Below are 56,135 nucleotides of genomic sequence, written 5' to 3'. Positions count from 1 at the left end.
TGTCACCGCGGCCCTGGTGCTGGCCGGCACCATGCTGGCGATGCTCTCCAGCGATGTGGTCAACATCGGCCAGGCCGGATCCACCATCTGCATCGGACTGATCTTCGACATGATGATCGTCCGCCTGTTCCTGGTCATGCCGCTAGCCCGGATACTCGGACCATGGTTCTGGTGGCCCCAAAAGCTGCCCACACGCAAACGCGCCACCTTCAGAGACGAGCCCGAACTCGGCCCGCGGCCAGACGTCAGCGCGTGAGTATGCAGCGGCTATCCGCTGTTGCGCAGCGCAGTGGCCAGACCGCTCATCGTGAGCAGTATCCCGCGCTGCACCAGTTCGTCCTGGTCGCCGGAACGATATCGACGCAGCAGTTCAACTTGTAGGTGGTTAAGCGGCTCTAGATAGGGAAAACGGTTGAATACCGAACGTGCCAGTGCGGGGTTGTCGGCAAGCAGGTCGTCGTGTCCGGTGATCAGCTGATGCATGGCGATGGTTCTGTCGTGTTCAGCCACGATCTTGTCGAAGACCCGGTGCCGCAGGGCTTCGTCGTCGACCAGGTCTGCATAGCGGGCGGCCAATCCCATGTCTGACTTGGCCAGAACCTGGGCCATGTTGGACAGGACCGTCTGAAAGAACGGCCATTGACGATAGAGCTGCTGTAACACCTCAAGTCGTCCATCGCCTTCGGCGATCCACTGTTGGATCGCGGCTCCCGTGCCGTACCAGCCGGGCAGCATCACCCGCGATTGGCTCCACGCCAGAACCCATGGGATAGCGCGCAGGTCGGCGATCGATGTGGTGGGTTTCCGCGATGTGGGCCGACTGCCGATGTTGAGCGCCCCGATCTCGTTGACTGGTGTCGAAGCCTTGAAATACTCGACAAATCCTGGTGTTTCGTGCACCAATTCGCGGTAGGCACGCTGGGCGCGCGCGGCAAGGTCATCGAGTATTTCGTACGCCGCGCCGGCCGCCTGCCCCAGACCTTCGACGTCGAGCAGCGTCGACTCCAGGGTCGCGGCCAGCAGTGTCTCGAGGTTGCGATGGGCGGTACGGGGCTCGGCGTACTTGGCGGCGATCACCTCGCCCTGTTCGGTAATACGCAGCGATCCGGACACCGCCCCCGGCGGCTGCGCCAAGATGGCGTCGTAACTCGGACCACCGCCGCGGCCCACGGTGCCCCCGCGACCATGAAAGAGCCGCAATCGAATTCCGGTCTTACGTGCGGATTCCACCAAGTCCAGCTCAGCGCGGTAGAGCGCCCAGTTGGCGGCCAGGTAGCCACCGTCCTTGTTGGAATCGGAGTACCCGAGCATGACCTCTTGGCTTTCGCCGCGGGCCGCCACCAGGGCGCGGTACAGCGGAAGTTCCAGTGCTGCCTCGAGAATGGCGGAGCCGCGTTGCAGATCGTCGATCGTCTCGAACAGCGGCACGATGCCCACTGGGCAGAATGGCCGTGGCCGTGAAGCGTCCAGCAGACCGGCCTCTTTGAGGAGAATCGCCGCCTCCAACATATCCGAAACGGATTGGCACATCGAGATGATGTAGTTGGGAACCGCTTTGGGGCCGTAGGTCTGAACAGCCCGCGCGGCGGCGGCGACGATATCGAGCTCCTTGCGGGCTAGCTCGGAGAGCTCCGCGTCCTCGCCGATCAAGGGACGGCGAGTACGTAGCTCGGCGAGCAGTACCTCGATACGCTCGGGCTCCGACAGCGATCGATAGTTGGAGTGCACCCCGGCCCACGCGAGTAGCTCGGACACCACCTCTTCGTGGACATCCGAATTCTGCCGCATATCTAGACCGCTGAGATGAAAACCAAAGACATACACAGCTTCTCGTAGCGCTAACAGACGATCGTCGGCCAGCACCACGCTGCCGTGCGCGCGTAGCGAAGCATCCACGACGTCAAGGTCGCGGAGCAATTCATCCGGCGTGCGGTACGGACTCAGGTCGAGATCCAGATCATGCTCCGGCATCTGGTCAAGGATCTGGGCGGCGGTCGCGGTGAGACGCGCATGAATGACGCGCAGTGCACGACGGTAGGGCTCGTCTGCCCGCTCGGTCTCGCCACCTTGTTCGGCCAGCGCGGTCAGGTCGGCAGAAACCGTGACCAGGCGCATCGATAGGGAGAGCTCCTGCTCCAGCGCTACCAGTTGTTCGAAGTAGTAGGCAATGGCCGTCTGGGCGGCGCTGCTCGTCGCAAGATGCACTACCTCGGCGGTGACGTTCGGATTTCCGTCCCGGTCGCCACCGATCCAGGAGCCAGGCCGCAGGATCGGCTCGCTGAGTAGTTGCGTATCCGGCCACCGGCGGCGTAACGCCTTGCGGACCTCGGCGTTGATCTCAGGTATCACCTCGAAGAACGCCGCCTGGTAGTACCGCAGCCCGACTGCGATCTCGTCTTGAATTTTTAGCCGGGACAAGCGGATCAATGCCGTCTGCCACAGTGTGAGAATCTGCCGCCGTAGTTCGTTCTCGATATCGCGGCCGGTCTCGGTATGTGTCAGTCCATGCATCCTCAGCCGCATGAGTTCGGTAACGCGATGCTGGGTATCGAATACGGTACGGCGGCGTGTCTCGGTAGGGTGGGCGGTGATAACCGGTGACACCAGCGCGCCGGTCAGCGCGTGCGCGACGCGGTTCGAATCTATCTGCGCAGCATCGAGTTTGAGGTACGTGGCAGCGAGGCTGCTGTCCTGCGGTGGTGCACCCGCGATGACGTGGACGGCGCGACGACGCTCCCGATGGATATCCTCGGCGACATTGGCCAGCAGTGCGAAATGGGTGAAGGCCCGGATGACGGGGATGGCTTGGTGAATGTCGACGCCGTCGAACAGGTCTGCCAGCTCAGCGCGGTCGATCTCCGATCGGCGCACCCGGAAGGACTCCACGCGCGCCCGCTCGACGAGTTCGAAGACCTCGTCGCCGCACTGCTCACGTACCGTTCGGCCCAAGATGGTGCCCAGGAGCCGGATGTCTTCACGCATCGGCTCGGTGGCCTCCCGGCCCACCTGTGTCCGGGTTACCGCGCCTATCGGTGCAAGATCGGAAACCTCAGCCATAAGTAGAGTATCGGTGGCGACAAGGCTGCCCGCACGATGAGCGCCATGATTGTTTACCGATCAGCACCCGATACGTCGGTGCGTATCTACGTGATCGACGCGATGGTGCTGTCCGACGCTGCCGGTGAGAACAAGTCGATCGCCGGTAGCAGGGCACGCAGCACGGCGGGGTTGACCTCCACCGGTTGATGAGTAACCGCGCGCACGATCCAGCGACCGGCCTCCTGTGCGGACAATGCGACGGCGCCGTCGTATTCTGCTGTGGGTGCGATCATTTCAGTGCGCACGAGCGGGAAGTGCACGTTGGTCGCGTGCACGCCGGGGTGTGGCCGCTCGGCATTGAGGCTACGCCCGAAGATCGCCAGCGCGCTCTTGGAGGCCGCATACGCGGAGAAGCGCGGAAAAGTGTTGGCATGCAAGGCCCATGTACAGACATTGACGAATTGGCCTTGTCCGCGCTCCATCATTCCGGGTAACAATCCGAGGGTCAGCTGCACGGGCGCGAAGTAGTTCAGCGCCATGGTCCGCTGGTAGTCGTGCAGGCGGTCGGTCGCATCGACAATGTGACGGCGGATGGAGCGTCCGGCGTTGTTCACCAGCACATCCACGTGCTGATCGGCGAGATCCTGCAGCAGCCGTGCGATCTCGGCCTGGTCGGTCAGGTCGCAGGTGCGCCAGTCGCAGCCGGTCTCCGCCGCGAGTGTCTGTAGCTCGTCTGCACGCCGGGCCACCCCGATGACGCGGGCCCCCCGGGCGCGCAGTTGGGTGACGGCCTGTCGGCCGATTCCGGCTGACGCACCGGTGACCACCACCGTCAGTTGGCTGACGTCACGACCCGGGCCGGACAGCAGGGAGTCGATCCGTGCAGGTAGCAGAGTGCGGCGCTGGACAAACTCCTGGACGGTACGGCTAACGGACACGGAATCCCTCTCAGGTCGCGGGGGCCACCCGATACCGGATATGACCACACGGTCATATTAGCGGATAGGGTGGACCTGGACCGGGCCGGCCGCGACGCGGGGGATCTGCCCGCGCTAGCGGCCGAATACGCGGGCGAGTCTGCGGAGTTTGGGAGGTGGGTCGGCGGCAAGGGCCTCAATGTGATGACGGCCTTTGCCGGCGGCACTTGCCAGCTCCGAGCCGCGCTCGGTGAGTAGTTCTGTGAGTTCACTTCCGCGCTGTGCGGCAATCTCGGTCAGCTGGCTGCCGCGTCGTTGAGCGGTCTCGGCGATCTCGGCTCCGCGTTCCCGGGCGTACTCGGCGATCAGCGGGGCCTTCTCGCGTACGGTCTCACCGAGCTCCGCGGCTTTGGTCTGTAGTGAATGCGAGGGATGTTCTGCTCCGGGGATGGCTGAGGCAACGGCGGCGACGGCGTCGCTGGCAGCTCTACGGGCGCGCCACGACAATCCGGGCCGTCCCTCGGTATCGATACCGGCGATGATCAATCCGCCCAAGAGCGAGATGTTCTTCCAGAAGTGAGTCTTCTGCTGCAACTTGAGGTCGGGATCGGGTTCGCGCCAGAATGCCTGGTCCGCCAGGGTCGCTGGAACCAAGGTGCCGGCCAGTGTCCATGCCGATATCCGGGGAAATCTACCGCTGGCAAGAGCCAGCCCGGCGGCAAGCTGAGTAGCCGCATGGATGCGCACGTAGGTCTGAGGATCTCGTGGCAGGTATGTGGCCACCGAGTCCGGCGCGCTGTCTAACAGATTGTTGACCAGCGGTTCGGCCACGTCCGCCGACGCGGCAGGACGGCGGAGGCCGTCAACTCCCGCCGCAACGAAGATGGACGAAAGCATCGGACGCGCAATGCGTCGTACCAGCACAGTAACCTCCAAGAAGTTCGCGGAAAGTGAAGGGCCCCAGAGCCGACCGGCCTGAGCCAATTCAGTCGGGCTGTTCCCGGAAAGCTCGACTACTAAACATCCGGAAAACGCTCAGTCAGATAGGCGCACCCGGTCGGCGTCGCTTATGCGGCGGTGCACTCAAAACCACACCTTGCGGCCCGCAACCGGCCTGCCTACCGCCCCCAGGATCCACAGCACGGCCCCGGCTACTACGAGGACTATTCCTATTGTCTGCAGAATCGGAACGGCCAGTACGTATCCCAAAACGGCCAGCAGAATGCCCAAAATGATCATGATGTCCCTCTCCTTGCCTAAGGCAACTGGAGCCTTATGTGGGAGGGCATACCCGCTCGGAGTAACACTGAAACATCGACCATGAGCGCCGGAAGCGCGAGGAGTCAGCGTGCGGTGTCGTCCCCATCAACGCCCCAGGTCTGCGGCAGCATCGGGCTGGTCCGGCTCTCGGGTGCGTCCCCTGCGAGGGTGGTCAATCCGGCGGCCTCGGTACCCGTCGACGCGGTGCGGACGCCGGCGAAGCCAAGCCGGCTCACACCCGTGGTGGAGGCTCCCACTGTCACCGGACCGTCAGGGCCGGAGGGGATTTCGGTGTCCATGGTGGCGTATTCGTGGCGGTAGCCGCGGTCCTCGGCGGTTCCGCGACGGCGCCTACGGCTTCTGGCCTTTCCGGGATTGCAGGCCAGTGCCGCGGCGGCCGCCACCGCACTGCTCGGTGCGTGGGCCACGGCTCCGGTGCTGTGACCCATGGTCGGCCCGAACCCGAATCCGGGACCATCGCCCCGAACCGCGTAACCGAGGCCTTCGGCTCCCGCGGGTGGCGGTGTGGGCGCCGGGGCAGAGCTGGGGGCAACCGTGGAGGTGGATGACGGGGTGGGCGCGGCCGAGCTTGCCGTGGTCACCGTTCCACCGCTCATCGCGACGGCGTTCGGTTGCTCCGCGCGTGGATGGACGACCTCTGCGGGTAGGTCGGCCGGTGGCGCCACCGGCATCTGGGACAGGCTGCCCAAGGTGATGGCGAGCGGGAGCGAGATGCCTGCCGCGGGGCCCAGGATTGCGGCGTAGATAGGCGTTCCCATCACGCCAAATGTTGCGGCATAGGCGAATACGAAGAACAGCGGCTGCCAGGTAACCAGGGCGGCGGCAGGGTTGGTGGAGAAGTCGATAATGATCTGAATGATGGTGCCGACGGGGTCGGTGATCAGTCCCTTGAGCGCGCGATACATGCTCAGGAAGTGTTGGGAATTCGCCAACAGCATCTCAATGGGGTCGTTCGGGTCAGGCACGATGGGCGGCGGCTTGGTGGCGTCCTGGGCCGCGGCCCGTGCGATGCCATCACTTTCTGGCGAGAGCAGTACCGGTGACGGAAGGGTCGGCGGCGCTGCCGTCACCGAGGTCTCGGCGACGGCCTGATAGGTGCTCATCACGGTGGCGGCCTGTATCCACATCCGAATGTAGTCGGCCTCATTGAGGGCGATCGGAATAGTGTTGATACCAAAGAAATTGGTGGCGATCAGCGCCCCGTGCGTCGCGTGATTGGCGGCGAGTTCGACAAGGGTGGGCATAGTGGCCAGCGCCTCGGAATAGGCCGTAGCCGCCGTCTCTGTTTGCGCCGCGACTCCCGCGCTGGCCGTGCTGGTCTGCTGTAGCCAGCTCAGGTAGGGCACGTGTGCAGCCTGGTATTGCTCTGAGCTGGGGCCATTCCATGAGCCTGCCCGCACCGAGCCCAGCGTCGTGGTGAGTTCCGTTGCTGCGGAGGAGTATTCCGTGCTCAGCGCGCGCCAGGCGTCTGCGGCCGCGAGCAGAGGGCCGGGCCCGGGGCCACTGCTGAGCAAGGCGGAATGTACTTCGGGAGGAGCCGCCATCCATACCGGAGCTGTCATGAGCCGTTGCCTGCGCCGCTGATCGGACCGACTGTGGGGGAATCAGTTTCGCAACTCATCATCTGACCGGTTTCCAGGGCGACGCGCGGGGCGGCCCTGGCGCCTCCTCTCCAGTGCTCGCTGACCGGCTATGAAATGGGTCAGCCAACAAAGGTTAGCGTAACCTTCCTTCGATTGGTGGTGTCCCTCGGTGCGGGAGATCTGGTTCCGCTGCGGTGCTGGATATCTGGGTGACCGGCTGCCCGCGCGATGGCGGGCCTGGCCTGCATCTCACGATGCTTACCGAGGCAAGTCCCACTGTCCGAAGTCGGCTGCGAGAACGTCGTCGACGTCCACATGTACGTCCCCGATGAGCGGTCCCGGGGTCGAGGCGGTGTTGACCGCGCTTTGGTACAGCACGGCCGCAGGCTCACGCGCCCCGCCGGACCAGGCACGTGTCTGCCAGGCCCAGCGATACCCGCCGGTCGTTGAGTGCCCGATGACACCGTCGCTGATCGCCCACCCGCACGCGCGGGCGTGACCGTAGATGCCGGTGCGGCGAACGCCCAATACGGCATTGATGCCCTGGAACCATTGAACAGCAACACTTTTCCAAGTGTTCTGATCGATATCCTCATCGACGCTGAAGAAGATCGGGGCCGAATCCGGTCCTCCCGCGGCGCCGTGCAGCCGCAGGGCGGTCTGCGCATCGGCCACGCCGCCGTCGTAGCCGCGGGTGAAGTCTGATGGGGTGGGCCAGCCCGGCTTGCCGTACTGGTAGCAACTGACGACGTGAAGTCCGACCGCGCGCAGCCCAGCGGCGTAGTCACGGGTGACGGGTTTGAAGTCGAAGGTTGCGCCCGGTCGCAACTCGGACACGTAGACAAGGGCACCGGCGTAGCCCGCGGATTTGATCTGTTCCGGGGTAACCAGGCGCTCGGTGAAGTCGATCAGCCGTATACCGTCCGCGGATGCGTGCGGGGCAAGGGCTATCGGAAGACCCGCGAGGATCGGCGCGGCCAACGCGTAACGAAGGGCGTCGCGCCGTGAGACCGACAGGTGCATGGCGCGATGGTAGCGGTCCACTGCTTACGCGTGGGGCCTGTTGCGGTGTGGTGATGGGACGATGAACCCATGACCGCAACGCTTGTCGCGAAGAATGTGGCCGGTGGATTCGCCCACCGCACCCTCTTCGAGGCGCTCGACGTGACCGTGGCGCCCGGCGATGTGGTTGGCGTCGTCGGCGCCAACGGTGCCGGCAAGAGCACGCTTCTGCGGATACTTGCCGGGGATCTCGAGCCGCTCGAGGGTTCTGTCAGCGCCGCGCCGGCCGACGCGTTCATCGGGTGGCTCCCGCAGGAGCATGAGCGGGTGCCGGGAGAAACCGTCGCCACCTACATCGCGCGCCGCACGGGATGCACCGAAGCTACGCAAGCCATGGAAGCTGCGGCCGCGGCGCTGGCCGACGAGAATCGGAGCCCCTCGGAGATCGATCCGACCGACGCCTACTCGGCCGCGTTCGATCGTTGGCTCGCCTCTGGCGCGGCGGATCTCGACGAACGGTTGCCCGCGGTTCTGGTTGACCTGGGCCTCGGCTCGGATGCGGTGCGTCCGCAGTCGACCCTGATGACTGACCTGTCGGGTGGACAAGCGGCGCGTGTGGGATTGGCGGCGCTGGTGTTGTCGCGGTTCGACGTCGTTCTGCTGGACGAACCGACCAATGATCTCGACCTGGACGGGCTGGCTCGGCTAGAGGAGTTCGTCCGGGATCTGCGTGGTGGCGTGGTGTTGGTGAGTCACGATCGCGAGTTTCTTGCGCGCAGCGTCACCCACGTTCTCGAACTGGACTTGGCGCAGAACACCACCACCGTCTTCGGTGGCGGTTACGAAAGTTATCTGGAAGAGCGTGCGGTTGGTCGGCGGCATCGACGCGAACAGTATGAAGAGTTCGCCGAGAAAAAGGCTGACCTTGTTGCGCGCGCACGTACTCAACGGGAATGGTCGAGCCAGGGTGTGCGCAACGCTATGCGTAAGGCCCCCGATAACGACAAGATCCGGCGTCGCGCGGCCTCCGAGTCCAGCGAGAAGCAGGCGCAGAAGGTTCGGCAGATGGAGAGTCGGATCGCCCGGCTCGAGGAGGTCGTGGAACCCCGTAAGGAATGGGTGCTCGAGTTCACCATCGGTGCAGCGCCCAGATCGAGCTCTGTCGTCGCGACTCTCGATAATGCCGTTGTGCGACAAGGGGATTTCGTTCTCGGTCCGGTGTCGCTTCAGGTTGATGCCGGTGAGCGGATCGGCATCACGGGCCCCAACGGGGCAGGAAAGTCCACCTTGCTGCGCCTGCTCTTGGGGCGCCAGCAGCCCGACGAGGGCCGCGCGAGTATGGGTGCAAACGTTGCGATCGGCGAGATCGACCAGGCGCGTGCGGATTTCACCGGAACGGACAGGCTCGTCGATCGCTTTGAGCAGCGGGTGCCGGCGTGGTCGACGGCCGATGTGCGCACCCTGCTCGCTAAGTTCGGTCTGCGCGCCGATCATGTGGAACGCCGGGTGGGCGAGCTTTCGCCCGGTGAGCGGACCCGGGCAGGCCTAGCGCTGCTACAGGCGTGCGGCACGAACGTGTTGGTTCTGGACGAGCCCACTAACCATCTCGACCTCGCCGCCATCGAGCAGCTCGAGGAGGCGCTCGAGACCTATGACGGTGCGTTGTTGTTGGTGACGCATGACCGCCGGATGCTGAAGAACGTTCGGTTGGACCGTTCGTGGATGGTTGACAACGGTGGAGTGACCGAGCTTTAGTCGTAGATTCAAGTACTTTGCTGTACCTGCCAGCCGCCGGCCCTTCCGCGTCCGCTGGCCCGACGGTTGCGGCACGTGTCGAGCGCCGGGGCCGCGCATAGTGAGGAATGGGCGTAGCCAGTATCTATTGATCTTTTCGGGACGGAGAGACGGTGCGCGGGCATGCGGTCACGGACTCACGTCACGCCGGTTTTCCCTAGGGTATCCGGCATCGGTATTGACGTAGCTGAAAAGTATTGTCGCCGTAATCCAGAACTGCTAGCGTCCAAGTCTTAGGGAGCTCCGCGCTTCTGTACCAACGTTCCGTACGACAGCAAGGGGACGTTCATGAGTACTGCGTCCGAGCGTGCGGCACGTCTGGACCTGGTGGCGCGCTTGAAGTCGTCCTATCCGGAGATCGTGGATGCGCCGACTCCCGATCTCATCGATCACAACTACTTCACCGCGTACATGAAGACCTCGCATGACGTCGGTGGCGAGCCGGATGCACCCATCAAGTACGAGAACAAGCAATACGAGAAGTGGGAGGAACTGACCTACGTCATGTGCGAAGTCCTGGCATGGCGCGGGATCTGGCTTTCGGAGGAGCGGCGCCGGATCGGGAACGTCGACGTGGGTCGCACTATCTACCTCGGGCTTCCGTACTACGCGCGCTGGCTGTGGGCGGTCGGCCGGGTGCTGGTGGAAAAGCATCACATCAGCCTGGGGGAGCTGAACGACCGGATGCTGGAGGTCAAGACTCGGTATGCCGGAGGCCTGGAAGGCAGGACTCCGGAAGCGCGGCCAAAGTGCGAAGGCGACGGCGCCCAGGTGAGGCGCAACGCGCACCACATCGAAGCGGTCGGCAAGGGCGACCCGCAGGTTTATGCCGGGAAGGCGGGCAAGCCCCGGTTTCATGTGGGCGACGCAGTCGTCGTGCGTGAGGAGCCTGCGCTGTTCTACACCCGCACACCGGAATACGTTCGGGGCGCCACCGGCGAGATCGCGGCCGTCGCATATGAGACCCCTGCGGCGGAGGATGAGACATGGGATCGCCCGGACGCCACGCCCGAATGGATGTACATCGTGCGGTTCAACCAGTCCAAGCTGTGGCACGGCTATACCGGGGCCGCGATCGACACCCTGCAGACGGAGCTTCCTGAGCGGGCTTTGAAGGCAGCCAGTTAGACCTATCCGGATCGAGAGGGATCAGCGCCATGACCAACGATCACGATCACACCCGCACTGTTGCCCCCATGGTGGACGAGATCACCGACTTCGAGGTCCTGGAGATCGCGTTGCGCGAATTGTGCATCGAGAAGGGAATTTTCACCGCCGAGGATCATCGGCGCTTCACCGAGTTCGCCGAGCAGATCGGTCCAACTCCTGCCGCGCGTCTGGTGGCCCGGGCGTGGCTCGATCCGGAATTCAAGGAACTCGCACTCACCGCACCGATGGACGCCAGCAAGGAGGTCGGTGTCGATTGGTTCGAGCCGACCGGGTGGGGCACCCCCAGCGACTTCATGGCATTTCAAATATTGGCGAACACGCCGACGTTGCACCATGTCATCGTCTGCGCCTTGTGTTCCTGCTACCCGCGACCGATCCTGGGAAATTCCCCCGAGTGGTACCGCACACCCAACTACCGCCGCCGACTTGTCCGCTGGCCGCGTCAGGTGCTCTCCGAGTTCGGGCTCAACCTGCCCGACGACGTTGAGGTCCGGGTGGAGGATTCCAATCAGAAGCATCGGTTCATGGTGATGCCCATGCGTCCGGACGGCACTGAGGGCTGGGATGAGGATCAGTTAGTCGAGATCATTACCCGTGACTGTTTGATCGGCGTCGCCCTGCCAACGGTCGGCGTCACCACCAACGTCATCGTCGATACTCGTCCGGCCGTCCATCCGTAACCGAGTGAGAGCCGAAACATCATGGAGACAGAGGGTCTGGGCTCGGCCGGAGGAGTTGTCAGCGAGTCTCTGCAGGACATTGTGCGGCGTCATCAGGTCTGGCCGGAGATGGCGGCAAAGTACGGGGTCGCAAACCCCGTACCGCCCTGGAAGACCAGTCTGGATGGCCTCTGCGATGCGCTCGACCACGCCGCCTGCGGCGATGTCCCTACCTTCAAAGAGCGGAGGGATGAGGAGGACGCGCTTTCGGCCTCCCTGTATTCCAGCCTGCCCTATCCCGAGAGTCAGCTGGTGTCACTCGCGCACTCGCTGGTCGCCCGCGGCGTCATCGACGATGCCGAGCTTCGGCGACGGCTCGCGAGCGTTCGCGCCCGGCTCGAAGCCTGAACTGGGGATACCGCCGGAATAACCGGACTGTAGTCCGGTTATGTATGAGTGTACGCCGGAAACAGACACACGAGGGAGCACATCTCATGAGCGACAGCGAGCCTGGAGACATCGCTAAGGAGATCGTGCGACGCAACACCGAGCGAGTCCAAGGTCAGGGAGACTTCGCCTTGTTCGAGACGCTGTTCGCCGACGACTTCGTCGATCACACACCGCAACCAGGCACGACAGCCGATAAGGACGGGGTTCGGGTGCTCTATCAGCGGCTGCGCGCCGCCTTCCCTGATTTCCGGCCCGAAATCCATTGGCAGACCGTGGATGGTGACGTGGTCACCACCTTCAAGACCTATCACGGAACGCATCGCGGCGCGTTTCTCGGAATCGAGCCGACGGGCCGGGTCGTACGGTTCGAGACTGTCGACGCGATGCGCGTGCGGCGCGGGCAGATCGTCGAGCACTGGGGAGTGGCCAACTTGTACTCGGTTGTCCACCAGCTTGGCGGTCGCGTCCAGTCGTGAACCTGGCAAGGCACCGCTGTGACCGCGGATCGTCAGGTCAGCTGAAGCGGACGTGCATGGTCGCGAGGCCGAAGATCTTTTTGCCGCTGGACTTCGCAGCCACAATGATGATGCCGGTGCGGGTTTCTGGATCCAGCGATTTGATCTTGCCGCCGAACTCGATGTCCGCGCCCTCGGCGGACGACACGATCGCCGGTGCGGATAGCCGGACCGCATAGCGAGTCACCGCGCCCGGGTCGCCCGACCACGCCGAGAAGAATCCGGCACCCAACCCCATGGTGAGCATGCCGTGTGCGATTACGTCGGGCAGCCCGGCCAGCTTGGCAATCTCCTCGTCCCAGTGAATTGGGTTGGCATCGCCTGCGACGCCGGCGTAGTTCACCAGGTCGCCCCGGGACAGGCGGGTGTGATGCACCGGCAGCTCGTCGCCGACCTTCACGTCGTCGAACGACGGCGTCCCGGGTGTGCGTGCGGAGTCGGCAGAGATCCGAACCTCACCCGCGGGCCGCAGGGTCTTCTCGTAGGTCTCGGCCGCTGCGCCGATGCCCGAGAAGTCGACGTCGTGCATCATCGCCCTCTGCACGGCCGCCATCGTCCCCGGATTGATTTCATCGGCGGTGACGCCGACGACGGTGGTGTGCAGGGTGTGCACCCGCTCGCCAGCCATATCGGTGAAGGTGTTGGTCACGGTGATCAGGTCCCGGCCGGCGACTCGGCGCACGGACGTCAGCTCCACGTCGATGTGCAGTTCGTCTCCCGCGACAATCGGACGGTGCTGTTCGAAGACCTCTTCTGTCTGAAGGTAGGTGTCGTAACCGACGACAACGGATTCGAACATGCGGCGGTTACAGGCCATGGCCGGGGTGGACGTGAATGTCAGCGGCGCCACCACGCCCGAGTAGCCCAGATCCGCGGCGGCGTCGACGTCCCAGTGTGAGGGGTGATAGTCCTGCACCGCTCGGGCGTACTCGCGCACCTTCTCACGACCGACCAGATAGGGGCCGTCCATCTGGTAGTAGTGGCCGATGCGTGCTTCGAGTGCCGATGCTTCTGCCGGTGCAGTCATGAGATGTCCAACTTTCCTATCGGCCTGTTCGCTGAGGCCGACGCAAGCACACTAGCGCGCAGACCCCGGGGAGGTAGACGCCGATCCGCGTCTCAATCGGCCATCAGCACGATCATTACTTAGTAAAATAGGTGGTCACCGCCCGTGTGCACGACTTGCCGCTGCTGGGAAACCGTGATCGGGGGGCTGTGCCCCTATGAAGAAGGGAGGGCACTATGGCCAGTATTGGAGGCGTCGTTGCCGCGGCCTGTGCCGCCGCGATCGCGGGTTCTTTTCACGTCGTGGTTCCCGTCGCGTCTGCGGCGCCCACCGCTCACGTGATGTGCGAGCGAGTCAACGAGGTCGGCGATTGCGAGCAGGATCCGCCCAGCCAGCAGGACAGCGGAGATAACTGTGTACTCGTCAACGAGTTGGGCGCTTGTGAAGACAAGCAGGAAGTAGACAATCCGCCGCACACCATGGACAGGTAGCCCACGAGATCTGCCCCCCTGGGCCGAATGGCGCTCGTGGGCGTGATACCGCTAGTTTTCTGAGGTGATTTCCTCAGCTGCTGGTGTCCTCGCGCGATGGATCGCCCCCCTCCTGGCCGTTACATGTCTGGGCTTATTCGTTGGCCCGGTGGCCAGGGCGGATAACCCGTTGGATGGTCAGGGGTTCTATGTCAATCCAAACTCGGCGGCCATGCGTGCCGCGCAGAGTGGGGGAAGCCCTGAGCTGACTTCCATCGCCAACACGCCGCAGGCGTACTGGATGGACAACGTCTCGACTCCCAGCGTGGACGCGAAGTACATCAGTGCGGCGCAGGCGTCCGGTGCCACGCCGGTACTCGCTCTGTACGCCATCCCGCACCGCGACTGTGGCAGCTTCGCGGCCGGGGGCTTCGGGTCGGCCGATGCCTACCGAGGGTGGATCGATGGCGTCGCATCCGCTGTGGGCTCTGGTCCGGCAGTGATCATCCTCGAACCCGATGCGCTCGCCATGGCCGACTGCCTGTCGGCCGGCCAGCGCCAGGAACGCTTTGAGCTGATGCGATATGCCGTCGACACGCTGACCCGAAACCCGGCCACCGCGCTCTACGTCGACGGCGGCCATTCGCGTTGGGTGAGCGCCGACACCATGGCCGCCCGGCTCAACGACGTCGGCGTCGCCAAGGCGCGAGGCTTCAGCCTCAACACCGCGAACTTCTTCACCACGGATGAGGAAATCGGATACGGCGACGCGATTTCCGGAATGACGAACGGCGCGCACTACGTAATCGACACCTCGCGCAACGGAGCGGGACCCACCGCTGACGCGCTCTACTGGTGTAATCCCAGCGGCCGGGCACTGGGCACCCCGCCCACCACGGCCACCGCGAGCCCGAACGTCGATGCCTACCTGTGGGTCAAGCGCCCCGGGGAATCCGACGGTTCATGCGATCGCGGGGACCCGCGGGCCGGCACCTTTGTGAACCAGTTCGCGATCGACCTGGCGCGCAACGCGGGCCGGTAGGCCCCTACGGCGCCCTCAGCCCATTGTCGGGTTGCTCCCGGGCCATAGCGTGCCCAGGGTGTACTCGACAATCTCCGCGCGGGTCACACCGGGATGCTCCAGCCACCACTCGTAAATCCGGATGATTCCGGCGACGAGAACAGCCGCATTGATCTCTGCGAGCCGTTTGGCCGGTTCCTTACCGCGGCGCTCAAACTCGGCCTCCAGAAGAGGGGCGATGCCCATCTCCGCCAAAGTCCGCATCTGCCTACCGCTTTCGGCAATATCCGGTTCGAATGCAGAGTCCAGTGTCAGTATCTGCGACACCACCGGATGCTCAGAGACGAAGGTGAAGTAGGCATCAACGGCGCGCCAGGTCCGCTCCCGTGGCGTCATGCCCTGCCTCGCGGCGGAACGAATCTGTTTGAGCAGCGCTTCGGTCTCATCGTGGAACAGCGACAGCACGAGTTCCTTCTTCGACGGAAAGTGATCGTAAAGGACCGGGCGTGACACCCCGGCTGCCTTCGCGATGTCCCCCATGGACACGCCGTCATAGCGACGCTCGCTGAGCAGACGCAGAGCCGCCTCGACTATCAGTGTGCGTCGCTCAGTTCCCTTGAGCCGTCGGCGAATTTCAGCGGGCCTTTTAACCGACACCTCTGTAGGTTAACATAGCTGGATGAACGCCACCCCGAAGTCGGGTAGTCGGTGGATGTTGGGCGATCCGCGATCGCCGCTACTGCCCTACGTACTGCGCATGGTCGGGGTGTTGTGGTGTGGCACCTCCTTCACGGCGATCTGGTGGACGGTGTCCCTTGCGCGCTCATCGAGTGGGCTTCCGGAGCGTATGGCGTCGGCCATCGGAGCGTTTGACGGGCACGTGATGTTCGGTGGGCTCAATGTGGGTCTGGGGTTGTATCTGATCTTCGCGAGTGCCAATCCGATCCGATACCGCCAAGCCGTTGATGTGTTCCTGGTCTGCCAGGGACTCAGCACGTCGGCAGCGGCGGCGTTGATGTTGCTGGCCCCCGCCTACCACGGATACTGGGCCGGGGAGATTCTGATGAGCAGCAGCGGAGTGGTTCTGGTGTCCCTCATCTGGCTCCCGGTAAGGGCGGCCGTTGCTGCCGTGCCCGATTCCGGAACACAACGCCCGTGAGTGCCTAGAGCGATGGAGGCACCGCACAGAAGCGTTGCCGGACAGTGAACACTTCTAGGGTGCGGGACAGCTCGAGCTACCGCAGAACACGGTGGCCTTGGTGGTTTCGAGCACGGGCGCTAACAGCGTGAATTCGGTGTAGCCGTCGTCCCCTTCGGGGGATCCGCGCAGGATGCCGACAGCGGCCACCTCATTGTTGCCCAGCTTTACGTACGCAGGAGCACCGGAATCTCCTGGCAGGGAGAATAGGTCCGCTTCGATTCGGGACTCGGTGACCCGTTCGACCTTGCCGCAGGTCTCTCCGGAGACAAAGCCGAACTTGCACAGAGTCACGTTGGTGTTCAGTAGATAGTGGTGGTTCAGGACCTTGGTGACTCGGTATACCCCGGCAATACGGGAGTTATCTTCCGCCGTGGCGGCGAGTGCGGTGTCCACCGTGATCATGGCGAAGTCGGACCAGTCGTCCTTGTCAGTCTTGACTACTTTGTTGCGCTGATCGGCGGTTTGGAAGGTGGTGAAATCGCCCAAGTCAATCGAGTTGTCCGGGTCGGCCTTTCGGGTGAAGTAAGGCCGGTCGGTATAGCCGTCTTGGTCGCAGTGCCCTGCGGTAAAGGCGATCGCCGCACCTGAGGAATCCCGCCCGAGGAATGCCAGCGTGCATTCGAGCGTGTGTGTGGAATCGGAAATGTTGTCGGTAGCGATAGCGATTCCCGGTACAAAGTCATCGAAGGACAACCAGTCATTGTTGGTGCCAGTCATTACCGGCGTCATGTTCGGTTGTTCCGCTGGCACAGTGGGATTCGGCCATAGGACGAGAACTGTCAGTGTGATTGCCACGGCCGCAACGATTCCAGTCGTGACGACGAGTAACCGCCGCAAAATCCGCCGCGGCGAAGTCCGAGTCGGAACAGGCTGCGGCGGCCACGGTGGTGGAGGTGGTAGAGGATGAAACGGGCTGTTCACGGTGTCTATCCAGCGCTCCAACTAGTTGCTGTTGAACGTTGTTTGCCCCGGTTCGGGCGGCCCGTCGGCAGGGGCGTTGAAGGTGGTTTGTCCAGGTTCGGGTGGGCCTTGAGTCGGACTGCTGAAGGTGGTCTGCCCGGGTTCGGGCGGTCCATCGGATGGACCGCTAAATACGGTCCGTCCGGGTTCGGGTGGCCCATCCCCGCCAGGATTCTCTCCACCTCCATAGTTGGGGTTGGTGCAGATGCTGCCCTCGCAGGGCACCATCGATCCGTCACCGTTCGGACTCGGGATCATCACAATCGTTGTGGTAGTTGTCTTTCCACCCGGCAGCGTTACCACGGAGGTGGTTGTGCTCTTTGGCGTGGACTGGCCCGGCGAACTCGAGCCGTGTGGCGCCTTGGTGGTCGACGGCGACACCGATGGTGCGGGGCTTTTGGCGGGCTGTGAACAGCCGGGGATTGTTGTCACGGCGGCGGCGGTGAGTGCAACAACCAACCGGCATTGAACCGATTTCATCACAACCGCATCGTAGGCCAGCCCGCCTGTGTCCGTAGAACAAATGAATGTTCCTGCCGTGAAGTCGAATACGTGGCGCATTTCTTGAAAGCCGTAAACAATTTCGAAGGCGCGAAGGGCGTGAGTCGTATAAATAGACGCTTTTCGCTGCGGTGGATCGGCCTGGGATCAGCTTGGGCCACAAGATGTTTGACTGGCGGCGCAGGTATATCGAACGCTGGTGCTGATTCAGGAAACGGATTGTATGCTTCCGGGGCATCCACCACGGATTTCCGTATCGGTGGGCGAAATCGGCATGGAGAGGATTTCTCGTGCAGGTACATACGGCCAGGATTGGGCTACTGGTAGCGGCGATGTTGACGGCAGGCTGTGGGAGCGGCGGCCACCCAATGCCCACGGAATCGGGGATTGCCGCGTCGTCAACCACTGAGGCAGCGCCTGTGGCCGGGCGCATGACTACGAATTACGAGGACGCCTCCACGCCGGAAGCGACGAGAGGACGTGCGCTGCTACAGGGCGAGCATCTACTCGAAGACTTGGCCCAAAGCGTCACGGACTCTTTCAATCTTCCCTTCGATGTCCCGCTGGTCGGTTCACAGTGCGGCGAGGCCAACGACTATTGGAGCCAATCGGATAGATCGCTCACCATGTGTTACGAGGACGTCGACGAGAGTCTGCGGATATTCCGTGAGGCCGCGGATCCCGATCCCGAAGGTGTCGCCTACCGGATTGCCGTCGCATCCTTCTACCACGAACTCGGTCACATGGCGATTGATCTTTACGACCTGCCTGCCACCGGCCGTGAGGAAGACGTAGCGGACCAGATGTCGGCATACGTGCTGCTGACGCCCGACGACGATGGCCACGTCGACCCCGAGAACGTCCAGGCCGCCAAGGACATTGCGCGTGCCTACAGAGTCGAGAGTCAGGAGGATGGAAGCCCGGACGAGGCGGCGCTCGCCGACGTTCACACGCTCAATGAGGCGCGCATGTACAACTTCGAATGTTGGATCTACGGCTCGAACCCGAACGGCAACGCTGACGTCGTCACCGACGGCCTCCTCCCGCAAGACCGCGCTGACGGCTGCGAGGACGAATACAACAAGCTCGTACGCGCATGGAGCACACTGCTTGCGCCGCACATGAAGGACTGATTCGGCGCAGCATGCTTAAGGCAGGATGCCTCGCCCGTGTCCGTCAGACGTTTCTCCCGCGCGTCTGTGGGTCTTCGATTCCCCACGAGATGATCCGGTGCGGCGTAATTCGGATGATGTCGCCGCTTAGCCCGCCGTCGGTGCTGCCCTGATCGGGCATCACCTCCGCCGTCCCGCGGATCTCGATGCCGTGCGCCCGCGGCGGTTTCACCGAGATCACTTCGTCGACGATGAAGGCCACGCGCGGGTTACCGATCACGTTGCGCCACTTCTGCGTTGATGCCAGCGCGTGACCGACGATGTCGATCGCTCCATCAGGACTGAGGTGTACACCTACCGGTCTGATCTGCGGATCGCCGTCGGCGCCTAGGGTGCACAGACGACCTATGGGCTGTAGGCGCAGAAACTCCCGTTCACTCGGGGTAAAGGCCATCACAGGGCCCCTTAGGCCTTGCGGGCGATCACGAGATGTCCGGGCAACTGCACACGCGCTTCGCCGATTCCCGCCTGGAGACGCGCGGGGCGAATGCTCTCGACCTGCCAGTGCTGCGAGAGCACCTCGCGTAGCTGCTCTTCGGTGAACTGTGTCGGTGCGGGACCGTTGTGGTCCGGGAACGCGCCGGTGCCGAACGCCAGGATGTAGAACGCGGCGCCGGGCGCCGCCGCACGATGAACGGACTGCAGGTACCCGTCGCGCAGCTCTGCGGGCAGCGCATGCAGCAGACCACTATCGAAGATGGTCGAGAATCGGCCGTCGTAACCGGTGAATGAGCTGATATCAGCCTGCTGGAACGTGGCAGTGCGCAGACCGCGTTCAGCGGCGGCGGCCGTGGCAGCTTCCACTGCGGTGGGCGTCAGGTCGATCCCCACGACGGTGTGTCCACGCGCGGCCAGGGCCAGCGCGAGTTCGGCGTATCCGCACCCGGCGTCGAGTACCTCGCCGCGCACAACACCGTCTTGGTCGATGAGTGCGGCGTACTCGGGCTGTGGTGCACCGATGTTCCACGCAGGCGTGTCCTCTTCCCGTAGGCGCCATCCCAGTCGATTACGTGTGTCATGCGTTCGTCCCTTCCCATCGGAATCCTCGACCACAATAACTCAACAGCTGTCTACTTTTATTCCTGCGAGGATGTGTCCATGTCTTCACCAACACCCGAGCGCAAGGGACAGCGGACGCGGCAACGAATCCTGTCGGCCGCGCGCCGGGTGTTCGCCGAGGTCGGGTACGAGAAGGCCACGATTCGGGGTATCGCGGCCGCCGCCGACGTAGATAAGTCGTCGGTCATCCAATACTTCGGGAGCAAGAGCAACCTTTTTCGCGAGGCTGTCCAGTGGAGAATCCCGGTAGACGAGCTGACCGTGACGGATCCCGCGGAAACAGCCGAGAACTATCTGCGCGGCTTGCTCTCGGGATGGGCGGCCGAGCCGGATGGCCCCATGGCGGTGCTGCTGCGTAATAGCATGACCAGCGAGGATGCCCTGAAGTTGTTGCGCGAGCAGGTAACCGATCACGCGGTGAGTTCGGTGGCGGCCACCATCGAGCGGCCCGACGCGCGGCTGCGAGCGGCATTGTTAAGTGCCGTATTGATGGGGATTGCCAGTCAGCGGTACCTCTTGCAGATGCCCGATCTGGCGGCCGCCAGCGACGACGAGATTGTCGCGCTGATGTCCCCGTTGTTGACGGACCTCATCTCTGGGGAAAACGCCTGATGAGACCCCATAATTTGGGGTTCCTCTGAGACCAGTTAGCGGGCCAATTCCACGGACTTTTTCGTTATCAAACCGTGGGGAACGCGTTACCGAAACGGCAAGCGCGCCCGCTACTTCCGGCCCTGACACGTCCATACGATCACATCGTTCATGACGAAGTGGTCATCCCAAAGGGGTCGGGTCGATGAGGACAGTTCTTCACATGGTTGTCGCGGTATCCGTGGTTGCGGCGACGCTGGCCGGGCGTGCCACCGCCGTCGAGACCACGGCGGTCAGTCTGCCGCTTAATCTGGACATCAGATCCATTGCGCCCACACCCGACAAGTCTGTGGGTATTGCGCACCCCGTGGTAGTGACTTTCAACGGCCCCATTGCCAACCGCCAGGCCGCCGAGCGGGCGCTGGGGATCACGTCAACGCCCGCCATGACGGGGAAGTACGAATGGATCGATAACGACGTCGTGCAATGGATTCCGGACCGGTTCTGGCCGTCGCACAGCACGGTGAAGTTGATGGTGGGTGGCAAGCCCGCGGAGATCTCGACCGGCCCTGCCCTTATTGGTATCGCCAGTATCTCTCGGCACACGTTCACGGTGTCCTACGAAGGAGTGTGGCGACGACCGTCGGATGGGGAGACGGGATTGCCTGCGCCGCATCATCTTCCCCGTCTGGGCGAGGAGGGGGTCTTCCCGGCCTCGATGGGCCGGCCGGAGTATCCGACACCCGTCGGCACCTACTCGGTCTTAGGTAAGGAGCGCTCGGTGCTGATGGATTCCAGCAGCGTCGGCATTCCTGTCACAGCTCCCGATGGCTACAAAATCGACGTGGAGAACGCCGTCCGTTTCACCAACCGCGGCCTCTTCGTGCATTCGGCTCCGTGGGCCGTGCCGGCGATGGGCTATGAGAACGTCAGCCACGGCTGCATCAGCCTGCCTCCGGCTGCCGCCGAGTGGTACTTCAACAACGTCAATATCGGCGATCCGGTAGTCGTGCAGGAGTAGCGGCGCGACAAGCTTGGAACCAGCTGCGGCCCTTAATAATGAGCGAAAAACAATGATGCCGAGACTCCTTAGGGGAGCCTCGGCATCATTCGGGGAATCGGGTGTGGCGATCAGTCCTGCGGGCCGGCCGGGGTCGGAACGCCCGGGGTCGGACCACCCGGAACCGTAGAACCGACCGGTGCGCCCTTGCCTGCCACGGGGCCTGCGGCCAGCGCGCCATCCAGGGGTGCGGCGGCGGGGACGACAGCGGGTGCCGCCGGAACCACCGGCGCCGCAGGAACAATCGGCGCGGCCGGGACAACGGGTGCTGCCGGAACGACGGGCGCGGCGGGTGCCGCGACAGGCCCCGGCAGAATCGGCACACCGGCTATGGGTGCCGCTCCTGCGGCGGGGGCGCCGACGAGCGCACCTTTACCGGAGCCGCCGGCGCTGTCGTCGATGGCGTAGTACCCGACGGCGAGTGACTCCGCGACCGCGGACGGCGCCCATGCCAGGGCGGCCGCACATAAACCAGTGCTGGCAATTACTTGAATAGCTAATCGATCAAAGATGATCGCCACCGACCCGACTCCCTAGCTTGTGCGTGTAAATCACGCGGTTGAAATTCGATGGCTGAACTTTATAACGCACCAAAAATGGCGTCCAGCTGGCATACAGGGTGGTTATCAAGTTGATGCGGAAAACGAACTGCGCTCGTGATCTAACAGGGGCACGGCGGTGATCAGATGTTCGGCGAGTACCCGGCGAACAGGCATGTCAGAAGGTGCATCGCGGCAAAACCGCACCTCTCCCCGGGTGAGACGGAACCGTGACGGAAAAGTATTTAATACGAGTCAATGGTCATGTAAGGCGTAAGTAGCCATGCCAAAAAATTACCGGCCCAAAAAAGGCGCACCGAATGGACCAGATGTGCAAATCTGTGCGCTTGGAATTTAAATACGGCCGTTGCTCAATGTGCGCTCAAGAGGCGTCACGAGAAGTGCCGCCGGCACCTCTGCGCGCGGCCTCGCGCCGTGCGCCGTTGACAAGGCTCGACATCGATTGACGCAGCACCCAAACCATCGCGGCATGGGGCACCGGGATCAGCGGAGTGGACTCCATCGAGTAACGCACCGCAGTCCCCTGAGGGTGATCGGTGAGCGTGATGGTTCCTATGTGTGAGCGCACCGGCAGTCCGCCAACGACCCGGTACTGGATGCGTTCGCCTTCAACGAGGTCGACAATCTCTTCCTTGACGCCAACGGGTCCGATGCCGATGCGGTGAACGGCCCCGACGCCTTGCCGTTCGGTGGCGCCGGGGCGCACCAGTGTGACGGTGAAGGGTAGGAACGCGTTGTACCCCTCGCGGTTGGCGAGCAATTCGTACACGATGTTCCGGGGTGCTTCGAAGACGGTCTCCTCGGTGTACTGAGCCATCTGCTGCCTTTCGTATCCGGTGGGTGTATTTGAGAAACTGTCAGCGTTTTCGCGTGCGCAATACGTGCGAACCCAATCGGGAGAACCCTTTGACGCGCACACCGCGCAGATGGCGGAGAAGGAATTCGTCGTTGTCCCCCAACGCCGTTGCCGCGGCGTCGTCGAGAAGGATCGTTCCGGGCCGCGCCACGCCGGTCAGTCGCGCCGCGATATTTACCACGGTGCCGTAGAGGTCGCCGAAGCGCACGAGCACTTGTCCGTAGGCCAAGCCCACTCGTATCTGCGGCATGTCCGGAATCCGCTGTGCTGCTTCGGTGATCGCCGCGTTCATGGCGATAGCGATGCGCGCGCCCGTTCTGGCGTTCGCGGCCGCGAACATGACCTCGTCGCCGACGTTCTTGATCACCCAGCCGCCATGCGTGGTGATTGCATCGGTGAGCGCGGTCTCGAAGGCCTCTAGAAGGTTCGTCAGCTCTTCGGGGTCCAGGTGGCGGGACAGGCGTGTGTAGCCCACCATGTCGGCAAAACCTACGAGTAATTGTCTTGTGGTGCTGCCGGATTCATGCGCTCGGGTGAGCGCCGCGGCGAGGTGTCGCTGCCAGGCATAGTCCTGCAGCGCCGTCAGTGTGGAGATTGTCTGGGTGACAGCCTCGACGCTTGACGTGGGCGCGAATTGGTCGCCGTCGGCGGCAATGCGATCTCCGATCTCGCGAGTGAGTAGGTCCGCCTGCCACTCGGCGAGCCGCGCCATGGCCTGACCGAGTGTTCGGGCGGCGGCAACTTGGCTCTGTTCGTTGGCGGAAGTCGTCGTCTCCAGCGCTGCGAAGGTGCGGATCGCGGAGACATCGGCATCGGTGAACGCGACGTCGGCATCGCTTTCCGCCGCCGCGAAGCCTAGTGCCACCCATAGCTTCCGGGCGCGCTCGACGGGCACGCCGGAGAGCTCGGCTACCTGCGAGCGGGTGTACTTGCGTGGGCCACCGAGGAGCGACTGCTCGATCGCGGCATCGACCACCTCGTTGAGCTCGCGAGACTCGGGCATCTGGCCAGTACAGCACACCTAGAACCCACTGTTGGCATAACGATACGAGCGGCAGGCAGTGTCAGGAGCCTTGACTTGATCCGGGGAAACCTCGAGTATCTCCAAGAAGATTCCTCCACGGCGGGGCAAAGGGACGGTGTGATGAACTGGAACTTCTTGGGGCATAACTGGCACCTCTTCGGGTACCTGGCGATTCTCGCCTTCGTGGCCCTGCTGACCTTCGCCACGTGCATGTTCGTGTACACCACGCGGCTGAGGACCCGTGGGTCGTCACCGCTGGCGGACCAGGTCGGCGGCTACCCATCCGTGCTGAAGAAGGTGCGTAAACGGGAGCCGATGTCGGACGACGAGCTCCACTTCGCACGACAGGCGATCACCGACCGGGGGTCGCTGTGGGCGTTTTCCATCCCGGCCACGATCTTCAGCCTGGGATGCTTTTATGTGCTCGGCAGCCTCGAGCAACTGCACGGAGCCACACCTTCCGAGCGAACATTTCTCGGGGTGATTCCTATGATCTCGTCGATCAACATCACGGCGCAGGTACTCAGAATGCGGCGGTTGAAGGCGCGGCTGCCACGCGCGGCATGACGCCGATCTGACGGACTGTCGGGGTGGTCAAAGTTGGCGTTCGGATTCCCAGGTTGGGCTGATAACATTTCCGACCGTACTTATGTCAGTTCCATTGACATACGCGTGACGTGAGGTGCGGGAGGTGGTCGGGTGAGCCCACGTTCGGTTGGCAGGAGGGTCCTGGCACGAGCCTGGATGCCTCTCGTCGCAGTCATCGCGCTCGGAGTGGCCGGTGGCTCGATGTTGAAGGTGCACGAGTTGTCGGCTCCCGGACCCGTGCTCACCGTCAATCCGCCGCAGGCACCACCGGAGTTCACGCCCAAAACCCTCACCTACGAGGTCTTCGGCTCAGTCGGGAACGGCGGGATGTTGAGCTATATCGATATCGACGGTCATCCGCACCAGGTTGACGTGACCACGCTGCCGTGGTCGCACACGGAGACAACGACTCTCACCGTGGTGTCGGGCAGCATCTCCGTACAGGTGCGTGGGGGCCAGGTCGGCTGCCGGATACGGGTGAATGATGTGGTCCGCGATGAGATGTCCGACGATCACGCGGACGCGAACGTCATGTGCAGGGTGAAGTCGGCATGAGCGAGCATCGGGAGAGGAAGCCCTTCGTCGCGAGGATGGTCCGCGTCCTGGCGGTGCCGATCATCGTCTTCTGGGCCATCGTCGCGGTAACGACGAATACGTTTGTGCCGCACGTGGAAGACGTTGCGGCAGAACTCGCCGGGCCGATGATCCCGCACTACGCCCCGTCTCAGCGGGCAATGCTGCAGATCGGGGAGAAGTTCCAGGAGTCCACATCCACCAGCTTGACCATGCTGGTACTGGAGGCCGATCGGCCGCTCGGCGAGGCCGATCACCAGTACTACGACGATCTGGTACGCAGGCTCAAGAACGACACCGAGCACGTGCAGTACGTGATGGACACGTGGGGAAAGCCCATCACCGCGGCCGGGGCACAGAGCCTCGATGGCAATTCAGCGTTTGTATTGCTGCGCCTGGCAGGTGATATCGGCCAGATGCAGGCGAACAAATCTGTCGACGCGGTCAAGGACCTGATCGACAAGGACACTCCACCGCCCGGTCTCAAGATCTATGTCAGCGGTGCGGCCCCCCTGGCCTCGGACACGTTGAGCGTCGCGAACTCCAGCCTGAACAACATCACGATCGTGACGATCTTCCTGATCATCTTCATGCTGCTGATGGTGTACCGCTCCGTCACCACGATGCTGGTGCCATTGTTCGGCGTTCTGGTCGAGATGCTGGTTGCGCGAGGGGTTGTCGCGACTCTCGGGCACTTCGGATATATCGAGCTGTCCTCATTCGCGGTCAATATCGTGATCTCGCTGACGCTGGGCGCCGGTACGGACTACGGCATCTTCCTGTTGGGGCGTTACCACGAGGCGCGGAACGCAGGCCTGAGTCGGGAGGACGCCTTCTACGCGGCGTACCGCGGCGTCTCTCACGTCATCATCGGCTCAGGATTGACGATCGCGGGCGCGGGCCTGTGTCTGAGCTTTGCGCGGCTCAACTACTTCCACACCATGGGTCCGGCCGTTGCCATCGGCATGCTCTTGACCATCGCGGCAGCGCTCACGCTCGGGCCGGCCATGCTGCACCTGGGCAGCCTGTTCGGGCTGTTCGACCCCAAACAAAGGGCCAAGGCACGTCTGTACCGCCGCATCGGGGCAAGCGTGGTGCGTTGGCCTAAGCCGATACTCGTGGCAAGTGCCGCAGCAGTTCTCGTCGGAGCGGTCTTCGTGCCGACCTACCAGGTGAGCTACGACGATCGCGCGTATCAGCCGTCGGACGCTCCGGCGAAGGAAGGTTTTGCCGCCGCGGACCGGCACTTCCCGCCCAGCAAGTTGTTCACCGAGATGCTCATGGTCGAGTCGGATCACGACATGCGTAACTCAGCCGATTTCATCTCATTGGACCGGGTCTCCAAGAGCCTGGTGCGACTTCCCGGCGTCGCGATGGTGCAGAGTATTACCAGGCCGATGGGGCGAGCGCTCGAACATGCCTCTCTGCCTTACCTGTTCACCACTCAGGGCAGTGGAAACGGTCAGCAGCTCCCGTTTACGAAGGCGCAGAACGCCAACACCGACAAGCAGGCCCAGATCATGGCGCACTCTGTGGCGGTCCTGCGGCAGACCGTCGACCTGACGCAGAAACTTGCGGATGAAATGCATAACACCGTCGTGACGATGGAGGACATGCAACAGGTCACGAAAGACATGGACGAGAAGGTGTCGAACCTCGATGACTTCATGCGTCCGCTGCGCAACTACTTCTATTGGGAACCACACTGCTTCGACATTCCGGTGTGCTTGTCCTTCAGATCGTTGTTCGACATGCTCGACAGCATCGACAAGCTGGCGGCCGACATCAAGGACGCGGTGGGCTCCCTGGAGGCCGTCGATCGACTGTTGCCGCAGATGGTTGCGCTATTGAAGCTGACGGCCAACGACCAGGAAGCGCTACAAGCCCTCATCGTCAATACCTATGGCCAGACCAATCTGCAGTCCACCGCGACGGATCAGACCTTCGACGACATGATCAACGTCGGAAACGATTTTGACGCATCCCGCAGCGATGACTTCTTCTACATACCGCACGAAGCGTTCGACAACGAGGACATCAAAACCGGTATGGCGCTGATGATGTCACCCGATGGCAAGGCTGCCCGGTTCATTGTCACCCACGTGGGAAATGCCATGGGCCCGGAAGGTATCGAGCACGTCAACGAGTTCCCCGATGCCATCACGACGGCGCTGAAGGAAACCTCGTTGGCCGGGTCAAAGGTCTATATCGGCGGTGCCGGGTCCAACAACAAGGACATCAAGGAGTACGCCGCATCGGATCTGCTCATCGCGGCAATCGCGGCCTTCACACTGATCTTCTTGATCATGATGGTCATCACGCGAAGTCTGGTGGCGCCCTTCGTCATTATCGGCACCGTGGCCTTCTCGTTCGCGGGTGCGTTCGGCCTTTCGGTGCTCATCTGGCAGCACCTTGTCGGGCTGCCGTTGCACTGGCTGATCCTGCCGCTGACGTTCATCATCTTGGTGGCGGTGGGCTCGGACTACAACCTGTTGCTGATCGCCCGACTCAAAGAAGAGACCCATGCCGGGTTGAACACCGGACTTATCCGCGCGCTGGGAAGTACTGGTGGCGTGGTTACTTCCGCCGGCTTGGTGTTCGCCTTCACGATGCTGGCGATGCTGTCGAGTGATCTGCGGACCATCGGCCAGGTGGGCACCACCGTGTGCATCGGTCTGCTGCTCGACACGTTGATCGTGCGTTCGTTCATTGTGCCCGCACTCGTTCGGCTGCTGGGGACGTGGTTCTGGTGGCCGACTCGGGTGCTGTCGCGTCCGCGCCGGGAACCTGTGCGCTCCTGACGCGGGCCCGCAGACGGGCACGGCGGCGCCAGCGCCAGGTGCTGAAGCCGGTGATCGCGAGCAGCAGGGGAGCCATGCCGAGGGCGAACCAGGTCGCGCGCCAATAGCCGCTCACGGCAAGGCCGAAATGTGCGGCAGAACTGGCCCATTCGTCGGCGATGGCGTTGGACGCGGTGGCTGGCTTACCTCGAAGAATCTGCACGTGTCCGGCGTCGTGAGCGTCTACGCCCACGGAACGATTCCCGTGGTAGTTGTGGCTGTACGCCCGTAGGTCCGGCCCGTCGTGATCCAGCAGGTCGACGGTGTAGAACGAATTCTCGGTGTCCGGCATGCCTATCCAGGTCACCTCAGAGCCCGGGAACTGGTTCCTGGCCGCCGCCATGGCGTCCGCCACGGTGACGTTCTGATCGCCAGAGTCTGCGGTGAAGGTGTTTTCGGCGACCTGGCCCCCGGTCACCGAATACCAGAGGGTGGTGAGTCCGGGGATCTCGAATTGCAATCCGGTCAGCCCCCATACGATCAACGGCGCCGTGGCGACGATGCCGATTATGGCGTGCAGATCGAAATCGCGAGCGAACCGTCCTGAGCCCCATCGCACACGTAAGGCGTTGCGTAACTTGCGGATCGCCCTCCACCAGATGTACGGCGCGGGAACCACCAGCAGCAGCAGGAGGACCGCTGCGAACGCCAGTATCGCTGCGCCCCAGGATAATCCAGAGAAGGCGTTCATCTGCGCCAGCGGGCAAGGCTGGGCGAGGAATGGCAGATAGCCGCTGTAGTCCTCGCAGGTGAAACCGCAATCATGCAGATTGACCAGAAACCCCAGCACGCCCGTGCCGAGGTCCATTCGCCCGTTGATCACGCCGGTCCCCGCGTCGACGAAAAACGTGTCGTGGGTGTCGGTCGAGGCGTTCAGTAGGTACACGCCGTCCTTCAGTGACGCATTCGCAAGCTGAATGTCGGGGTAGCGCGACTGGACCGCGTTCATCGCCTGCGTAAAGCCAACCGGCTTATCGGCGGCGGTGGCGTGGAACATCTCGGGATGCAGCGCACGGATCAGCTCCGGCTGGTACACGAGCAGGGCACCGCTGGTGCTGACGACCACGACAAGGAGCCCGCACACCAGGCCGACCCAGCGGTGACCGAGAACCAGGGCGCGCCGGATCTTTAAGGACACACGACGGCGCCGGGATGTGGCCACCTTCTCCTCCATAACGCGCGCCGACCGCTGCCCGTCGAGTAAGGCTAGTGTCGGTGAACGCGCCATGGGCGCCTACGTATCGGGTGGGGTGTTACGCGGTAGGTCTGCGCAGGATGGTGATGGACTCGTCGATTTTCTTGAACTTTGCGAAGGTCTCCGTCGGCACACCGAACACAGCGGCCAGGACGTCGGGTGGGAGCTTGCTGATCGAGGCGCCAATTCCGATGTCGTCCTTGCCTTCCGCAGTGCTCGCGTTGAACACGATCAGCAGCTTGAGGTCTTCGGTGCCCTTGTTCTCGAAATAGTGCAGCGATCCCTGGGGCGCGAAGACCACATCGCCCACGTGGGCGTCGAAGGTTTCGCTGTGTCCCTCGGGGTCCAACAACGTCCACTTCGCGACGCCGTCGGTGATGATGTTGATCTCCCAGGCGCTGGGATGCCAGTGTGGCTCCCGGATTCCGCCCGGCTGCAGGGTCACCATGACGATGCTGGCCTGCTGCCCGGTGAGGATGGGGAAGTTGCCCTCGTGCGCCTGGCGCAGGTCTCCACCGTCGAAGGTCTGCGGTGCCAGGGCGCCGAGGTGAAACATGTGCGGTTGGGCGGTGTTCAGTTCGGCGGGGATGCGGGGATCGCCGAAGCGGGCGGCGTCATCGGTCACGGTCTGGTCCTTTATGTCGTCACGGGAGCGCGGGGAAGACAGTGCACGGTCGGCTCCTGCACCGGCGACGGCTGCGACCCCCGCCACTCCGACACCGCCGAGCACGGCACGTCGATTGATCGGCTTCATAAGGCGACGGTATGTCCGCCCAGACTAATTATGAAAGGCGATATAAACGTTTAGTTGAAACGTAAATCTCGATTAATGAGAGGGCTGGGCCAGAATGGCTCCGCCCAGCCAGCGCGCGAGGAAGCGCCGCAATTCGTCGCGGGAGCGGGTGGCCTCATTGGGGGAGACGAAGAACGACAACATGATTCGTAGCGCGAACTCCACAAGTCCGCGCTTGGCCTCGTCGTCGTATCCGTACTGATCCCACTCGACGTCAAACCGGCCGAGCATGCGCAAACCGAACGCCTGCGCCTGATCCGAGGTCATATCGCTCGTGTGGGAGTGTGCGTAGGGCTCGGACATCATGATGGCCAAATGTGGTGTCCGAGTGACCTCTTCCAGGGTGTAGAGCACACCTTCGGTGAGTGCCTCGGCCGGATCGGTGATGCCGCGCACCACCTCCGTCAGCCGGTCTAGGAAACCGTCCACCGAGGCGATGGAAGCGGCGTGCATCAGCGCATCGGCGGTGGGGAAATACCGGTAGACGGTTTGTCGGATAACGCCGAGTTCTGCCGCGACGTCGGCGAGGCTTACCGCCGCGCCGGTCTCGCCGATCAACTTCACCGCTGCGGCGGTGATCCGCTCGGAAGCTTCCTCGTCACTGCTGGGCGGCTGCCCGTCCCATCCCCGCCTACGCGCCATCGTCGAGTCCTCTGGCCGCGGGCATCCATGCAGCATATCGGCCGTTGACAGAACTCAGCCTATCCAGTAATCATACAGATCAACAAATCAATGTCTTATTGTATGTTCAAGTGAGGTGCCTGCCATGACGGAACTCATCGTGCGCAAGTTGCGGTTTGCGTTCGCCGACCACCACGTGCCGTTCCTGTGGAACGAGTCCAACCCGGCGTTTTCGAGCATGGCCAACGCTGTCTCCTTTCTGGCAATCGCGTTCGAGAAGATGATCGGGCAGATGATTCCCGAGGCCATTCCGTTGATTGCGGATCCCGAGATCGCGCAGGAGGCAGAGGCCTTCGTTCGGCAAGAGGGACAGCACTCCATGGGGCATCGTCAGCACGCCAAGGGCCTGATCAAGAGCTACCCGGGCCTCAAGGAAACCCTGGATGAGGTGATCGCCGCCTTCGACGACCTGACCGCCAATAGGCCATTGAAGTACCGGTTGGCGTACACCGCCGACTTGGAGGCGACCTTCACGCCGGTCTTCAAGCTGATGCTGGACCACGACGACAGCTTGTTCGCGCCCGGCGATGATCGCGTCGCCTCGTTGTTCTTATGGCACTTCGTCGAAGAGGTTGAGCATCGGAGTTCAGCCCTGATCATCTATGACGCGGTGGCCAACGATCCGTGGTACCGCATGCGGATGGCCCCCTCGATTTTCAGGCATGTGTGGTCCGTGCTGCGCATCGCGTGCGAAGGATTCAACAAACACGTTCCGCTGGAAGACCGCAAGGTGGATGCTCTGTCGATGTTCGGTATGCAAGCGCGTAAGAAGTCACTGCTGCACCGCATCCCATTCGTAGACGCGCCGTACGACGGGCCCATTGAAAACGCCTTCAGGCACCTGCCGGTACGCGAGGTGATGGTCGCCATGTCGGGCGCGGTGCGCAGTCAGATTCCGGGCCACAATCCGGCGCACGAGAAGCTGCCGGCATTGGCCGACGAATGGTTCGCCCGGTATGAGGCCGGTTACGAAGTCACCCAGTGGTACACGGCCGATCAGGCGACGCAGGTAGGAGTCTGATCGTGTCTGATCTGTGTGCGCCGACCTTCGCCGATCTGGCGGTGCGGCTGGGTTTCTCATGCGACACCGCAGGCGGGATCGCTGTCTTCCGCAGCCCGTTCTCACTACAGAACTGGACGCTGCCGGTCTTGGAGCTGACCGTGATCGCAGGGGCGGTGCTGGCATTGGTGTACGCGATCATCCGGCTGCGCCGCCACAACGATCCGACGAACATCGTTGTGTGGTTCGGGGCGATCGCGTATCTATTGATCATCGAACCGCCGCTGTATTTTCCCGGGCCGTTCGGCATCAGCGAGCATGTCGATACCATGTTCGCGCACAACGTCTTTACCGTAGATTTTCTGTGGGGCCGGCTACCCCTGTACATCATCGCGATCTACCCGATGATGGCCACGGTAGCCTTCGAGATCGTGCGGACATTGGGGGTCTTCCGCCGCTATGGGGTTCTGATCGGAGCGGCCTGCGTCGGTCTGGTGCATCACGCGTTCTATGAGATCTTCGACCACCTCGGGCCGCAATTGCGTTGGTGGGAATGGACTCTGGACAATCCACTGAACAAGCCGTTCTTCGACTCGGTGCCGATGGGCAGTGTGGTCGTCTTCGCCGCCCTGTGGCCGATGTCCCTGGCGTTCTGTGCGCAGCTATTTGTCGGCCGCCACGTGGACGAAAGGAAATCCTTCACCGGTGGTCAGATCATATGGCGCACTGTGGTTATCGGCGTGCTGGCCTCGATCGGTACTGCGGTCCTGCCGATGCCCGCCACCATCGCGGGTGCGATATCGGGCAGTACCGCGGTGGTCGGTGTCGTCTACGCCCTGGAGCTGATAGCCCTGGTGGCAGTGGCAGCACCGGCGCTGATCAAACAGTGGCTCGATGTCCGGCGCGCTGGCGCGGATGGTTACACCACGCATCCGGCCATCCTGATATATGCCGGCATCTACCTTGCGGTCATGGCAGTGCTGTGGGCAAGCGCGCTGCGGGGCTACTTCGGGGCGGCGAATGGTGTGACCACTGCAGGCGATCCGATCGGCAGCCTCTGGTACGCCGTGATTTGTCTCGGCGTCGCCGCGGCGAGCACAATCGCCGCCTGGACTGTTGCCGCATCCGTCCGCCGAGGTGACGTCGCTCGGCGGTCGCGCACAATAGCGATGGGCACCGGCGAATCCTAGAGCCAGTCGGGTCAATTCCGCGGCGCGCATTATCCAAAGTGGCTATCGCGTATCGCCGGCATTCGGCTCCAGACTCGGTGGATGCGGATGGCATCGACGCGCCCGAATGTTTGTGGGTGGTCTGGAGCAAGGCCGTGACACGACCAAAGTTTCGCGGCGTGGAACCGGCGCTGGATGAACTGGAGTGGCAGGTCAAAGCGGTCTGTCGCGGAATGTCGACGGATATCTTCTACGACGCCGAAACTCAGCGCGGAGCGTTGCGGAAGCAATACGAGGTACAGGCAAAACGGATCTGCAACGAGTGTCCGGTACGAGTGCCGTGCGCGGCCCATGCCATAAGAACCGATGAACCACACGGCGTTTGGGGCGCGATGACGACGCGCGAGCGCCGGGTGGCCATGACACGGTCACGGCGCAAGGCCGCCGCGGCGGATCAGGCTACATCTTGATCGACGGCAGCAGCCTCGTCAGATTCCAGAGCTGATTACGCCGGGCCGAGAGGCTGGTGATCAGGAGCCCACCCAACGCGATGCAGAGCAGCGTGACCACCGCCTGCCACAGTCTGCCGTCGATACCGCCCAGGATCAGCTGGCGTAGCCCATCGACGCCGTACGTCATCGGGTCGTATTTGTGCAGTACCTGGAAGGGTCTCGACGTGGTCTCCACCGGATACATGCCACCGGCACTGACCAGCTGCAACATCAGTAGCGCCATAAGCAGTACGCGCCCGACGGCGGGACCGACCAGCGCGTTGATGGCCTGGGTCGCGGCGACGAACGCGAACGAAATCAGCACCATGAAGCCGAGCATCGCGACCGGGTGCGCGGCATGCATTCCGAGGGCGAATCGCACCACGCAGTACAGGATGATCGCCTGGAAAATCCCGATGGTGGCGGCGGGCAGATAGCTGGAGAGGGCCACCCGGATGGGGAGAACCTCTGCGGCGATTGCACGATTCTGCAAGGGCCGCAGTATCATCCACAGCACCAAGGCCCCGAAGAACAATGCCAGTGTGACGAAGAACGGCGCCATTCCGGTGCCGAAATTAGGTGCGGCGTTCTCATGCGAGGTCTCTAGATGCACCGGGCCGCCGATGGTATCGGCGATGGCGTCCTTCTGTTGAGCACTCCAGTTGGGCACCTGCTTGGCCCCGTCGGCGAGCTTGGTCGCCAGTTCCGCCGAGCCGGAGCGCAGTTGCGAGGTACCGGACTTCAGTTGTTGTGCGCCATCGTCCATGCGAGCGATACCGCTGGCCAATTGCGCGTTGCCGGTCGCCAGCTGCTGTGCGCCGTTCCGCATCTGGGTGAGCTTGTTGGTGAGTTCCTGTCCCTTGCCGCCCACTTGATCGAGCGCCGACTTCAGCGGACTGCCAGGGCCCCGCAACGTCTCGGTCATCGCGATCGACGCGTTCTCTGCGTCTGTCAGCTGCTGGCGAACCTGGGGTGTGAACTGATGTTCGCGTAGCTGATCCTGGATTCCGCGCAGCGTGTTCGCCGCCGGATCTTGGCGTCCCGCCAGCTGATCGATTACGGCGGTCAGCGCGTTGGCGGCGTTGTCCTGTGCCTTGGCAATGCCGTCGATCTGATCGTTGGCTTGCCGGAGCGCGTCCGTGCCCTGCTGAAGTTTGTCGGTACTGCCGCCGATGTTTGCGACCGCCTTGCTGACGGTCAGCAGAGGGTCAGTGGCCTGGTTGATGCCATCGGAGAGCTGCTTGGCGCCGGTGGCCAGTTGCGCAGATCCGGGCCGGGCGGTGTGCAGCCCGTTGGCGAGCTGCCCCGCACCGTCGTCGACCTTAGCCGCGCCGTCCGCGAGTTTCTGAGCGCCATCGGCGGCTTGCTGGATACCTGCCCCGGAGGAGACCACGACGGACAGAACCTGATTGACGGCCTGGCCGGAGATACGGGTCGAGACCGCATTGAGCACCTGATCGATGGCGGTGCGGCCGATGCTCGAGGAGATGTAGTTATTGGCGTCGTTGTAGACGGCGACCAGATTGGCCTGCTTCGGCTGACCGGTGAGCGGCGAGGCGATGGCCTCACTGAAATCGGGGGGCAGCTCCAACATGAAGTAGTACGTGCCGTGATCAACCCCGCTGCGCGCCTCATCGAGACTGAGAACATGCCAGTCCATGCTGCCGTCGGCGGTGAGGCTCTTGGAGATTTCCTCGCCGATGTTTACGTGCTGGCCGGAGACGGTGGCGCCCTTGTCGGCGTTGACGAGTGCCACGGGCATCTTGTTGACGTGGCCGAAGGGGTCCCAGTACGCCCACAGATACAGCGCGCCGTACACCAGCGGCAGCAGCATGAGGACGACGATCGCGGCGCGGGTCATTCGGCTGCGGCCGAAACGCTTTATTTCTGAACCGTATGCGAGTCCAGCGAGCATGGTTAGTCCCTCCCGGTGAGGATGCGGTGATCGTGCAAGTCGTGGACGGGTGCGTCGATGCCCAGGGGATTGGTCACCCCGACAACGACGGTGCGGTTCTCGGCGATCGCACCGAGCCGCTCGACGGCCGTGGCGCGGCGCGCGTTGTCACGGACCTGCTCCAGGTCACCGACAACCAGAATGGGCCGGTCCGACAGCAGCGCCAGTGTGATGCGTAAGAGGAATAGGTCGAGATCGGACAGTTCGACGATGAACGTGCTTGCGGATGGCGGCGGGAGTTCCCCGAACACCTCGGCCAATTTGTCGCGTCCGGTATCGACGGGTACCCGCGAGAACCACGGTGCTAGCCAGCGGACCTGCTCGGCGAGAACGGTCTGGACCGTCACAGTCTCTTCCAGCTCGTCGATATCGGCGAAGGCGGCGATGGCGCAGTGTCGGCGGATCGCACGCGGATCGCTGTCGCCCATCACGGTGACGGAGCCGTGGCTGGGCTTGAGCCGGCCGGCCAGCGCCAGTAACAGCGTGTGCTGTCCGGGTCCGCCGGGCATCTGGATGGCGTGAAACCCCGAGGTGAGTTCCAGGTCGATGCCGGAAAAAAGCGGTCCGTGTTCGCCGTCCACCCCCAGCCCGGTCGCCGTGATCAGCGCCGGAGCAGTCTCCTGGCGAGCGTCGTCTCCGGGCTCCTCGGGTAGGGCGGTGTCCGGTTCGTCCGGTGTGGTGTCCGGTTCGTCCTGTGCGTTCACGGGCGGCTCGTTTCAGATCGCAGACTGGCACGTCCATTCGATCAAACGCCGTCGTGACTGACGCCCACGGGTTCCCCGGGCCACAAACCTCAGTCGGTTCCGGGAAGGTAGGGGTCCCCGTCGAAGCGTTCGCGGGTGACGAACTCGTCGACGGTATTGCGTCGTAACTTCCTTAACTGCTTTACGGGCTTGCCGATGGGCAAGACGGCCGCCACCGCATATGTATCGGGGATACCCAGCAGCTCACGCACTTTCGGCTCTTGCGCCACGGCCATGGTGGTCAGGGTGCCGCCGAAGCCCTCCGCTCGGGCAGCCAGTAGGATGTTCCACACCAGCGGATAGATCGACGCTCCGCTGATGACGCCGATGCGATCCAGCCCCTGATCCGTGGCCGCGACCAGTCTCAGGTCCACGCACACGACAAGCACCACCGATGCGGTGCGCAGCGGTTCGAAAACCGACTCGGGAACCCTGGTCGCGGCGACGGTTTCCGGGGCAACGAGGGTGGGACTGACCGGATTCCACGGTGACTCACCGGCCGCGATCTGCGCGAAGTACCGGCGTGCGCCCGGCGTGGTCGCCTCGATCAGGCCCGCACGCGTGGAGGGGTCCCTGATCACGATGATGTGTCCGGCCTGCCGATTGCCTCCGCTGGGAGCGAACCGGGCGTTGTCGAGGATGCGGTCTAACACATTGTCGGGCAATGGTTCCCCGGTGAACTCACGTGCCGCGAAGGTGGTGCGCATGACGTCGTAGAGCTCCATGGCGCCACTCTAGTCAGCGCCCCGGGTTCACCGTTCGGAGTCGAGGACCGCCATCTGCGCTGCGGAGTAGCGGTCACCGGCCACCTGTTCTATGGGCATAGCCAGCTCGATCCGGTGCAGCTGGCCGGGGGTGAGCTCAAGATCCGCCGCACCCAATGCCTCGGTGAGCCGAGTCCGGGTGCGCGCACCCACCAGCGGCACGATGTCGGTGCCGCGGGACGCCACCCAGGCGATCGCCGCCTGGGCCACCGTAACGTCGAGCTCCGTCGCGACCCCGCGCAATGTCTCGACCAGGCCCAAGTTGCGATCCAGATTGTCCTCGGCGAACCGCGGGCTGGCGTTTCGGAAATCGCCGTGCCCACCACTGGATTTCGTCCAATGACCACCGATCAGTCCGCGGGCCAGCACGCCGTAGGCGGTGACGCCGATTCCCAATTCGCGGCAGGTGTCCGAGATGTCGTCCTCGATACCGCGGGATACCAAGGAGTATTCGATCTGGAGGTCGTTGATGGGCCGGACCGCTGCCGCCCGGCGGATGGTTTCCGATCCGACCTCCGACAGTCCGATCCGCCGCACGTATCCCGCGTCGACGAGTTCGCCGATCGCACCGATGGTGTCCTCGATCGGGACCGCCGGATCCAGCCGTGCCGGGCGGTAGATGTCGAGGTAATCGGTGCCGAGACGCTGCAATGAATAGGCGGCGGCCGCCTTCACGGCACAGGGTCGAGCGTCGAACCCTAGCCAGGAGGTGTCGGGGCCGAGTTGGCCACCGAACTTCACGCTGAGCTGGAATCGGTCCCGAGGTATTGATCGCAGCGCCTCGGCGAGTAGGAGTTCGTTGTGCCCCATGCCGTAGAAGTCGGCGGTGTCCAGCAGAGTGATTCCCGCGTCGAGTGCGGCATGCACGGTGGCGATGGCCTCGCCTCGATCGGACGGGCCATACGCGCCCGACATGGCCATGCAGCCGAGGCCCAGGGCCGAGGTGGTCAGTGTGCCGGTGGTAGTGGTCTTCATGCCTCCCAGTCTTGGCCGGATCAGGCGGTACAACCACGGCGCGTGTAACCGGGGACTGCCAGTCCCTGGCTGGAGAAGGGTGCCACGGCAACAATGGTGCGATGGATCGAGAGTCGCTCGCGGACTTCCTGCGCCGTCGCCGCGAGGCGGTACAGCCGGCGGAGGTTGGGCTGCCCGCAGGCTCACGTCGCCGTACCGCGGGTCTGCGGCGTGAAGAAGTCGCACAGCTGACGGGTATGTCGGTCGACTATTACGGCAGGCTGGAACAGGCCCGCAGCGCTCAGCCCTCTGAGCAGATGCTGCGTGCCCTCGCGCGCACCCTGCGCCTCACCGATGACGAGACCGATCATCTCTACCGGCTTGCCGGACACACCGCTCCCGACCGAGCCCCACGCGCGACGCGCGTGCGTCCGGCGCTGCTCTTTGTTCTCGATCAATTGCGTGACGCCGCGGCACTGGTCTGCTCAGATACGGGAATCACGTTGGCGCAGAACGAACTCTCGAAACTGTTGTCGGGCGACCTCGTCACCGGTGACATGGGGCTGCAGTCCAGCTTGATCTGGCAGTGGTTTACCGATCCCCGGATACGTGAGGCGGCGCCCGAGGAGGATCACGAGGAGCATGGCCGCACGTTGGTGGCCGACCTACGCGCGGCGTGGGGGCGCAGGCGCGCCGATGCCGACATGCGTGAACTGGTCGAGAGCCTTCTGCAGCGCAGCCCCGAATTCGCAGGGTTGTGGGAGCGGCACGAGGTGGCCGCACGGCGTATGCAGCGCAAGACATTTCTGACCCGCGTCGGCGCCATCACCCTGGACTGTGAGGTGCTCGCCACCGCTGATGGTCAGCAGTTGGTGGTACTCACTCCGCCCGCCGGATCCTCGGCGTTGGAGAGCCTGCGACTCTTGGGCGTGGTGGGAGAGCAGGCGCTGGATTAGTCCTCGGGACGCGATGGGTTCAACCGTCGCTTGATCTCGTTCTGAAAGGACGCCAGGACGCCGCGGACCGCCGACTCGGTGACGGTGATTGGCGTGAGCACCGACTCGGCGAGCCCGACGATCCGCTCGATGCGCGTCATGACGTTCTCCATCCGCTCGACAACGATCATCATGCGGGGCGTGAGCTCGCCGATGACGCTAAGCGTGTCGTTCATGTCGATGAGAACAGCGGACATATCGGTCAGCACGGTGTCGAGTTGTTCGACGGTGACATCCGCGTTGAGCGCGGCTCGGGCCAGCTTCTGGATCCGTTCACGCCCGGTACGGGACGGGCCGGGCCGCTCTTCTCTGGGGTGTCGTCGAGCACCACGCGGTCAGTATCGCAGCTTGTTGCGCTCAGTCGTGGTGATGTTCCAGCAGATCCGCCTGATTGATCTTGAATGGTGGCATGAGTAGCCACCTGAGGGTCTGCTGACGTGCGCGGGTGATGAGCTCACCCGAATGTGAGAAGTCGATCGGTGAGATACGGACCGGACAGAGTGCTGGCACCACCCGCAGCTCGACGGTCTGCTAGAAGCGGGCCACGTCGACGGCCAGGCGCTGGTTGATGGCCAGCGTGGTGGCGTGCAGCGCCATGGCCAGCGCCCCCTTCGGAGCCTCGCGAAGTGCACAGGCGTAGCCGGTGGGCAGCACCCAGATCTCATCGGCACCCAACGAAACGGCATGGGAGAGTGGGGTGTTGTTCACCACGCCACCATCGATGAAGACCCGTCCGTCGATGGTTACCGGTGGCAGCACGGCGGGCACCGCGGCGCTGGCAGCAATCGCGTCGATCGGATCGCCGCTGGATAGCAGAACGTCCTTGCCGGTGAGCACGTCGGTCGCCACGACATGCAGTGGAATGGGAGCGTCTTCAAGTCTGCGAAACTCCAAGTTTTCCTTCAAGAGACGACGCAGACCCGAATCAGAAACCAGGCTGCGTCGACGACCGACGAATCCGAGGAACCCGGTATACAGATTGGTGGGGAAGACGTCGCTACGGGAGAGTGACCGCCAGAGGTCAGCGAGCGCATTCACGCCATCCATGTCGGATCGGGCGGCCAGCCAGCCGCCGTTGAGCGCACCCACCGACGTTCCGACGATCAGGTCGGGGACGATGCCCGCCTCCGTCAAGGCCAGCAGCATGCCGACTTGGATCGACCCGAGGCTGGCGCCACCGGACAACACAAACGCCGTTGTCATAGCGCAACACTAGCGATCTACCGGAGCGCGGGGTCGCCACATAAACCATCCTGGACAGGTGTCTGGTTTTGGGTAATAGTGGATGAGGTCTGACCCGTACCCGGCCTCGGCCACAAGCAGTTCAGTACCTGGACACTTGTCTATTTGGAGGTTGATGTGACCAGCGATCGTGTTCTGGTAACCGGCGCGTTCGGCCTGGTGGGGTCCGCTGTGGTGGATGCTCTCGCGGCGCAGGGTTGCGCCATAGTCGCGACGGACCTGCACACCCCGGCGAACCTTCAGAGTGCCCAGCGTGTTCCGGCCGGGGTCGAGGTGCGGTGGGCGGACCTCACGTCCGCCGCCGAGGTCACCTCGTTGGTCGAGTCCACCGCGCCCGGCGCGATTGTGCACCTGGCGGCGCTGATCCCGCCGTTCTGCTACACGAATCGGAGAGTGGCGCAGGCGGTCAACGTCGACGCGACTGGTTTCCTGCTGTCTGCGGCCGCGAACCTGGCGTCACCGGCGCGGTTCGTCCTGGCCTCCAGCGTTGCCGTGTATGGCGCCCGGAATCCCCATCGCGACAAGGGATTGCTCACAGCGGACACACCGGTCAATCCCAGTGACCTCTACGGCGCCCATAAGGTCGCGGCGGAGAATCTGGTGCGGTCGTCGGGCCTGGACTGGGTGGTGCTGCGTCTTGGCGGGGTACTGACGGCGACTCCTCGCTGGAGTATCGATCCCAATCTGCTGCGATTCGAGGCGGTACTTCCCTCGGACGGCCGGATCCAGACCGTCGATGTGCGCGACGTCGCGCACGCCTTCTGTGCCGCGATATCGACGGGCCACGTGCGCGAGGTCTTCCTGATCGGTGGCGACGGCTCTCACCGCACCACTCAGTCGGCCGTGGCGTCGGAAACGGCCGCCGCCATGGGGCTCGCCGGCGGCATTCCGGCTGGACGTCCGGGCGATCCCGACGAGGATCGCAGCTGGTTCGTCACCGATTGGATGGACACAGAGCGTTCCCAGCAGGTTCTGGGTTTCCAGCGACACTCGTTACCTGCGATGCACTCCGAGACCAGTGCCGCGGTGGGGTGGAGGCGTGGGCCGATGCGGCTGGCAGCGCCCATCGTGCGTGCCGTGCTCAGAACCCAGTCGCCATACCGCGGGATGGGCGGACAATTCGCCGATCCGTGGCGCGCGATCGAACGGTGCTGGGGCGATCCGCAATACTGAGACGATGCGAAAGGTCGATGGATGAGCGGAATCGAACGGGTCGTCACGCGCGGGACCTTCGAGCTCGACGGCGGCAGCTGGGAAGTCGACAACAACATCTGGATCGTTGGTGACGGCGATGACGTGGTGGTCTTCGATGCCGCGCATTCGGCAGAGCCGATCATCGACGCGGTCGCCGGACGCAACGTCGTCGCGGTGGTGTGCACCCACGGCCACAACGACCACATCACCGTCGCCCCGCAGCTGAGCCAGGCCCTTGATGCCCCGGTGCTGCTGCATCCGGCCGACGACATGTTATGGCGAATGACGCACCCGGACAAAGAGTTCCGGGGCGTCGAAGACGATATGGTGCTGCCGGTCGGCGGCCTGGAACTGCACGCTCTGCACACGCCGGGCCATTCCCCGGGCTCGGTGTGCTGGTACGCGCCTGAACTGCGAGCGGTGTTCTCGGGAGACACCCTGTTCCAGGGCGGACCGGGTGCCACCGGGCGATCGTTCTCCGATTTCCCGACCATTCTGCAGTCCATCTCGGGGCGCCTCGGCCCGCTTCCCGCGGACACGGTGGTCTACACCGGTCACGGCGATACGACCACCATCGGCGACGAGATCGTGCACTACGACGATTGGGTGGCGCGCGGCCACTAGCGCGCGGCGGTATGGAAGCGGTCGCGGTAGGCCTTCGGTGAGACTCCCAGCTCGTTGACGAACACCCGCCGCAGCGTCTCCGCGCTCCCGAAGCCCGCGATTCGAGCTGCCTGCGCGACGGTGTTTCCCGCATCCAGGGCGCCACGGGCCGCGTCGATTCGGACGAGTTCTACGTATCTGGCTGGCGTAGTGCCTAATTCGGTGTGAAAGAGCCGTGTGAGCTGGCGGGTGCTCAGCGCCGCTCGTGCGGCCAGCTTCTGGACACTGTGATTGTCGGCGGGGTCGGCGGCGATGGCATCGGTTGCCGGACGCAGTGCCGAGCCCGCGGGTGGCGCCGACTCGACGAAGACCGAGAACTGAGATTGTCCGCCCGCGCGCTTGAGATAGACGACCAGCGATCGGGCCACTTCGCGCACGATGTCGGAGCCGTAGTCATCCTCGACGAGCGCCAGCGCCAAGTCGATCCCCGCGGACACCCCGGCCGAGGTGAAAACGTTTGCGTCCCTGACGAAGATCGCATCGGGCTCGACGGTGATGTTGGGGAATGCACGTTGCAGCAGACCCGTATGGCGCCAATGTGTGGTGGCACGACGATGGTCGAGTACACCTGCCTGGGCCAGCAGGAAGGCACCTGTGCAGATGGATGCGATACGCCGGCAGCGTGCGGGTATGCGGGCCAGGGCGTCCACAAGTGCGGGGTCCAGTGGGCGCCCGATCAACACGTCGCCGCCTGCCACCAGCACGGTATCCGTGGACTCTATGGAGTCGATCGTCCCGGTCACCGAAAAGGGTGACCCGACGGATGTTGCCACGTCCCTGCCGTCGACCGACGCCACCATCAACCTGTAGTTCGCGCCGAATCGGTTGGCCTCGGCGAACACCTCGGCGGGCCCGGCCAGGTCGAGCAGCTTCATGCCGTCGAACACAACGATCGTGATGAGCCGTGCGTCGGACATGACCTCAGGATCGCAGATGCGCACCCGCGCACATGTCCGGATGTGTGGGATCGACGACTGCTCTGCACCTCTCACCGGCGAGCCATGTGGCCAGAGACTCGTAGCTGACAGAGTTCCACCAGACAAAGGACATGCGATGACCGATATTGCCGGAGTCGAGATCCCTAACACGCCACTGGCGCGCGAGATCACCGAGTACATCCGCGACACCGAGGACGACCTGCTGTTTCACCACTCTCGCCGGGTGTATCTCTTCGGTGCGCTGCAGGGTCAGCGTCGCGGCGTGAAACCCGATCTGGAGCTGCTGTACGCCGGCGCGATGTTCCATGACATCGGCCTCACTGAGGGGTTCCGGGACTCGCAGCTGCGGTTCGAGGTCGACGGCGCCAATGCCGCCCGCGACTTTCTGACCGAACGCGGAGTAGGCACCGAGGACGCCCAGAATGTGTGGCTCGCGATCGCGCTGCACACCACGCCCGGGGTTACTGAATTCCTCAGCCCGGAGGTGGCCCTGGTCACCGCCGGGGTGGAAACCGATGTGGTTGGCATTGAGCGGGATGCGTTGTCTGCCAAAGATTTGGATGCCGTGACGGCGGTGCACCCGCGGCCCGATTTCAAGAACAGGATTCTGAACGCTTTCTTCGAGGGCAATCGGCACCGGCCGCGCAGCACGTTCGGCAACATGAACGCCGACGTGCTCGCGCATTTCGACCCGTCATTTGTGCGGGACGATCTGGTGGAGTTGATTCGGGCGAACAGCTGGCCGGAGTAGCCCACGGCGCCTAGAAGGGTGGCGGGTCGTGGGCGGTGAGTGCGGCCAGGGCCGCTTCGCGTTGTAATCGTTCTTGACGGTTGAGGCTTCGTTCCGACTGGCGCCGGCGGTCGCGTTCCTGTTTTCGGGTGCGCTGGCGGGTAAGGGTGGGGAAGAGGAACCGGCTGGCGGGAGTGGTGACATAGGTGTGCCCCGTCGGCGCCTTCCACAGCACGGTGCCGTCGGGTCCTTGGATCTCGGTCCAGCGGCCAAAGGTCTTCAGCAGATGATGCTTGCGGCACAACGCCTTCAGATTGGTGCCGGTGGTAGGACCACCCACAGCCCAGGGCACGGTGTGGTCGATATCCGTCCGGTCGGCTGCTGCCTCGCAACCTGGGAATCGGCACAGCTGGTCGCGCGAGCGTACAAAGGCAGCAAGGCTGCCCGAGGGCCGGTACCCGGTGCTGTGGCAATCAGTGAGCGCGCGAGTGCGGGCGTCGGCGGCCACGACGCGGGCCTGCTCGGCGGCGAGCACCCCGAAGCCGGGGACATGGGCAGGTATATCGTCCTGACCATTGAGGGTGGATTGGTTGACGACCACGTTGACGACGACCGCGATATCGGAGACATTGCGCCCAGTGCATTCGGGACGTCCACAGGTGCAACGCATCTGATCAAGACCGCGTGTCAATGCGCCGACCGCGTCGGCACGCCGCTGGGCCTTGGTGCGTGGATCTGTCGGGCACACGGTCGCTGCCAGAAGATCGAGGCGTTTGTCCAGCGCGACGGCGTGGGTGGCCTGCAAGGTGCCCCAGATCTCGGCGACGGGTTCCCCGTTACCGACGGGGCGGATCTCTATATGGCGGCCCTCGCTCGCGGATCTGTTGCGCCGCACGGCATCCCGATCGAAGCGAAGCACCAACGCATCAAGTGCGGCGGTGATGCGCTTGTGGGACCAGCGCGCCCAGCGCGGCAGGGCCTGCACGATCGCAGTGTCCACCTGCGTCACCACCGTGTCGCTCTCGACGAGTTCGGTGCGGTTGACGATCAGTGCGACAGTCCGATAGTCAAGATCACCAGCGGCGAAGCGTTCAGCGACCGCTGTGAGGCGGTGCCGCAGAACCTGGGCATACCGCATCTGGCTGGAGGCCAATGCCTGGGTGATGCCCTGAGCCGCGGAAATTTCGGCGGCGATCCTGTCCCAGCGATCCAGGGGGTGACGGTCACGCGCATCGGCCTTGTCGAGGTCTGCGTGCCGGTCGACGAGCACGCCGATAGCGTCCAGCCGTCGGGCGCAAGCTTGCGCCTCGGCACGCTGTGCCGACGTGATCACATCGATCAGATCCGCGTCGCGCAATGAATCGAACATATTTTCGATCTTAGGGAAATCTGTTGAGCAGCACGTGTACCAACCCGCCGTTGGGGACAAGCCACGGTTTGTGGATAACTCGGAGAATCCCTAGTGCGACTCACCGGCGGCGCAGGCGCGCGCCGAGGTTCGTCTTGGCCAGGTCGATGAGCTCGTCGCCGCGCCCCGACAGCAGGGTCCTCGTCGCCCACAACGAGAAGCCTGCCACCTGTGCGGCGGTGATGGTCGGTGGAATCGAGAGCTCCTGGCGAGCGGTGACTACCTCCACGAGGGCCGGGCCATCGTGACTGAAGGCCTCCGACAACGCCGCATCGAGCTGGTCGGGGCGTTCCACGCGCGCACCGTGAATCCCGAGAGCCGTTGCGACATCAGCGAATACCGGGTTATCCAGGGCCGTCCCGTAGTTCACAATCCCAGCGGCCTTCATTTCCAGCTCCACGAAGCTGAGCGCGCCATTGTTGAACACCACCATCTTGATGGGCAGCTGCGACTGGGTGAGCGTGATGAGATCTCCTAGCATCATCGCCAGCCCGCCGTCACCGGAGAGGGTGACGATCTGGCGGCCTCGGTGTGATGCCTGTGCCCCGATTCCCTGGGGAACGGCGTTGGCCATGCTGCCGTGGTTGAACGAACCGAGCAGGCGCCGTCGGCCATTCATGGACAGGTAGCGCGCGGCCCAGATGACGGGTGTGCCGACATCGGCGATGAAGACCGCGTCCTCGTCCGCCAACTCGTCGATCCTGCGTGCGACAAGTTCCGGTCGCACGGGCGTCTGATTGCGATCGTCCACGGCCAACCGGTCGAGCTGAGCACGCGTGCGCGTGTAGTTCTCTCTCGCGCGCTCTAGATGCTTGCCCTCGGAATGCGGAAGGAGTATCGAATTGAGCTGTTGCAAAGTGTCTTTCACCGAACCGATGAGTGGGACATCCACCCGGACACGTCGGCCGATGTGTTCACCGCGGATATCGACCTGAACGACGGTGGCCTTCGGCGGATAGAACTGTCGATATGGGAAATCTGTCCCGAGCATCAGCAGCACCTCGGTGTCCTCGAGTGCGTCGTACCCGGAACGGAACCCCAGCAGGCCCGTCATGCCGACGTCGAACGGATTGTCGTACTCGACGAATTCCTTGCCGCGCAACGTGTGCACGATCGGCGCCTGGAGAATACGAGCAGCTTCCAGCAGCTCGGCATGGGCGCCCTCACAGCCGGCCCCGGCGAGGATGGTGACCGCGCTGGATCCGTTCAGCACCCGGACGGCTCGCTCCAGGGACACTGGGTCCGGCAGGCGGGTCCCGATGCCCGCGACGATCGGCGCCGAGGGCGGCGCCGCATCTGTCTTGGCGCTGAGGATGTCTCCTGGGATTGTCAGGACCGCCACCCCTTGCTGGTCCAGCGCCGCGCGGATGGCGGTGTCCAAGACGTACGGCAGCTGTTCGACGCTGCTCACCAGCTCGCTGTACACGCTGCATTCGGCGAACAGATTCTGCGGATGGGTCTCCTGGAAGTAGCCGCTGCCGATTTCGGCGCTGGGTATGTGCGAGGCAATCGCAAGGACGGGGACTCGACTGCGGTGGGCATCAAAGAGACCGTTGATGAGATGCAGATTGCCCGGGCCGCAGCTGGCGGCACACACTGCGAGGGTGCCCGTCAGCGCCGCCTCTGCCCCCGCGGCGAATGCCGCCGCCTCTTCGTGGCGCACATGGACCCACTCCACGGTGCCGTCGCGGCGCAGAGCCTCGGTAAAGCCATTCAACGAGTCGCCGGGCAGGCCGTAAATACGTTGAACACCGGCGGCTTTCACGGTGTCGACGATGAGTTGCGAGACGGTACGGGCCATGCTGCCCTCCAAAGGGGATGTCGGCGGCTAGTTGGTGTTCGCGTATGCGTCGAGAGCCTCAGCGGCGCAACGGCGCCCGACCTCGATGACTTCGGTGGCACGATGGAAGTCCAGACTGCGACTGACACTTCGGGGTACCTCGATGAGGACATCCGGAGGGTGCGCCGCGAGCTGCATGCGGGCAAGGGCCGACTGCATGACCTCGATGGTCCGGTTCATCACTTCGAAGCTTGTCAGTTTTGCGGCGGGATCTGGTTGGCCTGCTGCTTCGGTGCCGTCGGTCTCGAACAGGGCCGAAGTGCTGCGCAGCAGCCGGTTCAACCACTCTGTGGTCACGCGCGGTTCACGAGGCTCGGGATCAAGGGGCGGTGCCGGAGTGCGCGACTCCTCGCCTCCGCTGAGGCTTACCGCTACTCGCAGCTCGGCGTGTACCCCGGCCAGTGGCGCAACTGCCATCAGGTCCAGGACGCCGCCGTCTGCCAGCACGCGGCCGTCGAGTACATGCGGAGAGATCATTCCGGGAATCGCGATAGATGCGCGGATAGCGGAGGCCAATGAACCGCGCTGCAGCCACACCGACTTGCCGGCGATCAAGTCGGTCGCGACCGCGGTGAACGGAATCGGCAGGTCTTCGATCGCGACGTCGCCGAGCAGCTCGCGTACCACGTCCAGAATCTTCTCGGCGCGGAAGAAGCCGGGGCTGGTCCACGTCGGGTCTAACAGCCGCAGTACCGCGCGCTGGGTCAGCGATGTTGCCCACGAGGTGAACCCGTCGAGCGCTCCGGCCGCCTCCAGGCCGCCCACCAACGCGCCCATCGAGGATCCTGAGATGCCGGAGATCTCGAAGCCGCGCTCCCGCAACTCCTGGATCACACCGATATGCGCATAGCCGCGGGCCCCACCGGCGCCCAGCGCCAGCGCGATCTTGGTGCCGGGTGCGCCGGTACTCGCCTCGTCAGTCATCCACTCAATCTTGGCAAGAGCGACGCCAGGTATCCAGGTGAGGTGTGCGACACCCGTTACTGGCGAGCGTGGGGATCGGAGGCGTTGAGCGTCGCGACGACTTCGTCGTAGTCACCGCGTGCTTCGCCGTAGCGCAGGAACTTCACCCGCTCTACCTGGATTTCGGTGGCGTCGGGCTGGGTCTCCAGCAGGGTGACCACTTCATCGACGAAGTCCTTCAGGGGCATCGCGAAGTCACTCTCTTGCTGTCCCGGCATGAGGTCTGTGCGAACCGCGGGTGGCTGGAGTTCCTTGACCGTCACCCGGGTGTCCGCGAGCTGCAGCCGAATCGACTCAGTGAGCATGTGGATGGCGGCCTTAGAGGCGTTGTAACTGGGCGTGACCTTCAGTGGCGCGAAAGCCAACCCGGACGAGACCGTGATGATGGTGGCTTCGGGCTGGGCCTGTAGGTGCTCGATGAAGTTGGCGATCAGGCGAATCGGGCCCAGCACGTTGGTGGTGACGATCTCCTCGGCCGACTGAAGGAATGACTCGGGGTGATGCCAGTCTTCGACGCGCATGATGCCTGCCATCGCGATGAGGATGTTCACGGTCGGATGGTCGGTGAGTATCCGTTGGGCAGCGGTGTGAATGCTCTCCGGATCGGAGATGTCGATCTGCACAGCCGAGATGCCGGGATGTTCAGCACGGATGCGCTCGAGTAGCTCGGTGCGGCGCCCGCCGACTATCACGGTGTTGCCCTTGGCCTGCAAGGCCAGGGCGAGTTCCAGGCCGATCCCGCTCGTGGCTCCGGGAATGAACACCGTGTTGTCCGTGATCTTCATCGAGGAGCCCTTCTGTTGCATATGTGTACGTACCGTACATATATGTAATGTACGGTACGTACACATAGTTGGCAAGGAGTGGGAGCGATGGTGACTGCCGCAGGGGACGAGGTGAAGCAGCCGCGCCGGGGGCGGCGGCCGGCTGACGAGGTGCGCGAAGAAGTGCTTCAGGCCGCGGGCGACCTGCTGTTCGCCGAGGGGATGAACGGATTCACCATCGACAAGGTCGCTGCCCTCTCCGGTGCGAGCAAGATGACCATCTACAAGTGGTGGCCGTCCAAAGGGGCTCTCGCGCTCGACGGCTACTTCCGGCAGGTCGAACCGGAGTTGGGGTTCCCCGACACCGGGGACATCGAGCGCGACCTCCGCACTCAGCTGCATGCGTTCCTCGGCGTCATCCGGGACACGATTGGGGGCGGGGTCATCGGTGAACTCATTGGTCAGGCCCAAGTGGATCCGGAGCTCAAAGCGGCTTTTCTGCAACGGTATTCGGGGCCCCGTCGTGCCCTTGCGGTGACGGCGATACGTCGGGCACAAGAACGTGGCCAGCTCGGTGCGAAGGTGGACCCGGAGGTCGTCGTGGACCAGCTGTGGGGCGCTTGCTACCACCGGCTGCTGATACCCGACCAGCCGCTGACACGGGATTTCGTCGACGCCTTGCTCACCAACGTGTTTCAGGGGATCAAATCCAGATGAATCTAGGTACGGGAATAAGCCCGGCGGATCCGCGGGTTTGAGGCGATATGCCACGTCAGTTCACCGAAGCGGAGCGTCAGGATTTTCTCGCGGCCAAGCACATTGCCGTGCTGTCGGTTGCGGCCGACAAGGGACGGCCGCCGGCCAGCGTGCCGATCTGGTACGGGTATACGCCCGGCGGAAACATTCAGATCAATACCAGTGCGGGCAACCGCAAGGCACGCCTGATCGAGCAGGCCGGCGCAGTCACGCTGACGGTGCAGCACGAAGAGCCGCCGTATCAGTACGTCATTGTCGAGGGCACGGTTGTCGAAACGGAGCGGCCGGCCTCGGCAGAGGTACGGGAAACCATTGCCATCCGCTATCTCGGCGAGGAGGCCGGCCGGGAGTTCGCGCGCGGATACGATGAGGCCGACACCGTGCTGTTCGTCGTGCGCCCCGATCGCTGGTTTACCGCGGACTTCTCAGGCGAGCTCTGAGCTAGGGCTTGCCGGGCCACGGTGCTAGGCCAGGGCGAGGAACAGTTTCTCGAGTTCAGCCTCGGTCATGGGCGCGGTGTTTCCGTCCCGATCGGCGGTGATGCATTCACGCAGGCCGGTGGCGACGATCTTGAAGCCGGCGCGGTCGAGCGCTCGTGACACGGCAGCCAGCTGAGTCACCACGTCTTTGCAGTCGCGCCCGGTTTCGATCATGTTGATCACTCCGTTGAGCTGTCCCTGCGCCCGGCGCAGTCTGCTGAGGATGGCAGTGATGCTGTCTTGATCGTCGATCATGGATCTACCTTTCGAGGTCCCGAGCTATTGACACTATACCCTCCTGGGTATAGTGCGCGTGCGGACTTTCAGTGGCCACCAGAACCATGGGCCGAGCAGCCCAGCGATGGACGGGGTCATCAGAGACCGCACGATGAGTGTGTCGAACAGTAGACCCAAACCGATCGTGCTTCCGGCTTGGCCGATCGAGCTCAAATCGCTTGCAGCCATGGACATCATCGTGAACGCGAATACCAGTCCCGCGGACGTGACGACTCCGCCGGTTTCTCCCATTGAGCGGATGATGCCGGTCTTGAGTCCCGCACCGATCTCTTCCTGGAAGCGGGATACGAGCAGCAGGTTGTAGTCGGATCCGACGGCCAACAGGATGATCAGGCCGAAGACCGGCGCGATCCAGTTGAGCTCGAGACCGAAAATGTGTTGCCACACCAGCACCGAGAGCCCGAATGCGGCGCCGAGGGACAGCAGTACGGTGCCGACGATTACTAGCGAGGCGACCAGCGCACGGGTGATGAGCATCATCACAGCGAAAATCAGTGTTACGGCAGCGATTCCGACGATCAACAGATCATAGTGAGAGCCGGATTGAATGTCGCGGTAGATCGCGGCGGTGCCGGTGAGGTAGAACTCGGCGTCGGTCAGGGCGGTCCCCTTGACGGCTTGATGGGCGGCCTCCAATTCGGGGATGACTGAGGAGATTCCTGCGGGGGTGGCCGGGTCCTTGTCATGGGTGATGACGAAGCGTGCAGCTTTGCCGTCGGGCGACAGGAACAGCTGCAGACCACGCTGAAAATCGGGATTCTGAAACGCTTCTGGTGGTAGGTAGAAGTAGTCCCCGCCGCGGGAGGCGTCGAAGGCTTGGCCCATCGCGCTGGCAGTGTCGGTCATCTGCGCCATCTGTGTGACCAGGTTGGCGAAGCTGCTATGCATGGTCAGCAGAGTCCCCTGCATGGACTTGGCCACGGCGATGATCGTGGGGAACTGCGCACTCATCTGGGGAATGATCGCGCCGACATTTCCGACGTCTGCGGTCAGTGCGCGCATCTTGTCACTGAACGTGTCGACACCGTCCATCGCGTCGAATACCGAACGTATGGCCGAGCACACCGCGATGTCGAAACAGTTCTGCTCCCAATAGAAATAGTTGCGCAGGGGCCGTATGACGTCGTCGAACTCGGCCAGATGGTCCCGAATTTCGTTCAGCGTCGCCTGCGCGTCTGTCATATCCGTGGTCATGCGGTGAGTCGCGTTGCTCATCTGGCCCAGCAGGGATTGCATGCGTTGCATGGAGCCGATCATGGAACCGAGATCTTCACTCATGGTGAGCATGTCGGCTGTACGGTCCTTCATGAATTGAAGATTCTGCTGGATCGGAATCGACTGGGCGCTGATCTGAAACGGTATGGAGGTGTGCTCGATCGGACCGCCCAAGGGGCGGGTGATGCTTTGCACCATCGCGATTCCGGGTGAACGGAACACGTCCTTGGCGATCTTGTCCAGGATGAGCATGTCTCCGCTATTGCGCATGTCGTGATCGCTCTCGACCATCAGAATATCGGGATTCATTGTGGCGGCGCTGAAATGGCGTTCGGCGGCCGCATATCCGACGTTCGACGGCAGGGAGGCCGGTATATAGAACCGATCGTTGTAACTGACCTTCATGGTTGGCATGATGGCGATACCGATGAGCGCTATGGCCAGTGAGGCGGCAAACACCGCGCCTGGCCAGCGCACCGTGGCGGTGCCGATACGCCGCCAGCGCCGAACCTTCACAGCCCGCTTGGGATCAAGCAGCCCAAAGCGGCTGGCTATGACAACCACAGCGGGTGCGGCGGTGAGCGCACCCGCCACGACCACAAGCAGTCCCAGTGCGGACGGAATACCTAGTGCCTTGAAATACGACAGGCGTGCCAAGTGCAGGCACAGGGTCGCCCCGGCGATGGTCAGTCCAGAGCCTAGGATGATGTGGAATGTGCCACGAAACATGGTGTAATACGCTGTTTCTCGGTCCTGGCCGGCTTGGCGTGCTTCCTGATAACGGCCGATGAGAAAGATGGCGTAGTCGGTACCCGCGGCGATCGCCAATGAGGACAACATGGCGACCACGAATGTCGAGAATCCCAGTAGGTCGTAGTTACCGAGAATCGCGACAACGCCTCTGGCGGTGCCCATCTCGAAGCCGACCATGACCAGAACAAGCAGCATCGTGCTGATGGATCGGTACGTGACGAGAAGCATGATCATGATCACCGCGCCCGTCACGCCCATCATGACGAGCATGCTCTTATCAGCGGCCTCGTTCATGTCCGTGGTCAGCGCCGCCGGGCCGGTGACATACACCGCCAGGCCTGCGGGCGGCGCTGAACGGTCCACGATCTCGCGGACCGCGTCGACAGACTTGTTTCCAAGCGTGCTGCCCTGGTCGCCGGCAAGGTTGAGCTGGACATATGCGGCTTTGCCGTCACGGCTCTGGGCACCGGCAGCGGTCAGCGGGTCTCCCCATACGTTTTGCACGTGCTGCACATGCTCGGGGTCGGCCTGCAGCGCGTGCACCAGGGTGTCGTAATAGCGGCGTGCCGATTCGCCGAGCGGGTTATCGCCCTCGAGCACGATCATCGCGATGCTGTCGGAATCGGATTCGCGATATTTCTGGCCGATGTGTTTAGCCGCGATCATGGCCGGCGCGTCATGCGGCGACATCGTCACCGCATGATCTCGTGCCACCGATTCAATCGGCGGCACCAGCACGTTCACTGCCACCGTCAGTAGCAGCCATCCCAGCAGGATCGGCACCGCGAATCGGCGCACGAACCGCATGAAGGCCGGGCGTTTTCCGTGGTCGGTGTTCATGCGGCTTTCACCAGACACGAGGTTTGGGCGTCGCGCCCGTCTGTGGACTGCTCATCTTCGATGTGTCCGTTCACGGTGATTCGACACCCTATGGCGGCGCTATTCCCTTGTGCCACAACACTGGCGATGACAGCGGGTACGGTAGTCTCAATCGTGTAGGTCCATGGCAAGCTGCTGAAATCGGCCCGTTGTGGCTGAGCGTTCTTGTCCAGGTAGCTCACCGCACCTGTGGTGCCGCTGGGTCCGTAGATCTCGTATCGCACCTGCTTGATCGTGGATGACACGAGTGGTTCTGCGCTGCTGCCGGTGGCCGAGAAGATTGGTTCGGAGCCGAACGCGCCACGCAGGTGGTTGACGGCGACCGCGCCGAGGCCAACCGCGCACCCAACGACCATCGCTACCCACGCCCGTTTCAACACGGTAACTATCGCTGCCCGCACTCTTAGGCCGCCTTTCTGTTGTCGCTCAATAGTTTTAGGCCATGACCTGTGTCCTGCTGACTTGCGCCGGGTGACCGCAGATCGCGGGCGGGCCCTATGGCAGGGCCGAGTCTTACTCAATAGATACCATACCCCCTACGGTATATACACAAAGTCTGCCGCAACATCCGACTCGGGGCATATACCGTGGGGGGTATGGTATAAACGGTGGCAGAACGAACCAGCGGACCGACACCTCCACGGTCCTAGTTATCGGTCTTGTTTCACAGTGATGGGAGATGCCGCATGTCCGCAGATGGCAGTGCCGCACACAGCGGCAGGTTCGACGTGAGGATCTGGCTCGACCCGGTATGCCCGTTTTCGTGGAACACCGCGCGTTGGCTGGATGTGGTCGCGGGCCAGTCCGGTACCTCGGTCGACTGGCAGCTGATGAATCTGGCTGTCTTGAACGAGGGCAAGGAGCTGCCGCCCCCACAGCAAGCACGGATGAATGACTCGCGGCAGGTGGGGAGGCTGATGGCCGGAATCCAGCGCGAGTTGGGCCGGCAGGGCTTGCACACAGCGTATTTCGCCTTCGGTGCGCTGTATTTCGACGAGTCGGTGCCTGTCGGTGCCGATCTGGCCGCTCGGGTATTGGGGGCAGTCGCGCCCCTGTCGACATCAAGCGATTCGCTGTCGGACACCTCGCTGGACGCACTGGTCCGTTCCTCTCACGAGGCGGGGCAGCGGGCATTGGGAGATGTTGGCGGCAGCCCGCTACTGCAGGTCGACGGCCGTACGTTCTTCGGCCCCGTCTTGACGGCGTTGCCGGAGCAGAGCACTGCGCACGCGTTGTTTGACGCGGTTGCCGCGCTTTCGCGAGTGCCGGAGTTCACGCAGCTGCAGCGTCCGCGCCCGGCGCATTAGTGCCGATCATGTGTCATGCAGTGACGTGCTCCGTCTGTTCCAAGACCACGTGGTCTGGCTGCGGTCTCCACGTTCAATCCGTGAAAAGCACAGTCCCCGAAGATCAATGGTGTGGCGGACACGGCACACCACCGTCTGCTCCTGTGTACAGGGGCCTGTTCAGGAAAAAGGAGCGTAGAACATGAAGAAGGTTGTCATCCTGGGTGCCGGAATCGGCGGGCTGAGCGTGATCAACGAACTGCGCCAGGCCCACGTACCGCTCGGTGACCTCGATATCACCATTGTGGACGAGGACTTCACCCACTTTCTGGGATTTACCTTGCCGTGGGTGATGCGAGGCTGGCGCGACGCGGGCAGTGTGCCCATTCGGCCGAGTTCCGAGGCGCTGTCGGGAGTAACCGCCGTGACGGGATCCGTCGCCGGCATCGATCCCAACACGCGCACCGTGACCTTGTCAGACTCGTCAACTCTGGACTTTGACGCGCTTGTTATCGCCACGGGCGCGCGCAATGCCCTCGACAAGATTCCGGGCTTGAGTGAAGCGGCCGCCCGGGGTGACGCGGTGCACTACTACGGCGTCGCCGCGGCCGGTGATGCCAGGCGCGCACTGGAAAACTTCTCCGGAAGCAGGCTCGTCTTCCTGGTGACATCGCAGCCCTACCGCTGTCCGGTGGCTCCTTACGAGGGAGCCCTGCTGGCCTCGGATTTCTTGAACGACAAGGGCATACGGACGGGTGTCGACATCAGCGTCTATACGCCGGAGAAGCACCCCATGCCCTCTGCCGGCCCCTACGCGGGGCCGCAGCTGGTACAGCTGCTCAGCGACAACGAGATCAGCTTCCATGGCGAACACACCACGGAACGCATCGACCCCGACGAGAAGGTTGTCGTGTTCAGGGACGGCACTACGGCGTGTTTCGACTTGTTGGTGTTCGTGCCGCCGCATAGGCCGTCAGTCACCATCGATGGACCCGAGTGGATCGGCGTCGATGCACAGACGATGCAGACCCCGTATGAGGGCATCTGGGCGATCGGTGACGCTGTGTCGGTGATGTCGCCGTCCGGCAGGCCTCTGCCGAAGGCCGCCATCTTCGCAAAGAATGGTGCAAAAGCGGCCGCTCAGAACGTACTTCATTACCTTGAGAGGTCAGACCGGACCGCAGAGCTCTCGGGACTGGGGTACTGCTACCTCGATACCGGTCAGCATCGCTCGGCACAGGGAAAAGGTGATTTCTTCTCGTTGCCGCACCCGGCGATCACCCTCACGGAACCGTCCACGGATCAGCATCACGACAAACAGGACGAAGAAGCTGAATGGCGCGACATGTGGGAGTCGCACGACGAGCGCATCGGCAGCTGAGCTACCAGACACGTATCCAGTCGACGAGCATCTCCGCGGGGTAGGTGCCACCGCGGGGATCGCCGCCACCGGATCCGGCCACAGCCAGGTTCAGCACGGGAAATGCCTTGTGTCCAGGATTGTTGAACGGCCAGTCCGCCAGGGAGTTGGCGGCAACCTCGAAATACGGTGCCGCTCCGTCGGTGTAGTCCTTCCAGAACCGAATGCCCTTGTCGTCCCACTGGGTGCGCCAGGTGTGCCACGCGTTGTCCAGGGACAGGTTGTGGGTCTTCCATTCTGAGCCGTTTGCCTTGGCATGCACGGTGGTTGCGGCCGGCCAGCTGCCGTTGCCGTACCACTCGACGATGTCGATCTCACCGTCCTGATCACTGCCGAGCCAGAACGCGGGCCACGCGCCCGGGGTCAGGCAGTTGAACTTAATGCGCGCTTCCCAGGTATAGCCGACACCCAGTTCGGTCGTGCTGTAGATCTTGCCGCCGTAGTACGTGTTGCCTTCTTTTGCGGCCTTGATGACCAGGTTCGAGTTGCCGTCGAGGAAGACGTTCTTGCGATCGTCTCGATACTGGCCGACATTTTCGGGGAGCTCCCAAAAGGTCGGGTCCTTCATGGACTCGCGAGCCTTCGAGATCGCCCACTTGGATCCGTCGGGCGCGGACCCGGCTGGTCCGTCAAACTCGTCGACGAAGACGTACTTGCCGGTCGGAGGGGCCGCGGGC

The 56,135-nt window shown here is 63.3% G+C and carries 58 protein-coding genes and 2 pseudogenes; 28 read left to right on the top strand and 32 right to left on the bottom strand.

Features of this window, described 5'->3' with window-relative positions; all coding sequences use genetic code 11:
* On the top strand, positions 1-256 hold a 256-nt coding region (locus B4400_RS23515; RefSeq protein WP_170915085.1), incomplete at its 5' end, for an MMPL family transporter.
* Positions 257-267: 11 nt separating this feature from the next.
* On the opposite strand, the gene ppc is transcribed toward B4400_RS23515, so the two are convergent.
* From ppc to B4400_RS23490, 6 genes are all read right to left on the bottom strand, one after another.
* The gene (gene ppc, locus B4400_RS23510) at positions 268-3,057 is read right to left on the bottom strand and encodes a phosphoenolpyruvate carboxylase (protein WP_078313049.1); all 2,790 of its coding nucleotides are present in this window, start codon (positions 3,055-3,057) and stop codon (positions 268-270) included.
* A gap of 86 nt (positions 3,058-3,143) precedes the next feature.
* Positions 3,144-3,977, bottom strand: coding sequence for an SDR family NAD(P)-dependent oxidoreductase (locus B4400_RS23505; RefSeq protein ID WP_078313048.1), 834 nt, complete (start codon positions 3,975-3,977; stop codon positions 3,144-3,146).
* 114 nt (positions 3,978-4,091) lie between these two features.
* A complete protein-coding gene (locus B4400_RS23500) occupies positions 4,092-4,880 on the bottom strand; it encodes a DoxX family protein (RefSeq protein WP_078313047.1) in 789 nt (262 codons plus the stop codon).
* Between the two features lie 159 nt (positions 4,881-5,039).
* The gene (locus B4400_RS24520) at positions 5,040-5,195 is read right to left on the bottom strand and encodes a hypothetical protein (RefSeq protein ID WP_099051630.1); all 156 of its coding nucleotides are present in this window, start codon (positions 5,193-5,195) and stop codon (positions 5,040-5,042) included.
* 104 nt (positions 5,196-5,299) lie between these two features.
* Positions 5,300-6,799: a PPE domain-containing protein gene (locus tag B4400_RS23495; RefSeq protein WP_078313046.1), complete on the bottom strand. Its 1,500-nt coding sequence runs from the start codon at positions 6,797-6,799 to the stop codon at positions 5,300-5,302.
* A gap of 279 nt (positions 6,800-7,078) precedes the next feature.
* The gene (locus B4400_RS23490) at positions 7,079-7,843 is read right to left on the bottom strand and encodes a DUF1906 domain-containing protein (RefSeq protein ID WP_078313058.1); all 765 of its coding nucleotides are present in this window, start codon (positions 7,841-7,843) and stop codon (positions 7,079-7,081) included.
* A 69-nt stretch (positions 7,844-7,912) separates the two neighbouring features.
* On the opposite strand from B4400_RS23490, the gene B4400_RS23485 reads away from it, so the two are divergent.
* The 5 genes from B4400_RS23485 to B4400_RS23465 all read left to right on the top strand — a co-directional run bounded on the left by B4400_RS23485 (position 7,913) and on the right by B4400_RS23465 (position 12,371).
* On the top strand, positions 7,913-9,577 hold the full coding sequence (locus tag B4400_RS23485; RefSeq protein ID WP_078313045.1) for an ABC-F family ATP-binding cassette domain-containing protein: 1,665 nt from the start codon (positions 7,913-7,915) through the stop codon (positions 9,575-9,577).
* Between the two features lie 327 nt (positions 9,578-9,904).
* Complete coding sequence (locus B4400_RS23480) at positions 9,905-10,744, top strand: SH3-like domain-containing protein (RefSeq protein WP_078313044.1); 840 nt, start codon at positions 9,905-9,907, stop codon at positions 10,742-10,744.
* A gap of 29 nt (positions 10,745-10,773) precedes the next feature.
* Positions 10,774-11,466, top strand: a complete 693-nt coding sequence (scnC, locus tag B4400_RS23475; protein ID WP_078313043.1) for a thiocyanate hydrolase subunit gamma — start codon at positions 10,774-10,776, stop codon at positions 11,464-11,466.
* Positions 11,467-11,487: 21 nt separating this feature from the next.
* Positions 11,488-11,853: a thiocyanate hydrolase gene (locus B4400_RS23470; protein WP_078313042.1), complete on the top strand. Its 366-nt coding sequence runs from the start codon at positions 11,488-11,490 to the stop codon at positions 11,851-11,853.
* Between the two features lie 86 nt (positions 11,854-11,939).
* Positions 11,940-12,371 (top strand): ester cyclase, encoded by a 432-nt coding sequence (locus B4400_RS23465; protein ID WP_078313041.1) that lies wholly within the window; start codon positions 11,940-11,942, stop codon positions 12,369-12,371.
* Between the two features lie 37 nt (positions 12,372-12,408).
* Here B4400_RS23465 and B4400_RS23460 read toward each other — a convergent pair whose 3' ends face one another.
* The gene (locus B4400_RS23460) at positions 12,409-13,437 is read right to left on the bottom strand and encodes a fused (3R)-hydroxyacyl-ACP dehydratase subunits HadA/HadB (protein ID WP_078313040.1); all 1,029 of its coding nucleotides are present in this window, start codon (positions 13,435-13,437) and stop codon (positions 12,409-12,411) included.
* A gap of 215 nt (positions 13,438-13,652) precedes the next feature.
* Here B4400_RS23460 and B4400_RS23455 point away from each other — a divergent pair, with 215 nt between their 5' ends.
* Together B4400_RS23455 and B4400_RS23450 are read left to right on the top strand one after the other, a co-directional pair.
* Complete coding sequence (locus tag B4400_RS23455; protein WP_078313039.1) at positions 13,653-13,907, top strand: hypothetical protein; 255 nt, start codon at positions 13,653-13,655, stop codon at positions 13,905-13,907.
* A 112-nt stretch (positions 13,908-14,019) separates the two neighbouring features.
* The gene (locus tag B4400_RS23450) at positions 14,020-14,928 is read left to right on the top strand and encodes a glycoside hydrolase family 6 protein (protein ID WP_078313057.1); all 909 of its coding nucleotides are present in this window, start codon (positions 14,020-14,022) and stop codon (positions 14,926-14,928) included.
* A gap of 15 nt (positions 14,929-14,943) precedes the next feature.
* Here B4400_RS23450 and B4400_RS23445 read toward each other — a convergent pair whose 3' ends face one another.
* The gene (locus tag B4400_RS23445; protein ID WP_078313038.1) at positions 14,944-15,564 is read right to left on the bottom strand and encodes a TetR/AcrR family transcriptional regulator; all 621 of its coding nucleotides are present in this window, start codon (positions 15,562-15,564) and stop codon (positions 14,944-14,946) included.
* Between the two features lie 22 nt (positions 15,565-15,586).
* On the opposite strand from B4400_RS23445, the gene B4400_RS23440 reads away from it, so the two are divergent.
* The gene (locus B4400_RS23440; protein WP_139360037.1) at positions 15,587-16,066 is read left to right on the top strand and encodes a hypothetical protein; all 480 of its coding nucleotides are present in this window, start codon (positions 15,587-15,589) and stop codon (positions 16,064-16,066) included.
* A gap of 54 nt (positions 16,067-16,120) precedes the next feature.
* Here B4400_RS23440 and B4400_RS23435 read toward each other — a convergent pair whose 3' ends face one another.
* Positions 16,121-16,825 carry a chymotrypsin family serine protease gene (locus tag B4400_RS23435; RefSeq protein WP_139361543.1) on the bottom strand — a complete coding sequence of 235 codons (705 nt, stop codon included), beginning with the start codon at positions 16,823-16,825 and terminating at the stop codon, positions 16,121-16,123.
* 442 nt (positions 16,826-17,267) lie between these two features.
* On the opposite strand from B4400_RS23435, the gene B4400_RS23430 reads away from it, so the two are divergent.
* Together B4400_RS23430 and B4400_RS23425 are read left to right on the top strand one after the other, a co-directional pair.
* Positions 17,268-17,537, top strand: coding sequence for a hypothetical protein (locus B4400_RS23430; protein WP_078313035.1), 270 nt, complete (start codon positions 17,268-17,270; stop codon positions 17,535-17,537).
* Between the two features lie 364 nt (positions 17,538-17,901).
* Complete coding sequence (locus tag B4400_RS23425) at positions 17,902-18,702, top strand: DUF4344 domain-containing metallopeptidase (protein WP_078313056.1); 801 nt, start codon at positions 17,902-17,904, stop codon at positions 18,700-18,702.
* Between the two features lie 43 nt (positions 18,703-18,745).
* Here B4400_RS23425 and B4400_RS23420 read toward each other — a convergent pair whose 3' ends face one another.
* Positions 18,746-19,135, bottom strand: a complete 390-nt coding sequence (locus B4400_RS23420) for a PPOX class F420-dependent oxidoreductase (RefSeq protein ID WP_078313034.1) — start codon at positions 19,133-19,135, stop codon at positions 18,746-18,748.
* An 11-nt stretch (positions 19,136-19,146) separates the two neighbouring features.
* Positions 19,147-19,760, bottom strand: a pseudogene (locus B4400_RS23415) (class I SAM-dependent methyltransferase).
* Positions 19,761-19,839: 79 nt separating this feature from the next.
* Here B4400_RS23415 and B4400_RS23410 point away from each other — a divergent pair.
* Together B4400_RS23410 and B4400_RS23405 are read left to right on the top strand one after the other, a co-directional pair.
* Positions 19,840-20,412 (top strand): TetR/AcrR family transcriptional regulator, encoded by a 573-nt coding sequence (locus B4400_RS23410; protein ID WP_078313055.1) that lies wholly within the window; start codon positions 19,840-19,842, stop codon positions 20,410-20,412.
* Between the two features lie 202 nt (positions 20,413-20,614).
* A complete protein-coding gene (locus B4400_RS23405; protein WP_078313033.1) occupies positions 20,615-21,412 on the top strand; it encodes a L,D-transpeptidase in 798 nt (265 codons plus the stop codon).
* Between the two features lie 110 nt (positions 21,413-21,522).
* On the opposite strand, the gene B4400_RS24720 is transcribed toward B4400_RS23405, so the two are convergent.
* From B4400_RS24720 to B4400_RS23390, 3 genes are all read right to left on the bottom strand, one after another.
* Entirely contained in the window at positions 21,523-21,972 is a 450-nt protein-coding gene (locus B4400_RS24720) for a hypothetical protein (RefSeq protein WP_078313032.1), read from the bottom strand.
* 400 nt (positions 21,973-22,372) lie between these two features.
* Positions 22,373-22,828, bottom strand: a complete 456-nt coding sequence (locus B4400_RS23395) for an SRPBCC family protein (protein WP_078313031.1) — start codon at positions 22,826-22,828, stop codon at positions 22,373-22,375.
* 40 nt (positions 22,829-22,868) lie between these two features.
* Positions 22,869-23,870 carry an adenylate/guanylate cyclase domain-containing protein gene (locus B4400_RS23390; protein ID WP_078313030.1) on the bottom strand — a complete coding sequence of 334 codons (1,002 nt, stop codon included), beginning with the start codon at positions 23,868-23,870 and terminating at the stop codon, positions 22,869-22,871.
* Positions 23,871-24,011: 141 nt separating this feature from the next.
* Between B4400_RS23390 and B4400_RS23385 the strand changes: the two genes are divergently transcribed.
* From B4400_RS23385 to B4400_RS23375, 3 genes are all read left to right on the top strand, one after another.
* Positions 24,012-24,458, top strand: coding sequence for a hypothetical protein (locus B4400_RS23385; RefSeq protein WP_078313029.1), 447 nt, complete (start codon positions 24,012-24,014; stop codon positions 24,456-24,458).
* 177 nt (positions 24,459-24,635) lie between these two features.
* A complete protein-coding gene (locus B4400_RS23380; protein ID WP_078313028.1) occupies positions 24,636-25,034 on the top strand; it encodes an MmpS family transport accessory protein in 399 nt (132 codons plus the stop codon).
* Between the two features lie 35 nt (positions 25,035-25,069).
* Positions 25,070-27,853: an MMPL/RND family transporter gene (locus B4400_RS23375; RefSeq protein WP_078313027.1), complete on the top strand. Its 2,784-nt coding sequence runs from the start codon at positions 25,070-25,072 to the stop codon at positions 27,851-27,853.
* On the opposite strand, the gene B4400_RS23370 is transcribed toward B4400_RS23375, so the two are convergent.
* The 3 genes from B4400_RS23370 to B4400_RS23360 all read right to left on the bottom strand — a co-directional run bounded on the left by B4400_RS23370 (position 27,759) and on the right by B4400_RS23360 (position 30,522).
* A complete protein-coding gene (locus tag B4400_RS23370; RefSeq protein ID WP_078313054.1) occupies positions 27,759-29,030 on the bottom strand; it encodes a PepSY-associated TM helix domain-containing protein in 1,272 nt (423 codons plus the stop codon). The two genes, B4400_RS23375 and B4400_RS23370, sit on opposite strands and share 95 nt — an antisense overlap.
* A gap of 115 nt (positions 29,031-29,145) precedes the next feature.
* Complete coding sequence (locus B4400_RS23365) at positions 29,146-29,841, bottom strand: cupin domain-containing protein (RefSeq protein ID WP_078313026.1); 696 nt, start codon at positions 29,839-29,841, stop codon at positions 29,146-29,148.
* A gap of 72 nt (positions 29,842-29,913) precedes the next feature.
* The gene (locus tag B4400_RS23360) at positions 29,914-30,522 is read right to left on the bottom strand and encodes a TetR/AcrR family transcriptional regulator (RefSeq protein WP_078313025.1); all 609 of its coding nucleotides are present in this window, start codon (positions 30,520-30,522) and stop codon (positions 29,914-29,916) included.
* Between the two features lie 124 nt (positions 30,523-30,646).
* Here B4400_RS23360 and B4400_RS23355 point away from each other — a divergent pair, with 124 nt between their 5' ends.
* From B4400_RS23355 to B4400_RS23345, 3 genes are read left to right on the top strand one after another with little or no spacing between them, the layout of a single operon-like run.
* Entirely contained in the window at positions 30,647-31,582 is a 936-nt protein-coding gene (locus tag B4400_RS23355) for a metal-dependent hydrolase (protein WP_078313024.1), read from the top strand.
* A 2-nt stretch (positions 31,583-31,584) separates the two neighbouring features.
* Positions 31,585-32,751: a hypothetical protein gene (locus B4400_RS23350; RefSeq protein ID WP_078313023.1), complete on the top strand. Its 1,167-nt coding sequence runs from the start codon at positions 31,585-31,587 to the stop codon at positions 32,749-32,751.
* A gap of 38 nt (positions 32,752-32,789) precedes the next feature.
* Positions 32,790-33,200, top strand: a complete 411-nt coding sequence (locus tag B4400_RS23345; protein WP_078313022.1) for a WhiB family transcriptional regulator — start codon at positions 32,790-32,792, stop codon at positions 33,198-33,200.
* On the opposite strand, the gene B4400_RS23340 is transcribed toward B4400_RS23345, so the two are convergent.
* The 4 genes from B4400_RS23340 to B4400_RS23325 all read right to left on the bottom strand — a co-directional run bounded on the left by B4400_RS23340 (position 33,190) and on the right by B4400_RS23325 (position 37,657).
* Positions 33,190-35,136, bottom strand: coding sequence for a YhgE/Pip domain-containing protein (locus tag B4400_RS23340; protein WP_078313021.1), 1,947 nt, complete (start codon positions 35,134-35,136; stop codon positions 33,190-33,192). The two genes, B4400_RS23345 and B4400_RS23340, sit on opposite strands and share 11 nt — an antisense overlap.
* 2 nt (positions 35,137-35,138) lie before the next feature.
* On the bottom strand, positions 35,139-35,879 hold the full coding sequence (locus B4400_RS23335; RefSeq protein ID WP_078313020.1) for a hypothetical protein: 741 nt from the start codon (positions 35,877-35,879) through the stop codon (positions 35,139-35,141).
* Between the two features lie 89 nt (positions 35,880-35,968).
* Positions 35,969-36,643, bottom strand: coding sequence for a nitroreductase family protein (locus B4400_RS23330; RefSeq protein WP_078313019.1), 675 nt, complete (start codon positions 36,641-36,643; stop codon positions 35,969-35,971).
* Between the two features lie 27 nt (positions 36,644-36,670).
* The gene (locus B4400_RS23325) at positions 36,671-37,657 is read right to left on the bottom strand and encodes an aldo/keto reductase (protein WP_078313018.1); all 987 of its coding nucleotides are present in this window, start codon (positions 37,655-37,657) and stop codon (positions 36,671-36,673) included.
* A gap of 101 nt (positions 37,658-37,758) precedes the next feature.
* On the opposite strand from B4400_RS23325, the gene B4400_RS23320 reads away from it, so the two are divergent.
* Positions 37,759-38,592 carry a helix-turn-helix transcriptional regulator gene (locus B4400_RS23320; RefSeq protein ID WP_078313017.1) on the top strand — a complete coding sequence of 278 codons (834 nt, stop codon included), beginning with the start codon at positions 37,759-37,761 and terminating at the stop codon, positions 38,590-38,592.
* Here the strand turns inward: B4400_RS23320 and B4400_RS23315 are convergent.
* A complete protein-coding gene (locus tag B4400_RS23315) occupies positions 38,589-38,900 on the bottom strand; it encodes a hypothetical protein (RefSeq protein ID WP_078313016.1) in 312 nt (103 codons plus the stop codon). The genes B4400_RS23320 and B4400_RS23315 overlap by 4 nt on opposite strands.
* 88 nt (positions 38,901-38,988) lie before the next feature.
* Positions 38,989-39,834: pseudogene (locus B4400_RS23310) on the bottom strand (patatin-like phospholipase family protein).
* A 156-nt stretch (positions 39,835-39,990) separates the two neighbouring features.
* On the opposite strand from B4400_RS23310, the gene B4400_RS23305 reads away from it, so the two are divergent.
* Both B4400_RS23305 and B4400_RS23300 read left to right on the top strand, forming a co-directional pair.
* Complete coding sequence (locus B4400_RS23305; RefSeq protein ID WP_286151416.1) at positions 39,991-41,046, top strand: NAD-dependent epimerase/dehydratase family protein; 1,056 nt, start codon at positions 39,991-39,993, stop codon at positions 41,044-41,046.
* 21 nt (positions 41,047-41,067) lie between these two features.
* Positions 41,068-41,691 (top strand): MBL fold metallo-hydrolase, encoded by a 624-nt coding sequence (locus tag B4400_RS23300; protein ID WP_078313015.1) that lies wholly within the window; start codon positions 41,068-41,070, stop codon positions 41,689-41,691.
* On the opposite strand, the gene B4400_RS23295 is transcribed toward B4400_RS23300, so the two are convergent.
* Positions 41,688-42,647 carry a GlxA family transcriptional regulator gene (locus tag B4400_RS23295; RefSeq protein WP_078313052.1) on the bottom strand — a complete coding sequence of 320 codons (960 nt, stop codon included), beginning with the start codon at positions 42,645-42,647 and terminating at the stop codon, positions 41,688-41,690. The two genes, B4400_RS23300 and B4400_RS23295, sit on opposite strands and share 4 nt — an antisense overlap.
* Positions 42,648-42,783: 136 nt before the next feature.
* On the opposite strand from B4400_RS23295, the gene B4400_RS23290 reads away from it, so the two are divergent.
* A complete protein-coding gene (locus B4400_RS23290) occupies positions 42,784-43,419 on the top strand; it encodes an HD domain-containing protein (protein WP_078313014.1) in 636 nt (211 codons plus the stop codon).
* 10 nt (positions 43,420-43,429) lie between these two features.
* Here B4400_RS23290 and B4400_RS23285 read toward each other — a convergent pair whose 3' ends face one another.
* From B4400_RS23285 to B4400_RS23270, 4 genes are all read right to left on the bottom strand, one after another.
* The gene (locus tag B4400_RS23285) at positions 43,430-44,767 is read right to left on the bottom strand and encodes an HNH endonuclease signature motif containing protein (protein WP_078313013.1); all 1,338 of its coding nucleotides are present in this window, start codon (positions 44,765-44,767) and stop codon (positions 43,430-43,432) included.
* Between the two features lie 100 nt (positions 44,768-44,867).
* Positions 44,868-46,607, bottom strand: coding sequence for a ubiquinone-dependent pyruvate dehydrogenase (gene poxB / locus B4400_RS23280; RefSeq protein WP_078313012.1), 1,740 nt, complete (start codon positions 46,605-46,607; stop codon positions 44,868-44,870).
* A gap of 27 nt (positions 46,608-46,634) precedes the next feature.
* Positions 46,635-47,570, bottom strand: coding sequence for a patatin-like phospholipase family protein (locus B4400_RS23275; protein ID WP_078289916.1), 936 nt, complete (start codon positions 47,568-47,570; stop codon positions 46,635-46,637).
* Positions 47,571-47,626: 56 nt separating this feature from the next.
* Positions 47,627-48,394 carry an SDR family oxidoreductase gene (locus B4400_RS23270; protein WP_078313051.1) on the bottom strand — a complete coding sequence of 256 codons (768 nt, stop codon included), beginning with the start codon at positions 48,392-48,394 and terminating at the stop codon, positions 47,627-47,629.
* 150 nt (positions 48,395-48,544) lie between these two features.
* On the opposite strand from B4400_RS23270, the gene B4400_RS23265 reads away from it, so the two are divergent.
* Both B4400_RS23265 and B4400_RS23260 read left to right on the top strand, forming a co-directional pair.
* Positions 48,545-49,090: a TetR/AcrR family transcriptional regulator gene (locus B4400_RS23265; RefSeq protein WP_286151417.1), complete on the top strand. Its 546-nt coding sequence runs from the start codon at positions 48,545-48,547 to the stop codon at positions 49,088-49,090.
* 47 nt (positions 49,091-49,137) lie between these two features.
* Positions 49,138-49,569 (top strand): pyridoxamine 5'-phosphate oxidase family protein, encoded by a 432-nt coding sequence (locus B4400_RS23260; protein WP_078313010.1) that lies wholly within the window; start codon positions 49,138-49,140, stop codon positions 49,567-49,569.
* 24 nt (positions 49,570-49,593) lie between these two features.
* On the opposite strand, the gene B4400_RS23255 is transcribed toward B4400_RS23260, so the two are convergent.
* From B4400_RS23255 to B4400_RS23245, 3 genes are read right to left on the bottom strand one after another with little or no spacing between them, the layout of a single operon-like run.
* Complete coding sequence (locus B4400_RS23255; protein ID WP_078313009.1) at positions 49,594-49,863, bottom strand: metal-sensitive transcriptional regulator; 270 nt, start codon at positions 49,861-49,863, stop codon at positions 49,594-49,596.
* A 33-nt stretch (positions 49,864-49,896) separates the two neighbouring features.
* Complete coding sequence (locus B4400_RS23250) at positions 49,897-52,713, bottom strand: MMPL family transporter (RefSeq protein WP_078313008.1); 2,817 nt, start codon at positions 52,711-52,713, stop codon at positions 49,897-49,899.
* The gene (locus B4400_RS23245) at positions 52,710-53,108 is read right to left on the bottom strand and encodes an MmpS family transport accessory protein (RefSeq protein WP_286141988.1); all 399 of its coding nucleotides are present in this window, start codon (positions 53,106-53,108) and stop codon (positions 52,710-52,712) included. Before B4400_RS23245 ends, B4400_RS23250 begins: the two co-directional genes overlap by 4 nt.
* Before the next feature lie 330 nt (positions 53,109-53,438).
* On the opposite strand from B4400_RS23245, the gene B4400_RS23240 reads away from it, so the two are divergent.
* The 3 genes from B4400_RS23240 to B4400_RS23230 are packed head-to-tail and all read left to right on the top strand — an operon-like array spanning position 53,439 to position 55,419.
* Positions 53,439-54,059, top strand: coding sequence for a mycothiol-dependent nitroreductase Rv2466c family protein (locus B4400_RS23240; protein WP_078313006.1), 621 nt, complete (start codon positions 53,439-53,441; stop codon positions 54,057-54,059).
* An 8-nt stretch (positions 54,060-54,067) separates the two neighbouring features.
* Positions 54,068-54,244, top strand: a complete 177-nt coding sequence (locus tag B4400_RS25175; RefSeq protein WP_502688428.1) for a DUF8730 family Cys-rich protein — start codon at positions 54,068-54,070, stop codon at positions 54,242-54,244.
* Positions 54,241-55,419 (top strand): NAD(P)/FAD-dependent oxidoreductase, encoded by a 1,179-nt coding sequence (locus B4400_RS23230; protein ID WP_078313004.1) that lies wholly within the window; start codon positions 54,241-54,243, stop codon positions 55,417-55,419. Before B4400_RS25175 ends, B4400_RS23230 begins: the two co-directional genes overlap by 4 nt.
* A gap of 1 nt (position 55,420) precedes the next feature.
* On the opposite strand, the gene B4400_RS23225 is transcribed toward B4400_RS23230, so the two are convergent.
* A partial coding sequence (locus B4400_RS23225; protein ID WP_078356041.1) for a glycoside hydrolase family 16 protein occupies positions 55,421-56,135 on the bottom strand: 715 nt, incomplete at its 5' end.

This window comes from Mycobacterium sp. D16Q13, assembly GCF_002013375.1.
In the GTDB taxonomy this organism is placed as follows: Bacteria; Actinomycetota; Actinomycetes; order Mycobacteriales; family Mycobacteriaceae; genus Mycobacterium.
This window is presented reverse-complemented; position numbering and strand designations above follow the sequence as displayed.

Coding starts and splice junctions, on each gene's coding strand:
- B4400_RS23480 (WP_078313044.1), top strand. CDS start 9,905: ATGAGTACTGCGTCCGAGCGTGCGGCACGTCTGGACCTGGTGGCGCGC.
- B4400_RS23495 (WP_078313046.1), bottom strand. CDS start 6,799: ATGACAGCTCCGGTATGGATGGCGGCTCCTCCCGAAGTACATTCCGCC.
- B4400_RS23395 (WP_078313031.1), bottom strand. CDS start 22,828: ATGGCTCAGTACACCGAGGAGACCGTCTTCGAAGCACCCCGGAACATC.
- B4400_RS23230 (WP_078313004.1), top strand. CDS start 54,241: ATGAAGAAGGTTGTCATCCTGGGTGCCGGAATCGGCGGGCTGAGCGTG.
- B4400_RS23250 (WP_078313008.1), bottom strand. CDS start 52,713: ATGAACACCGACCACGGAAAACGCCCGGCCTTCATGCGGTTCGTGCGC.
- B4400_RS24520 (WP_099051630.1), bottom strand. CDS start 5,195: ATGATCATTTTGGGCATTCTGCTGGCCGTTTTGGGATACGTACTGGCC.
- B4400_RS23405 (WP_078313033.1), top strand. CDS start 20,615: ATGGTTGTCGCGGTATCCGTGGTTGCGGCGACGCTGGCCGGGCGTGCC.
- B4400_RS23245 (WP_286141988.1), bottom strand. CDS start 53,108: ATGGTCGTTGGGTGCGCGGTTGGCCTCGGCGCGGTCGCCGTCAACCAC.
- B4400_RS23270 (WP_078313051.1), bottom strand. CDS start 48,394: ATGAAGATCACGGACAACACGGTGTTCATTCCCGGAGCCACGAGCGGG.
- B4400_RS23460 (WP_078313040.1), bottom strand. CDS start 13,437: ATGACTGCACCGGCAGAAGCATCGGCACTCGAAGCACGCATCGGCCAC.
- B4400_RS23440 (WP_139360037.1), top strand. CDS start 15,587: ATGAACGCCACCCCGAAGTCGGGTAGTCGGTGGATGTTGGGCGATCCG.
- poxB (WP_078313012.1), bottom strand. CDS start 46,607: ATGGCCCGTACCGTCTCGCAACTCATCGTCGACACCGTGAAAGCCGCC.
- B4400_RS23300 (WP_078313015.1), top strand. CDS start 41,068: ATGAGCGGAATCGAACGGGTCGTCACGCGCGGGACCTTCGAGCTCGAC.
- B4400_RS23330 (WP_078313019.1), bottom strand. CDS start 36,643: ATGGAGCTCTACGACGTCATGCGCACCACCTTCGCGGCACGTGAGTTC.
- B4400_RS23455 (WP_078313039.1), top strand. CDS start 13,653: ATGGCCAGTATTGGAGGCGTCGTTGCCGCGGCCTGTGCCGCCGCGATC.
- B4400_RS23360 (WP_078313025.1), bottom strand. CDS start 30,522: ATGGCGCGTAGGCGGGGATGGGACGGGCAGCCGCCCAGCAGTGACGAG.
- B4400_RS23390 (WP_078313030.1), bottom strand. CDS start 23,870: ATGCCCGAGTCTCGCGAGCTCAACGAGGTGGTCGATGCCGCGATCGAG.
- ppc (WP_078313049.1), bottom strand. CDS start 3,057: ATGGCTGAGGTTTCCGATCTTGCACCGATAGGCGCGGTAACCCGGACA.
- B4400_RS25175 (WP_502688428.1), top strand. CDS start 54,068: ATGTGTCATGCAGTGACGTGCTCCGTCTGTTCCAAGACCACGTGGTCT.
- B4400_RS23490 (WP_078313058.1), bottom strand. CDS start 7,843: ATGCACCTGTCGGTCTCACGGCGCGACGCCCTTCGTTACGCGTTGGCC.
- B4400_RS23435 (WP_139361543.1), bottom strand. CDS start 16,825: ATGACTGGCACCAACAATGACTGGTTGTCCTTCGATGACTTTGTACCG.
- B4400_RS23325 (WP_078313018.1), bottom strand. CDS start 37,657: ATGAAGACCACTACCACCGGCACACTGACCACCTCGGCCCTGGGCCTC.
- B4400_RS23425 (WP_078313056.1), top strand. CDS start 17,902: ATGTTGACGGCAGGCTGTGGGAGCGGCGGCCACCCAATGCCCACGGAA.
- B4400_RS23320 (WP_078313017.1), top strand. CDS start 37,759: ATGGATCGAGAGTCGCTCGCGGACTTCCTGCGCCGTCGCCGCGAGGCG.
- B4400_RS23375 (WP_078313027.1), top strand. CDS start 25,070: ATGGTCCGCGTCCTGGCGGTGCCGATCATCGTCTTCTGGGCCATCGTC.
- B4400_RS23365 (WP_078313026.1), bottom strand. CDS start 29,841: ATGAAGCCGATCAATCGACGTGCCGTGCTCGGCGGTGTCGGAGTGGCG.
- B4400_RS23285 (WP_078313013.1), bottom strand. CDS start 44,767: ATGTTCGATTCATTGCGCGACGCGGATCTGATCGATGTGATCACGTCG.
- B4400_RS23420 (WP_078313034.1), bottom strand. CDS start 19,135: ATGGCCTTTACCCCGAGTGAACGGGAGTTTCTGCGCCTACAGCCCATA.
- B4400_RS23260 (WP_078313010.1), top strand. CDS start 49,138: ATGCCACGTCAGTTCACCGAAGCGGAGCGTCAGGATTTTCTCGCGGCC.
- B4400_RS23380 (WP_078313028.1), top strand. CDS start 24,636: ATGCCTCTCGTCGCAGTCATCGCGCTCGGAGTGGCCGGTGGCTCGATG.
- B4400_RS23465 (WP_078313041.1), top strand. CDS start 11,940: ATGAGCGACAGCGAGCCTGGAGACATCGCTAAGGAGATCGTGCGACGC.
- B4400_RS23385 (WP_078313029.1), top strand. CDS start 24,012: ATGAACTGGAACTTCTTGGGGCATAACTGGCACCTCTTCGGGTACCTG.
- B4400_RS23485 (WP_078313045.1), top strand. CDS start 7,913: ATGACCGCAACGCTTGTCGCGAAGAATGTGGCCGGTGGATTCGCCCAC.
- B4400_RS23255 (WP_078313009.1), bottom strand. CDS start 49,863: ATGATCGACGATCAAGACAGCATCACTGCCATCCTCAGCAGACTGCGC.
- B4400_RS23290 (WP_078313014.1), top strand. CDS start 42,784: ATGACCGATATTGCCGGAGTCGAGATCCCTAACACGCCACTGGCGCGC.
- B4400_RS23295 (WP_078313052.1), bottom strand. CDS start 42,647: ATGTCCGACGCACGGCTCATCACGATCGTTGTGTTCGACGGCATGAAG.
- B4400_RS23410 (WP_078313055.1), top strand. CDS start 19,840: ATGTCTTCACCAACACCCGAGCGCAAGGGACAGCGGACGCGGCAACGA.
- B4400_RS23470 (WP_078313042.1), top strand. CDS start 11,488: ATGGAGACAGAGGGTCTGGGCTCGGCCGGAGGAGTTGTCAGCGAGTCT.
- B4400_RS23275 (WP_078289916.1), bottom strand. CDS start 47,570: ATGACTGACGAGGCGAGTACCGGCGCACCCGGCACCAAGATCGCGCTG.
- B4400_RS23340 (WP_078313021.1), bottom strand. CDS start 35,136: ATGCTCGCTGGACTCGCATACGGTTCAGAAATAAAGCGTTTCGGCCGC.
- scnC (WP_078313043.1), top strand. CDS start 10,774: ATGACCAACGATCACGATCACACCCGCACTGTTGCCCCCATGGTGGAC.
- B4400_RS23355 (WP_078313024.1), top strand. CDS start 30,647: ATGACGGAACTCATCGTGCGCAAGTTGCGGTTTGCGTTCGCCGACCAC.
- B4400_RS23240 (WP_078313006.1), top strand. CDS start 53,439: ATGTCCGCAGATGGCAGTGCCGCACACAGCGGCAGGTTCGACGTGAGG.